The sequence below is a fragment of the Pantoea eucrina genome (assembly GCF_002095385.1).
GTDB lineage: Bacteria > Pseudomonadota > Gammaproteobacteria > Enterobacterales > Enterobacteriaceae > Pantoea > Pantoea eucrina.
In genome coordinates this window covers 1-57,671 of record NZ_MIPP01000009.1, presented here as the reverse complement: position 1 = coordinate 57,671, position 57,671 = coordinate 1, and the positions used below count along the sequence as shown (strand labels likewise).

The 57,671-nt window shown below is 54.1% G+C and carries 44 protein-coding genes and 11 pseudogenes (1 of these 55 running past the window's edge); 28 read left to right on the top strand and 27 right to left on the bottom strand.

Annotated features, from left to right (window positions below; genetic code table 11):
• A protein-coding gene (locus HA43_RS06350) for a heavy metal translocating P-type ATPase (RefSeq protein WP_370512314.1) crosses the window boundary here: on the bottom strand, positions 1–854 show its 5' end (the start). 1,564 nt of this gene lie to the left of the window's left edge; only the first 854 of its 2,418 coding nucleotides appear in the window; it begins with the start codon at positions 852–854; its stop codon lies off the left edge, out of view.
• A 319-nt stretch (positions 855–1,173) separates the two neighbouring features.
• On the opposite strand from HA43_RS06350, the gene cadR reads away from it, so the two are divergent.
• From cadR to arsC, 4 genes are all read left to right on the top strand, one after another.
• Positions 1,174–1,632, top strand: a complete 459-nt coding sequence (gene cadR / locus HA43_RS06345; RefSeq protein WP_065647961.1) for a Cd(II)/Pb(II)-responsive transcriptional regulator — start codon at positions 1,174–1,176, stop codon at positions 1,630–1,632.
• 261 nt (positions 1,633–1,893) lie between these two features.
• Positions 1,894–2,247 (top strand): metalloregulator ArsR/SmtB family transcription factor, encoded by a 354-nt coding sequence (locus HA43_RS06340; protein ID WP_006785991.1) that lies wholly within the window; start codon positions 1,894–1,896, stop codon positions 2,245–2,247.
• A 96-nt stretch (positions 2,248–2,343) separates the two neighbouring features.
• Positions 2,344–3,627: an arsenic transporter gene (locus tag HA43_RS06335; protein WP_065647960.1), complete on the top strand. Its 1,284-nt coding sequence runs from the start codon at positions 2,344–2,346 to the stop codon at positions 3,625–3,627.
• Positions 3,628–3,676: 49 nt separating this feature from the next.
• A complete protein-coding gene (arsC, locus tag HA43_RS06330; RefSeq protein ID WP_065647959.1) occupies positions 3,677–4,105 on the top strand; it encodes a glutaredoxin-dependent arsenate reductase in 429 nt (142 codons plus the stop codon).
• 57 nt (positions 4,106–4,162) lie between these two features.
• Here arsC and arsH read toward each other — a convergent pair whose 3' ends face one another.
• The gene (gene arsH, locus HA43_RS06325) at positions 4,163–4,855 is read right to left on the bottom strand and encodes an arsenical resistance protein ArsH (RefSeq protein WP_162287177.1); all 693 of its coding nucleotides are present in this window, start codon (positions 4,853–4,855) and stop codon (positions 4,163–4,165) included.
• A gap of 26 nt (positions 4,856–4,881) precedes the next feature.
• Positions 4,882–5,217 carry an ArsR/SmtB family transcription factor gene (locus tag HA43_RS06320; protein WP_075050709.1) on the bottom strand — a complete coding sequence of 112 codons (336 nt, stop codon included), beginning with the start codon at positions 5,215–5,217 and terminating at the stop codon, positions 4,882–4,884.
• A gap of 348 nt (positions 5,218–5,565) precedes the next feature.
• Here HA43_RS06320 and umuD point away from each other — a divergent pair, with 348 nt between their 5' ends.
• From umuD to HA43_RS06300, 4 genes and pseudogenes are all read left to right on the top strand, one after another.
• A complete protein-coding gene (gene umuD / locus HA43_RS06315; protein ID WP_075050708.1) occupies positions 5,566–6,015 on the top strand; it encodes a translesion error-prone DNA polymerase V autoproteolytic subunit in 450 nt (149 codons plus the stop codon).
• A gap of 8 nt (positions 6,016–6,023) precedes the next feature.
• Positions 6,024–6,251, top strand: a pseudogene (locus HA43_RS06310) (Y-family DNA polymerase); the annotation flags it as partial.
• Positions 6,252–6,324: 73 nt separating this feature from the next.
• Positions 6,325–7,308, top strand: a complete 984-nt coding sequence (locus HA43_RS06305; RefSeq protein WP_094111232.1) for a tyrosine-type recombinase/integrase — start codon at positions 6,325–6,327, stop codon at positions 7,306–7,308.
• A 1-nt stretch (position 7,309) separates the two neighbouring features.
• Positions 7,310–9,433 carry a tyrosine-type recombinase/integrase gene (locus tag HA43_RS06300; RefSeq protein WP_094111231.1) on the top strand — a complete coding sequence of 708 codons (2,124 nt, stop codon included), beginning with the start codon at positions 7,310–7,312 and terminating at the stop codon, positions 9,431–9,433.
• A 300-nt stretch (positions 9,434–9,733) separates the two neighbouring features.
• Here the strand turns inward: HA43_RS06300 and HA43_RS06295 are convergent, their stop codons facing one another.
• On the bottom strand, positions 9,734–10,531 hold the full coding sequence (locus HA43_RS06295; RefSeq protein ID WP_094111230.1) for an MBL fold metallo-hydrolase: 798 nt from the start codon (positions 10,529–10,531) through the stop codon (positions 9,734–9,736).
• Positions 10,532–10,614: 83 nt separating this feature from the next.
• Between HA43_RS06295 and hpxZ the strand changes: the two genes are divergently transcribed.
• Positions 10,615–10,995 carry an oxalurate catabolism protein HpxZ gene (gene hpxZ, locus HA43_RS06290; RefSeq protein WP_094111229.1) on the top strand — a complete coding sequence of 127 codons (381 nt, stop codon included), beginning with the start codon at positions 10,615–10,617 and terminating at the stop codon, positions 10,993–10,995.
• A gap of 388 nt (positions 10,996–11,383) precedes the next feature.
• On the opposite strand, the gene HA43_RS06285 is transcribed toward hpxZ, so the two are convergent.
• Positions 11,384–11,815, bottom strand: a complete 432-nt coding sequence (locus HA43_RS06285) for a YgiW/YdeI family stress tolerance OB fold protein (RefSeq protein WP_094111228.1) — start codon at positions 11,813–11,815, stop codon at positions 11,384–11,386.
• Between the two features lie 321 nt (positions 11,816–12,136).
• Entirely contained in the window at positions 12,137–12,652 is a 516-nt protein-coding gene (locus tag HA43_RS06280) for a MarR family winged helix-turn-helix transcriptional regulator (RefSeq protein WP_094111227.1), read from the bottom strand.
• A gap of 187 nt (positions 12,653–12,839) precedes the next feature.
• Here HA43_RS06280 and HA43_RS06275 point away from each other — a divergent pair, with 187 nt between their 5' ends.
• A complete protein-coding gene (locus HA43_RS06275; RefSeq protein ID WP_094111226.1) occupies positions 12,840–13,430 on the top strand; it encodes an NADPH-dependent FMN reductase in 591 nt (196 codons plus the stop codon).
• On the opposite strand, the gene HA43_RS06270 is transcribed toward HA43_RS06275, so the two are convergent.
• The 3 genes from HA43_RS06270 to HA43_RS06260 form a co-directional block, all read right to left on the bottom strand.
• Positions 13,424–14,317, bottom strand: a complete 894-nt coding sequence (locus HA43_RS06270; RefSeq protein WP_094111225.1) for a glutathione S-transferase C-terminal domain-containing protein — start codon at positions 14,315–14,317, stop codon at positions 13,424–13,426. The two genes, HA43_RS06275 and HA43_RS06270, sit on opposite strands and share 7 nt — an antisense overlap.
• Positions 14,318–14,671: 354 nt before the next feature.
• Positions 14,672–15,388 (bottom strand): hypothetical protein, encoded by a 717-nt coding sequence (locus HA43_RS06265; RefSeq protein WP_094111224.1) that lies wholly within the window; start codon positions 15,386–15,388, stop codon positions 14,672–14,674.
• A 72-nt stretch (positions 15,389–15,460) separates the two neighbouring features.
• Complete coding sequence (locus HA43_RS06260) at positions 15,461–15,979, bottom strand: DMT family transporter (protein WP_094111223.1); 519 nt, start codon at positions 15,977–15,979, stop codon at positions 15,461–15,463.
• Positions 15,980–16,011: 32 nt separating this feature from the next.
• Here HA43_RS06260 and HA43_RS06255 point away from each other — a divergent pair, with 32 nt between their 5' ends.
• From HA43_RS06255 to umuC (HA43_RS06245), 3 genes and pseudogenes are all read left to right on the top strand, one after another.
• The gene (locus HA43_RS06255; protein WP_244555211.1) at positions 16,012–16,998 is read left to right on the top strand and encodes a LysR family transcriptional regulator; all 987 of its coding nucleotides are present in this window, start codon (positions 16,012–16,014) and stop codon (positions 16,996–16,998) included.
• Between the two features lie 114 nt (positions 16,999–17,112).
• Positions 17,113–18,156: pseudogene (gene umuC, locus HA43_RS06250) on the top strand (translesion error-prone DNA polymerase V subunit UmuC); the annotation flags it as partial.
• Between the two features lie 31 nt (positions 18,157–18,187).
• A pseudogene (umuC, locus tag HA43_RS06245) lies at positions 18,188–19,243 on the top strand (translesion error-prone DNA polymerase V subunit UmuC); the annotation flags it as partial.
• A 139-nt stretch (positions 19,244–19,382) separates the two neighbouring features.
• Here the strand turns inward: umuC (HA43_RS06245) and cobA are convergent.
• The 8 genes and pseudogenes from cobA to HA43_RS19170 all read right to left on the bottom strand — a co-directional run.
• A complete protein-coding gene (gene cobA, locus HA43_RS06240; RefSeq protein ID WP_065647956.1) occupies positions 19,383–20,213 on the bottom strand; it encodes a uroporphyrinogen-III C-methyltransferase in 831 nt (276 codons plus the stop codon).
• Positions 20,210–22,830: pseudogene (locus HA43_RS06235) on the bottom strand (nitrate reductase). The gene cobA and the pseudogene HA43_RS06235 overlap by 4 nt, the downstream one beginning before the upstream one ends.
• Positions 22,827–26,900: a nitrite reductase large subunit NirB gene (nirB, locus tag HA43_RS06230; protein ID WP_094111219.1), complete on the bottom strand. Its 4,074-nt coding sequence runs from the start codon at positions 26,898–26,900 to the stop codon at positions 22,827–22,829. Before nirB ends, HA43_RS06235 begins: the two are co-directional and overlap by 4 nt.
• Before the next feature lie 10 nt (positions 26,901–26,910).
• The gene (locus tag HA43_RS06225; RefSeq protein ID WP_065647954.1) at positions 26,911–27,699 is read right to left on the bottom strand and encodes an ABC transporter ATP-binding protein; all 789 of its coding nucleotides are present in this window, start codon (positions 27,697–27,699) and stop codon (positions 26,911–26,913) included.
• A 10-nt stretch (positions 27,700–27,709) separates the two neighbouring features.
• Positions 27,710–28,582, bottom strand: a complete 873-nt coding sequence (gene ntrB, locus HA43_RS06220) for a nitrate ABC transporter permease (protein ID WP_065647953.1) — start codon at positions 28,580–28,582, stop codon at positions 27,710–27,712.
• Positions 28,582–29,844 (bottom strand): CmpA/NrtA family ABC transporter substrate-binding protein, encoded by a 1,263-nt coding sequence (locus HA43_RS06215; RefSeq protein ID WP_065647952.1) that lies wholly within the window; start codon positions 29,842–29,844, stop codon positions 28,582–28,584. The genes ntrB and HA43_RS06215 overlap by 1 nt, the downstream gene beginning before the upstream one ends.
• Before the next feature lie 262 nt (positions 29,845–30,106).
• Positions 30,107–31,330, bottom strand: a complete 1,224-nt coding sequence (locus HA43_RS06210) for a nitrate regulatory protein (protein WP_065647951.1) — start codon at positions 31,328–31,330, stop codon at positions 30,107–30,109.
• Between the two features lie 567 nt (positions 31,331–31,897).
• A pseudogene (locus HA43_RS19170) lies at positions 31,898–32,157 on the bottom strand (ABC transporter permease subunit); the annotation flags it as partial.
• A 572-nt stretch (positions 32,158–32,729) separates the two neighbouring features.
• Between HA43_RS19170 and HA43_RS18650 the strand changes: the two are divergent.
• Together HA43_RS18650 and HA43_RS06190 are read left to right on the top strand one after the other, a co-directional pair.
• Positions 32,730–33,059 (top strand): annotated as a pseudogene (locus tag HA43_RS18650) (hypothetical protein); the annotation flags it as partial.
• Between the two features lie 712 nt (positions 33,060–33,771).
• A pseudogene (locus tag HA43_RS06190) lies at positions 33,772–34,320 on the top strand (DUF4113 domain-containing protein); the annotation flags it as partial.
• A gap of 190 nt (positions 34,321–34,510) precedes the next feature.
• Here HA43_RS06190 and HA43_RS06185 read toward each other — a convergent pair.
• The 3 genes from HA43_RS06185 to HA43_RS06175 form a co-directional block, all read right to left on the bottom strand.
• On the bottom strand, positions 34,511–34,810 hold the full coding sequence (locus tag HA43_RS06185; RefSeq protein WP_065647948.1) for an XRE family transcriptional regulator: 300 nt from the start codon (positions 34,808–34,810) through the stop codon (positions 34,511–34,513).
• Positions 34,807–35,166 carry a type II toxin-antitoxin system RelE/ParE family toxin gene (locus HA43_RS06180; RefSeq protein WP_065647947.1) on the bottom strand — a complete coding sequence of 120 codons (360 nt, stop codon included), beginning with the start codon at positions 35,164–35,166 and terminating at the stop codon, positions 34,807–34,809. Before HA43_RS06180 ends, HA43_RS06185 begins: the two co-directional genes overlap by 4 nt.
• A gap of 229 nt (positions 35,167–35,395) precedes the next feature.
• Positions 35,396–35,668 (bottom strand): AbrB/MazE/SpoVT family DNA-binding domain-containing protein, encoded by a 273-nt coding sequence (locus tag HA43_RS06175; RefSeq protein WP_094111218.1) that lies wholly within the window; start codon positions 35,666–35,668, stop codon positions 35,396–35,398.
• Between the two features lie 190 nt (positions 35,669–35,858).
• On the opposite strand from HA43_RS06175, the gene HA43_RS06170 reads away from it, so the two are divergent.
• The gene (locus HA43_RS06170; RefSeq protein ID WP_244555210.1) at positions 35,859–37,196 is read left to right on the top strand and encodes a hypothetical protein; all 1,338 of its coding nucleotides are present in this window, start codon (positions 35,859–35,861) and stop codon (positions 37,194–37,196) included.
• Positions 37,193–37,831: a LysE family translocator gene (locus tag HA43_RS06165; RefSeq protein WP_065647944.1), complete on the top strand. Its 639-nt coding sequence runs from the start codon at positions 37,193–37,195 to the stop codon at positions 37,829–37,831. Before HA43_RS06170 ends, HA43_RS06165 begins: the two co-directional genes overlap by 4 nt.
• Here the strand turns inward: HA43_RS06165 and HA43_RS06160 are convergent.
• Positions 37,802–38,620 carry a helix-turn-helix transcriptional regulator gene (locus HA43_RS06160; RefSeq protein WP_065647943.1) on the bottom strand — a complete coding sequence of 273 codons (819 nt, stop codon included), beginning with the start codon at positions 38,618–38,620 and terminating at the stop codon, positions 37,802–37,804. The two genes, HA43_RS06165 and HA43_RS06160, sit on opposite strands and share 30 nt — an antisense overlap.
• 988 nt (positions 38,621–39,608) lie before the next feature.
• On the opposite strand from HA43_RS06160, the gene HA43_RS06155 reads away from it, so the two are divergent.
• From HA43_RS06155 to HA43_RS06140, 4 genes and pseudogenes are all read left to right on the top strand, one after another.
• The gene (locus HA43_RS06155) at positions 39,609–40,817 is read left to right on the top strand and encodes an AAA family ATPase (RefSeq protein ID WP_065647942.1); all 1,209 of its coding nucleotides are present in this window, start codon (positions 39,609–39,611) and stop codon (positions 40,815–40,817) included.
• Positions 40,814–41,788 (top strand): ParB/RepB/Spo0J family partition protein, encoded by a 975-nt coding sequence (locus tag HA43_RS06150; protein ID WP_065647941.1) that lies wholly within the window; start codon positions 40,814–40,816, stop codon positions 41,786–41,788. Before HA43_RS06155 ends, HA43_RS06150 begins: the two co-directional genes overlap by 4 nt.
• 1,282 nt (positions 41,789–43,070) lie before the next feature.
• On the top strand, positions 43,071–44,069 hold the full coding sequence (locus HA43_RS06145) for a RepB family plasmid replication initiator protein (RefSeq protein WP_094111253.1): 999 nt from the start codon (positions 43,071–43,073) through the stop codon (positions 44,067–44,069).
• 765 nt (positions 44,070–44,834) lie between these two features.
• Positions 44,835–45,470, top strand: a pseudogene (locus HA43_RS06140) (IS3 family transposase); the annotation flags it as partial.
• 52 nt (positions 45,471–45,522) lie between these two features.
• On the opposite strand, the pseudogene HA43_RS06135 reads toward HA43_RS06140, so the two are convergent.
• A pseudogene (locus tag HA43_RS06135) lies at positions 45,523–46,217 on the bottom strand (IS1 family transposase).
• A gap of 318 nt (positions 46,218–46,535) precedes the next feature.
• On the opposite strand from HA43_RS06135, the gene tcuC reads away from it, so the two are divergent.
• Positions 46,536–47,831 carry an MFS transporter gene (gene tcuC / locus HA43_RS06130; protein WP_065648041.1) on the top strand — a complete coding sequence of 432 codons (1,296 nt, stop codon included), beginning with the start codon at positions 46,536–46,538 and terminating at the stop codon, positions 47,829–47,831.
• A gap of 47 nt (positions 47,832–47,878) precedes the next feature.
• Positions 47,879–48,643, top strand: coding sequence for a substrate-binding domain-containing protein (locus HA43_RS06125; RefSeq protein ID WP_370512315.1), 765 nt, complete (start codon positions 47,879–47,881; stop codon positions 48,641–48,643).
• Here the strand turns inward: HA43_RS06125 and psrA are convergent.
• Positions 48,618–49,517, bottom strand: coding sequence for an L-proline-binding transcription factor PsrA (psrA, locus tag HA43_RS06120; protein WP_094111216.1), 900 nt, complete (start codon positions 49,515–49,517; stop codon positions 48,618–48,620). The genes HA43_RS06125 and psrA overlap by 26 nt on opposite strands.
• Before the next feature lie 248 nt (positions 49,518–49,765).
• Between psrA and HA43_RS06115 the strand changes: the two genes are divergently transcribed.
• Positions 49,766–51,217 carry a sugar porter family MFS transporter gene (locus HA43_RS06115; protein ID WP_065647936.1) on the top strand — a complete coding sequence of 484 codons (1,452 nt, stop codon included), beginning with the start codon at positions 49,766–49,768 and terminating at the stop codon, positions 51,215–51,217.
• A 4-nt stretch (positions 51,218–51,221) separates the two neighbouring features.
• Here HA43_RS06115 and HA43_RS19305 read toward each other — a convergent pair whose 3' ends face one another.
• The gene (locus HA43_RS19305; RefSeq protein ID WP_071882943.1) at positions 51,222–51,392 is read right to left on the bottom strand and encodes a DUF2256 domain-containing protein; all 171 of its coding nucleotides are present in this window, start codon (positions 51,390–51,392) and stop codon (positions 51,222–51,224) included.
• A 263-nt stretch (positions 51,393–51,655) separates the two neighbouring features.
• Here HA43_RS19305 and HA43_RS19425 point away from each other — a divergent pair.
• Both HA43_RS19425 and HA43_RS19420 read left to right on the top strand, forming a co-directional pair.
• Positions 51,656–51,808, top strand: a pseudogene (locus HA43_RS19425) (Rpn family recombination-promoting nuclease/putative transposase); the annotation flags it as partial.
• 107 nt (positions 51,809–51,915) lie between these two features.
• A complete protein-coding gene (locus tag HA43_RS19420; RefSeq protein WP_065647935.1) occupies positions 51,916–52,101 on the top strand; it encodes a hypothetical protein in 186 nt (61 codons plus the stop codon).
• A 765-nt stretch (positions 52,102–52,866) separates the two neighbouring features.
• Here HA43_RS19420 and HA43_RS06100 read toward each other — a convergent pair.
• Both HA43_RS06100 and HA43_RS06095 read right to left on the bottom strand, forming a co-directional pair.
• Positions 52,867–54,204 (bottom strand): cytochrome c, encoded by a 1,338-nt coding sequence (locus HA43_RS06100; protein ID WP_094111215.1) that lies wholly within the window; start codon positions 54,202–54,204, stop codon positions 52,867–52,869.
• Positions 54,197–54,841, bottom strand: a pseudogene (locus HA43_RS06095) (GMC oxidoreductase); the annotation flags it as partial. The pseudogene HA43_RS06095 and the gene HA43_RS06100, both read right to left, overlap by 8 nt.
• Here HA43_RS06095 and HA43_RS06090 point away from each other — a divergent pair.
• Both HA43_RS06090 and HA43_RS19005 read left to right on the top strand, forming a co-directional pair.
• Positions 54,833–55,342 (top strand): DNA-binding protein, encoded by a 510-nt coding sequence (locus tag HA43_RS06090; protein ID WP_065647933.1) that lies wholly within the window; start codon positions 54,833–54,835, stop codon positions 55,340–55,342. The pseudogene HA43_RS06095 and the gene HA43_RS06090 sit on opposite strands and share 9 nt — an antisense overlap.
• A gap of 32 nt (positions 55,343–55,374) precedes the next feature.
• Positions 55,375–55,515 (top strand): hypothetical protein, encoded by a 141-nt coding sequence (locus tag HA43_RS19005; protein ID WP_167350660.1) that lies wholly within the window; start codon positions 55,375–55,377, stop codon positions 55,513–55,515.
• A gap of 510 nt (positions 55,516–56,025) precedes the next feature.
• Here the strand turns inward: HA43_RS19005 and HA43_RS06080 are convergent.
• Entirely contained in the window at positions 56,026–56,529 is a 504-nt protein-coding gene (locus HA43_RS06080; protein ID WP_065647931.1) for a cytochrome b, read from the bottom strand.
• Positions 56,530–57,671 lie beyond the last annotated feature (1,142 nt).

The following is a 57,671-nucleotide window of genomic DNA, read 5'->3' as shown; positions in this document are numbered from 1 at the left end:
TTGCGGGCGCGATCAAGAGACTTTGCTTCAATCAGTTCCGCAATCGTGAACAGGACCATTACCATGGCGGCTTCAGGCCACTGTCCGAGCGCCAGCGCCCCGGTGACGGCAATACTCATCAGGGCGTTGATGTTCAGGTTGCCGTTGCGAAGAGCAATCCAGCCTTTTTTGTACGTGGACAGGCCACAGGCCGCAACGGCAGCAAGAGCAAGAGCCGCTTCCAGCCATTCCGGCATGCCCGCCCAATGCATGGCTTCGGCGGCGCTTGCCGCCACACCGGCAAGCGCGAGCGGCCACCAGGGTTTTTTCTTTTCCTCAGTGACCACGTGCCGGCCATTACTGTCAGGAAGTTCAGGTTCAAAGCCCAGCGAACGAATGGCGGCCAGAACTGGCTCCAGCGCATCCGGTGCGTGAACCACCGTCAGTACGCGCTGCATAAGATTGAAATCCAGTTCCTTGACGGCTGACATGCCATCCAGCTTTTTACGAATCATGCCCTCTTCAACAGGGCAGTCCATCTGCATGATCCTGATACTGGTACGCACCCCGTCAGCGGTCAACTGCTGCGTCTGCAGCTCACCGAATGTGACAGGGGCAGGTGCGCAGCAGGAACCGCCGGTACTTTCCGCCTCACGGCCTGTACAACAGTTGCCTTCAGGCTGCATTGCTTTATCAATCGGTTCCGGGTCAAAACCCAGCGAGCGCACCGCCTGCAGAACCGGTTCCAGCGCCTGCGGCGTATGGGTCACGGTAAGCACCCTCTGTATAAGATTGAATTCGAGATTGCTGACGGAAGATAATTTTGCCAGTTTTTTTCGGAGGAGCGCCTCCTCCGTCGGGCAGTCCATCTGCATGATGCGCAGACGCGTCTGAACGTCATCGTTGCGGGGATGCTCTGCAACCAGTTCGGACACCTGGCTCAGGCCGTCCGTTGAGCAGCAGCTCCCGGTGCTGCAACAAGCCGGTGTGGTCTCAGTCGTTTTTGGTGGCATCTTCCCGGAAGCCTCAGTCGGGGCAGTTGCGGTATTTTTAACAGACGCCTCCTCTACGGTTGCGGCTGATCCACATTTTTTATTACTGCAGCAGTCACTCATTTTTTTATCCCGTTCATAACGTATACTGGCATTAAAGACCCTGATGTAACTACAGGGTCAAGCTCAGAAGAGGTGTGATATGAAAATTGGTGAACTGGCCCGCCAGGCGGGATGTCCTGTAGAGACGGTACGTTATTATGAGCGAGAGGGGCTTTTGCAGGCCGCATTGCGGGACCAGACTAATAACTACCGCCATTACGACAGCGCACATCTCGAAAGGCTTATGTTTATCCGGCGCTGCCGGGCGCTCGATATGACCCATGAAGAAATCCGGGTGTTGCTGCAGGCGCGCAGCCAGCCTGACGCAGACTGCGGTACGGTTAATGCCCTGATAAATGAACATCTGAACCACGTTCAGGCCCGTATTCGTGAACTGAATATGCTGGAAAAACAACTTTTTGAGCTCCAAAGCCACTGCAATGCCAACCGGGCAACACGGGACTGCGGAATTCTGCGCGAACTGGAGCAGACAGAAGAGTCTGAGGATATCGTGCCGGTTATCACTGCAGGTCATCTGGCCGGAAGCCACTCTTACTGATGCTGCTTTCTGCTGTAAGTAGAACTGTTCACTAAAGAAACAGGCTTTTTTGTGATGTGACTTCGTCTTGCCCGTCTATTAAGGCAGCTGAAAGTGTGCTGCCGTTAAAATCTGTGTGACATCGTTTAACCGCTATTCCCTCATTAAGCTGTACAGAAAAGCCTGTAATCACGTCACAACATATATGAATTTATCAATACAAAATTGACCTTTCGTCTGCAGAAGACGAGACTTGTTGCTGTCCGCCACGAAGGAGAAATTATGCCGTCACTTTTGCCCCTGCAACTTTTTAAGAATCTTTCTGACGAAACCCGGCTCAGCCTGGTGCTGTTGTTGCGCGAAAAAGGGGAGCTCTGCGTCTGCGAGCTTGTATCTATCCTGAAAGAAACACAGCCAAAAATATCGCGGCACCTGGCCCTGCTCAGAGAGAGTGGACTGCTTATCGACAGGCGCGACGGCAAGTGGATCCATTACCGGTTATCGCCACACATGCCTGCGTGGGCAGCAGCGGTCATTGAGCAGGCATATCTGTGTCAGCGGGATGAAATTCTTCATCTCAGTCAGCAGGCTGAGCGTGATAACGCAACCACCAACGGCAAAGCTGTCTGCATGTAAAAATTTTATCTAAACACATTCGATTAAACGAATATATTTACAGGGTACACTTAGCAGCCCGCTTTAACGGGCAGGTATAATTAAGAAGGAGAGAGTATGTTTCTGGCGGGTGCGATTTTTATCCTGACCCTGATACTGGTGATCTGGCAGCCGAAAGGGCTCAGCATTGGCTGGAGTGCCGTTATCGGCGCCGCACTGGCGCTGCTGACCGGCGTGGTAAACATCGGGGACATTCCTGTGGTCTGGCAGATTGTCTGGAACGCCACGGCCACGTTTATTGCGGTCATCATTATCAGCCTGCTGCTTGATGAGTCCGGCTTTTTTGAGTGGGCCGCGCTGCACGTTTCACGCTGGGGCGGCGGCAGGGGCCGGTTGCTGTTCACGTATATCGTTCTGCTGGGTGCGGCGGTAGCCGCCCTGTTCGCCAATGACGGGGCAGCGCTTATTCTGACGCCGATCGTTATCGCCATGCTGCTGGCGCTGGGCTTCAGCCCGGGCGCCACGCTGGCGTTTGTGATGGCGGCAGGCTTCATCGCTGATACCTCCAGCCTGCCGCTCATCGTGTCGAACCTGGTGAACATTGTCACGGCAGACTTCTTTAAACTGGGTTTCAGCGAGTATGCCTCGGTGATGGTGCCGGTGAATATCGCGTCCGTGGCCGCCACGCTGGTGATGCTGCACCTGTTTTTCCGCAGGGACATCCCGGCCACTTACGACCTGGCGAAGCTGAAGGCGCCGCGTGAGGCCATTCGCGATGCGCGTACCTTTAAAACCGGCTGGATTGTTCTCATCCTGCTGCTGATCGGCTTCTTTGCCCTCGAACCACTCGGCGTGCCGGTCAGCCTTGTGGCCGCGGTGGCGGCGTTTATTCTCTGGCTGGTAGCCCGGAAAGGCAATGTGATTGATACCGGAAAGGTACTGAAAGGTGCGCCCTGGCAGATCGTTATCTTCTCGCTGGGCATGTACCTGGTGGTATACGGACTACGCAATGCCGGGCTGACTGATTACCTTTCTGCCGCCCTAAACCGGTTTGCAGAGCATGGCGTCTGGGGCGCAACGCTCGGCACCGGCTTTCTGACGGCGGCGCTTTCATCAGTCATGAACAACATGCCTACCGTGCTGGTTGGCGCGCTCTCCATTGACGGCAGCACCGCGCAGGGCGTGGTGAAGGAGGCGATGATTTACGCCAACATCATCGGCTGCGACCTCGGTCCGAAAATCACCCCCATCGGCAGCCTTGCTACCCTGCTGTGGCTGCACGTCCTGGCACAGAAAAACATTACCGTCAGCTGGGGCTACTACTTCCGTGTGGGCATCGTGATGACCCTGCCGGTGCTGTTTGTGACGCTGGCCGCACTGGCCCTGCGCCTGTCTGTTTAACCTAAACCCCGGCGCTGCGCCTGTGCAGCGCCTTTACGGAGTACCGCTTATGACTGACATTACCATTTACCACAATCCGGCCTGCGGGACGTCCCGCAATACCCTGGCACTTATCCGCAACAGCGGCACCGAGCCCACGGTGATTCTGTATCTGGAAACTCCGCCGGCGCGTGATGAGCTGAAAAAGCTTATTGCGGATATGGAGATCAGCGTGCGCGCCCTGCTGCGTAAAAATACCGAACCTTACGAGCAGCTCGGCCTGGCAGAGGACCGGTTCAGCGATAACGAACTGCTCGATGCCATGCTGGCTCATCCGATCCTCATTAATCGACCGGTTGTGGTTACGCCGCTCGGAACGAAGCTGTGTCGCCCCTCAGAAATGGTTCTGGACATACTGCCGGACCCGCAGAAGGGAGCGTTTACCAAAGAGGACGGCGAAGCCGTCATTGATGAGCACGGAAACCGCGTCAGCCACTGATGTTTCACCAGGCTGCGGGCATAGCAAATGTGAAAAAGCCGGCAGATGCCGGCTTTTTTATATGCTGCGCTGGTTTACACGCTCAGAGAGCTGCGCGGCACTCTCTTTCCTTTCGCTGTAGCGGTCGGTGAGATAACCACTGCGACCGCGCGTCAGCAGAGTGAACTTCATCAGTTCCTCCATGACGTCCACTATGCGGTCATAATACGGAGAAGGCTTCATGCGGCCGGCCTCATCAAACTCGGCCCAAGCTTTTGCCACGGATGACTGGTTCGGGATAGTGATCATCCGCATCCAGCGCCCGAGAATACGCATCTGATTTACGGCGTTGAACGACTGTGAGCCGCCGCTGACCTGCATTACCGCAAGGGTTTTCCCCTGCGAGGGCCGGACCGCCCCGGACGTCAGCGGAATCCAGTCAATCTGCGTCTTCATGATGCCGGTCATGGCACCGTGACGCTCAGGGGAGCACCAGACCATCCCTTCTGACCAGAGTACCAGCTCGCGCAGCTCTGCGACCTTCGGATGCGTCTCAGGTGCATCATCCGGCAGCGGCAGGCCAGACGGATTGAATATCTTCACCTCCGCGCCCATGGCCGTCAGCAGCCGGGCGGCCTCTTCCGTGGTGAGTCGGCTGTAAGAGCGCTCCCGCAGCGAGCCGTAGAGCATCAGTATGCGGGGCGGATGCGCCACCTCTTCGACTTTTAATTTTTCTTCCGTCAGCGGTGCATCCAGGTGCGTCGGATCGATATTGTTCAGGGCATCATTGAAGTTATTCACAATAGAGTCTCTTTATGAGTAATCGTAGCCGACAGGCTGCAGCAGCAGCCAGCGGCGCAGCACTCTTCCGTCAGAAAGGCCATCAGCTGCTCAAGCTGCGCATAGCAGGGCCTGCAGAACAGGGTACGGCTCTGCCGTTCCTGGCTTATGAGGCCAGCTGACATCAGCGCAGAAAGGTGATGACTTAGCGTGGAGGCCGGAATAGCCAGTCTTTTCTGGATGTCACCCACAGGCAGTCCTTCAGGCCCGACTTTCACCAGTTCACGGTAAATTCCCAGTCGCGTCACGTGTCCCAGTTCCCTGAGAGCAGCCGCAGCATTTTGTATGTCCACATCATCACCAAATCTACATTTCCAGAATAATGGAAATATAATTTAAAGCGGACGGAATGGTCAAGCCTCTTCCCGCCATAAAAGTGCTGCGCTCAAAAAGAAAGCCTTTTATACCCTGTTGATCCGGCTGCAGTGGCAGAGCATATAAAAAGGCCATGGCTCAGCATTTCGGTAAAATTCCAGCACTCTGACAACAGCTTTAGCCATAACCGTTTCGCTTCCTCTTGCCAGAAATTCCAGGCTCAATAATACTGTTCATATAACCAGTATAATTTAAAGGAGGATTTTTATGCGCTTTACATTTTTTTCCCTAATCCGTACACAGCAGCACGTCCGGGACGCCGCGTTATGAAAGCGGTCAGTTACGCTCAGGGCCTGACGCTGTTATGGCCGCCGATTTTTACCCCAACGGTAAAGGTGCCGCTGTACGCAGATCCCTGCTCAGCTGGCTTTCCCTCCCCTGCTCAGGATTATGTAGAGAAAGAGCTGGACCTGAATGAGCTTTGTATTCGCAGACGGGCGTCCACATTCTTCGTACGGGCCAGTGGCAACAGCATGCAGGAGCTGGGGCTTTATGACGGTGATGTTATGGTGGTCGATCGCGCGGAGCCACCCACGCACGGCGACATCGTCATTGCCGAGGTTGGCGGTGAGTTCACAGTTAAGCGCCTGCAGCTGCTCCCGAGGGTGGCACTGCTGCCCATGAACCCTGCTTACGCCGCCATCTATCCGGAAGAGCTGCAGCTGCTCGGCGTTGTCACCTGGTTCTTTAACAGTACCCGGGCCCGTCGGAGATAATTATGCCCATGTTCGGACTGGCTGACGTCAACTCTTTCTATGCCAGCTGTGAGACGCTTTTCCGCCCGGACCTGCGTGGCAGGCCGGTAGTCGTGCTCAGTAACAACGATGGCTGCGTTATTGCGCGCTCTGCTGGCGCAAAAGCTCTGGGTATAAAAATGGGTGCACCGTGGTTCCAGATAAAAACGCAGGACTATCCGGAAAAGATACACGTGTTCAGCTCAAACTATGCGCTGTAGTAAGTTAAGTGGAATGCAACATTAGCTAAGTAAACTTTGAGCAGCAAAACTGTCGTCAGAGGTAAACGCGATGCTGATCCCACCAGATGAACACGTCCTGTTACTGGCAGAGCGCTGGCTGAAACTGTTATCCGATCTGGGTCGGACGCAGGCCACTCTCGCCGCCTACCGCGGTGCCCTACGCCACTATTTTGCTTTCTGCCGCCAGAACCAGATTGAACCTGAAAAGGCCCGATTCGAAGACCTGGCTGCTTACATCAGTCCTCAGTTACCCGGTATGCCTACTCCCGCGGCCAGCGCCACGCTCCAGCTGCGCCTGTCAGCAATCCGTCTCTGGTATGACTTTCTCATGTATCTGGACCTCTGCACGGTCAATCCGTTACCCCGATCCGGCACGCCTGGCATGCTCAGTTCAGGCCGGGGACTGGTTCCTCGTGTCGTACAGCTGCCGAGTATTCCTGCCGATGCGCAATGGCAGTCTTTTCTCATTCATGCCGCCGCCTCCCCGCTCCGTGACCGCCTGATGCTGGCACTAACCTACTACGGCGCGCTGCGGCGGTCTGAAGTCACCTCGCTGAGTATTGAAGACTTCGATTTTGCGCACCGTCTTATCCGCATCCGGGCAGAAACCACAAAGAGCCGGCGTGAACGAATAGTCTGCTACAGTCCGGCAGTTGCACCCGTGCTGGCGGCTCATCTTGTGCAGATGAAGCGAACCGGAATCTGCCGGGGTGCCCTGTTTCGTTCCGCGTCCGACCGGAATCCGGGCGTGCCGCTTTCATTCTGGACCTGGAGCAAAACGGTCCGGAAATGGGCGCTTGAGTCCGGTATGCCGGACATCTCAACCCATACTTTCCGGCACCTGCGACTCACACACCTTGCCCGCGCGGGCTGGAAACTGCACGAACTTGCCACCTATGCAGGACACCGCGACCTGACCACAACACAGATTTACATTCATCTTTCTGGCAGGGACCTGGCTGCCCGGATGGCTGGCGCGATTGAAACGGCAGATATAAGGATGGCAAACCTCATTTTCAGCCCGGAGAATTGATATGAGCCCAGTCACACCGTCCGGAATCAACTGGCACCCTTTCAACATAACTGAATACCGGCTTAAAACCTCGCTGACATCCGCCGAGCAGGCAGCCCTAGCCAGCTCCCACAGCCGGTCCGGTATGTTAAGGATGAAACCTGCGCCTGACCTTATCAGGCCACTGATAGATATTGCCAGCGGAAGTGGCTGCAGCAGCAAAATCACCGGGCTTGTAATATCCAGGTTGCTGCGCGAAATGCATGAAGCCGGCATGCCCTGCTGGTGCTGGCCGCGGGAACGCTGGCAGACGCTGTGCCGGGAAGTCAGGGAGGGCCGTCCGTTAATGGCCGCGTTTGCCTGGCATCTGGCGGATTTGCATGATCCACTTAGCCTGCCTGATATCCGCAAACCCGCGCTTTATGCCTCAGCTATTTTTGGCCAGACTTTTTATTACCAGGAACTGCAACGGCTGACCAATACGCTGACGTCGCTGGGTTATGCCCCGGCCAGCCAGAAAAATCACATCTCAGGCATACTGGCCACGCTGATGATTGTAAACAGGGATCCGCGGCTTGAGGCATTTACGCCCGATCTGTTGTGGCAGGTCCAGTCCGGCATGGACGCAGGCACCTCCCGATATGTCGGGCGGGTTTCACACGGACTCGCTGCGCTGGGCATCATCAGCGCCCCGATGAGGATGCGAAACTACACCAAGTGGTACGAAAAACCGGTGCAGGGAATCGACCCGGCCTGGGTGCACTGGTGCCGGCGATGGCGGGAAACGTCGGTGCTCAGGCCCCGCTCCCGCGAAAGCCTGTACAGTTTTGTTCTGCGATGCGGCCTCTGGCTGGCAGGGGCGCATCCGGAGGTACGGGAGCCCGCAGACTGGAGCATTGAAATTTGCGCCAGTTTCATCGCGGCAGTAGGCCGGATGAATGTGGATGACCTTCAGCTGGGCACAGAAAGGGGCACCCGCAAATCGGTGCGCTCCGGCGAGCCCATGATGCCGCATTCCAGGGCGAATTTTATCTATTCACTGCGCCGTTTTATGATCGATTACGAAAACTGGGGCTGGGGACGTCTGCGTTTCAGCCCTGCCCGTCATCTTTCAACACCCGACACCCCCCTTTTCCGCCGTGGAGTCAATCCCCGGGTTATCGATGACCCCGTCTGGCTGAAACTGATATGGGCCAGTCTGAATCTGCGTCAGGGAGACCTGCTCACTGAAATACACTATCCGCTTGCCATGCTGCAGGCGATGGCCGTTATCTGGACCCATGCCGGGCTGAGAAAGAGCGAGCTCCTCCGGCTGACCACCGGGTGCATCGCGGCACAGGCGGACGATATTGTAAAAGAGGATGGCAGTATCATCCCTGCTGGCACCTTGTGCTGGCTGAATATCCCGGCAGGTAAAACCTCTAAAGCCTTTGTGAAACCGGTAGCGGCCGTGGTGAAAAAGTATGTCGACATCTGGCTGGATGAACGTCCTTCTGAACAGGCTATGCTTACCGACGAGCGAACCGGTGAGAAAGTACGTCTTCTGTTTCAGTACCGCGGTAAGCCTGCCGGCAGCGCTATCCTTAACCGCACGGTGATACCGATGCTCTGTGCGAAGGCGGGCGTGCCTTTAGAAGACAGCGGCGGAATGATAACCAGCCACCGGGGACGGGCTTCAGCGGTGACCGCACTGGCCAGCGTACCTCAAGGCATGTCTCTGTATGAACTGATGCAGTGGACGGGACATGCAACGCCTCAGTCTACCATGCATTATCTGCGTATCCGTCCGACCCAGCTGGCCGCCTCGTTCGTCAGGGCAGACAGGGTCGCTCACATGATAAGCGTACTGATTGACCACGATCCGGAAGCAGCCAGCCTGAGCGGACCCGCGACGTATTATGATTTAGGCGATTCGTATTGTACGAATCCCTTCTGGAGTAGTTGTCAGCACCGGATGGCCTGCATCGGCTGTGATTTTAACCTGCTCAAACAGAGTGCGCGCGGACTGGTGCTGGAAAGCAAAGCTTCTGTCAGACGTTACCTTGAAGAAGTTCCGCTCACACCCGATGAGAGGGCCATCGTTGAACAGGACGCAGAGAAAATTGAGCAGGCTCTTCAAAAATTGCCACTTAAACCTGAAGGATAAAACGGTCCGCTCTGTGCCAGAAGCGGACCTTTTAGCTTGCAATTTGGAACGCCATCGGGAGCAGGTCAGCCCTGTTCTTTCCCAGGTAATCAAATGTACACATCACAGTGAGGAAGAAAGGCCTTTAGCTTTATGTGAAGCTAATTTAATGCTAACCTGATTTTGCTTTATATAAAGGTAACTTGCTTAGAGAACCTGCATCAACACGTTACGGGAAAACAGCGCTTGTAAACACGTCGCGTGTCAGCAGGTTTATCGCGCTGCCGGGCCGTGCAAGCCTGATACACGCGGCACTCAAATTCAGGCCCGCTTCAGACAGGATATGTACTTTTCGCTGCAGTACTGCACGATAGTATCAGCATCCACCTGGATGTTCTGGCCCTCAAACGCGCCAAAGAGCCGGGAGAATTTGACTTTACTCAGGCGGCAGGCTATTTCGCCCACAGTATGAGCAGAAAGTGGAAGCATGTTTGGATAGCTCCACATGAACGAGACGGCATCCGCGCCCGGCGTGACCTGAACGATATCGCCGGCGAGCAGCGTGCCCTCTCCCTGTGCCCAGTGCAGCACGCTACCGCCTGCAAAGTGGCCTCCCAGACGCATCAGGGTAACGTCAGAGAACAGGCGAAGTGAATCGCCCTTCCACAGTTTGATGTGCGGACTTTCACGCATAATCCATTCGCTGTCGCTGGCGTGCAGGTACAGCGGCGCGTTAAAGGCCTCCGCCCAGTCCTGCATGGTTGTGTAGTAATGAGGGTGAGAAATGGCGATAGCTTTGATACCGCCGAGCGCGTCAACCAGCGCACGAGTGGCATCATCCAGGTTAGCAATGCAGTCCCACAGAATGTTGCCCTCGTCGGTTCTCAGCAGGAAAGCGCGCTGATTAATGGCAAAGGCAGGAACGGTTTTGATGCTGAATAATCCGGCGTCATGCTGCTGCCACTTGTTGGCATGCGTGGCCATTAAGGTATAAAAGTCCGTCCACTTCTGGCCGACCAGCGGTACGTACTGGCGTTCGTCATCACAGATATTACATTGCTCCGGGCTGTGTCCTGCTGTTTCATAGGACGTTCCACAGGCGCTGCATAGCTTAATCATGTTGTTCTCTCTTAACTGAACGGGTTATTTACTGTCTGGCAAAGCGAATTACCTGTGCCATCAATGCTCCCGAAGGAGGAGTCATGAAAATCAACAAACCATCCATCGTGGAAGAAATCAGGGCTGTGGTAGATATTTATAACGCTGCACTGGTTCAGAACGATCTGGAAACCGTCAATGCCCTGTTTATGCACTCGACTGACGTCATCCGTTACGGTCAGACCGAGAATCTTTATGGCTACGATCAAATAGCCGATTTCCGTGCCGCACGGCCCCCTGGACCCAAACCACGTCACGTGACGGCCGTCCATATCATTTCGGCCGGCGATGATTTTGGCGTAGCAAACGTTGAGTTTACTTCTCCCGGCAGGCCGGAAGCGGGCAGGCAAACCCAGACCTGGGCAAGGCTGCCGGAAGGCTGGCGCATCATCGGTGCACACGTTTCCTGGCTCAGTGAAAACTGAAAGCTCTGCAGAAGCCACATTATTTACAGCGACACACGCTAACTCTGTTTCGCTGTAATATATTCAGCTGCAAACTCCTGCCGGAGTTTGCTGACAGATAAATCTGCAGGGTATAAACAGAGGAGGTTTCAGTTTAAAAAATAAGGCAGTATTATCTTGCAAATAAAAAACACATATTCACCATGCTTATTCATGTACACACAAGTGAAAGTCATTCTTTCTGAATATTAACTCCGGATTTATCTGGAGGCATGACTTCAGGCATAAACTTAAATTATTATAACCGGGAAGAGCTAAAGCACATTGCAAGGACAGTTAAGACATTCAGCGTCAAGAAAAATCATACGTAAACCGTCCCAACTTTGCGCTTTTCCTTTTTCAAAAAGGCTCAGGGAAGCTCAATATGGCGGATGGCAAGTGACGACAGGCCGCCGCTGTGCTTTACATAACCACTGACTCTGACCAGCGAAAGTGCATCCACCTCCAGCCCGCGCCATGCCTCATCGCTGATTTCCAGAGGGATTTTCCCCGTGTTATCACGGAAGGTAAAATGGTGTTCATCCTGCTGGCTGATGATGCTGCCTTCAAGCGTAATCCAGGCGTTATCTCTAAACGAGGCAACTTCTGAAACCCTGCTTTGCATGTTTCCTTTCGGCATCATGTGCCCGGCATAAACGTCGCCCTTTTGTGGTTCTGCTTTATGATTCTGATAGCCACCGGCAGCAAAAGACAGAGATGGCATGGCAGAAATTATAAGCACAGAACATGTCAGAACAGCTGCCCGGCGGGCTCTGCTTTTAAATATTGTTTTACTCATCATTACGCACCTGTATATTAAACTCAGTCTGTAAACAGCCGAAAATATTAATTCAAGCGAAAAAATATCTCGCCAGAAAAAACGATAACTCAATTCATTAAGTGCTTTTTAAGCAGCGAATAAGATACTAAAACACACTTACCTTTACGTCAAGGTAAGTTGATTTTGTAAAGCACATATAATTAACTGACAGCATGCCTGGCGAGAATGAAGAGATTATTCTGAAAGAATTATCCCTGCGAAACCATATAAGAGAACCGGTCGATGGCAGACTGGCGACGGGGAAGGCAGCTGCCGGCATGCAGCTGCGATTGCAGTAGGTATTCAGCCTTCGCTTCGCGCTTCCAGGCTCCGCATAAACGCTGATAATACGTCATTCATCAGCTCAAGCTGCTCCGGAGATAATCCCGCGAGTATTTTCTTTTCATTTTCCACATGTGATTCAACGGCTTCGTCTATCAGCTTTTTCCCGGGGGCGGTCAGGCAGACAAACTTACTTCTGGCATCATCAGGATTCGCCTTCCGCGAGATCAGCCCTCTTTTTTCCAGCAGTTTCAGCCGGTGCGTCACCGTACCCGACGTGATCATGAGCGCCGGCAATAGTTGAGTTGGCGTGAGAATGAAAGGCTTGCCCGCGCGACGCAGCGCAGACAGCACATCAAATTCCCACACCTCCAGATTGTGCTGCCGGTATCCGGCCCTCAGCAGGGGCTCAGCCAGCGCTGTGCAGCGCACCAGTCGTCCCAGCGGACCCATTGGCGTTGAGTCTATGTCGGGGCGCTCGCGCTGCCACTGTTCCAGAATATTGTCCACGGGATCTTTTTGTCGCTGTGTGCTCATAAGGCGCTGCTACCTTGCTCTTGCTTAAGTTCAGAGGAATAATAAACCATTACCTTTATATAAAGGTAATTACACTTGCACTGTCAGCGATGATAACACCTGCTGCCCACCTGTCGCTGTTTTCCGCCGTCATGATCCTGACAAACGCGGCTAAACAAAGTTTTTATATAAAGAGAACCACACCGTAATGGACATCCCCCACGTTATTGCCCTTCCCGGCAGCATTCGCCAGAACTCATACAGTCTTGCAATATTGTCTGCGCTCAAGGCACACATGGAGCCTGCGGTTTCAATTGAAATCAGCTCTGTCGCAAATATTCCGCTGTATAACGCCGATATGGACGACGCATGGGGGCCTCCGGGGGTTCTTGAGCTGCGAGAGAACATCAGCCAGTGCGACGCCGTGGTCATTGCGTCTCCGGAGTTTAACCACGGCATGCCCGGCCTGCTGAAAAACGCGCTCGACTGGCTATCCAGCCCCTACGGCAGCTCCGTGCTCAGGGCGAAGCCGGTACTGGTAATGACCTGCTCGCCGGCTTTTACCGGCGGCGTGCGAGCCTTTCAGCAGCTGAACGAAACGCTGCTTTCCATTGGCGCGTTTATCCCGCCGGGACCGCAAATCGTGGTGCCGCTGGTTGATCGTAAGATAACTGACAACGTCTTCAGCGATAAAAAAACCATGGACTTCATGACTGGCGCGATGAACCGCATGCTCGCCGCAGTCAGCGTCGGTAAGCCCCTCCCCGCCGACATACGGGAAAGGGTCGCAGATTACTGAGGGGTCAGCCAGGATAGACAGGGTCCTGCCGGTACGATACCGGTGGGATTAATATGGCGGTGTGAGAAATAGTAATGCAGCTTGATATGCTCCATATCGATAGTGTCACGAACGCCGGGAACGTCCAGCATCCTCAGCATATAATCGTACAGGTGCGGCATCTGCGTCAGTGAACGGGTATTGGCCTTGAAATGCAGCGCGTAAACGGCCTCAAACCTTACCAGGGTTGGCAGCAGAAACAGATCCGGCAGCGTCAGCGTGTCACCCATCAGATAAAGACCTGTGCGCATCCGGTTTTCCAGCTCATCGAACGCACTGAATAACGCTTCACAGGCGCTGTCGTACTCGCTCTGCTGCTTTGCAAATCCCACCTGATAAACTCTGCGGTTCACATTCACGTGCAGCCACTCATTCAGCGACTCTGCTTCCTGACGCAGTTCCGCCGGAACCAGCGTCAGCGGCCGCTGACCAAGCGACTTCCATTCCGTAGCCAGTGTTAACGCCAGCGAGGCGGAATCGGTGCTGGCAACGTGCCCGCTCTGACGATCAAACATGACAGGAACGGTAACGCTGCCAGAGTAGTCGGGTTTGCTCTGAACATAAATGTCAGCAAGCGTCGCGCTGCCGTTAATGCTGTCCTGGTTTACGACGTCAAATTCCCATCCTTTATCGTATCGCCTTGCGGCAACTGATGATACGCCGATGGCGTGGTCAAGCCCCAGCACGGCGATCACAAGCCACGGCCGGTGGGCGAAGGGACATGCCCGCGATACGTAAAGGTGGTATCTGCCAGCCTCAGGAAGAATGTCTTCACTTAAAATATCAGTGTGCGTCAGTTCTGATACATCTTTTTGGGGATTCCAGACCCCGTTCTCGAGTACGGCCATAATTTTCTCCGGCATGAATTCAGAAAATGGCTCCGCTGTACTGTTCAGCCACCGGCCAGTAACGTATACGTTCGCCCGGCAACGCTCAGTATGTGAGGAGACGGCGACTGCAAAGCAGAGTCATGTCTTCATAATAGTTTTATATCAAGGTAAATACTTTCGCCGATATCAAAAATTTTCGGGTGGGCAGTCAGTCAGGAGGCATTGCGGATAAAAAAATGCCGATCGCATTCGCGACCGGCAAATCAATTGCACAGGAGATACCGGACCGCGGATCACCGTTATCCCTTCTGAATCTGCGTTCAGTCTATTCACGGCACATTAATGTGCCACTCCATCTTTTCCTGAACTGTCTTAGGCCAGTTTGCTGTAAAGCTTCGGCATATCACCGGTAAAATCAACCCACGGGTTGTCGCCCAGCAGCTCAGCATGTTCGATATCGGCTTCGTAGCGGATCTCAAAGTTGTCAGGACCGTGCGCGAAGGCCACGACCAGACCTTCCTTCGCGTCCATATAACCTGCGTGCATACGGATACCCGGATAGCTCAGGCGCAGTGCCTTGTCATTTTCACCCACGAAGCCCACAGTCAGACGCGCCAGCACGCCGTCCGGCAGCAGGTACATCCAGGTGAACGGGCCGCCGGCAATAACGGTCATGACTTCATCAATGCCCTGGCCTTTGTCAGAGGTGTTAACGTGAAGGCGACCATACTTGTTCAGCACAAATTTCTGTACGTCCTCTGACATGGCTTTCATGTCGTAGACCTTCGGATAAGACGACTGGCCGCCTTCGGTGGTGAACTCACCGCCATTCTCAATGACCGGCGTACGACCTGCCAGGCGGATTTGCTCCATCAGCTCGGGACGAGTCAGGTTGAACATGGAAATCAGCTGATGCTCTTCGCCTTCTGTAATAGCGCGGTTCTGATAGGCTTTCAGCAGCGGGCGCGCTTCCGCTGGAATATCGATGGTGCTGGCACGTACGCCTACGGTGTTCAGTACCTGGTTTACGTCTTCCAGGCCTGCTACGTCAGGACGGCCATCACTGAACTGAAGTTTAACGATGCTCATACAGATACTCCTCACTTACGTTGTGTTGTTAATTTTTGCAGCCTGGCTGCATTACTGCTTACTCCGGTACGGTCAGGACTTTGTCTGCTCACCGGCAGCTGTTGCTGCGCTGGCAGAGCCGGTATGACCGCCGTACTGAATGAATAAGGCTCCGGCCAGGATCAGGGCCACGCCAGCTAAGCGGGCCAGATTCACGGGGCGGGGCGTCAGGCCCATCAGGCCGAAATGGTCCACCACAACGGCGGCGATCATTTGTCCGGCAACGACGAGGACGATAAATCCGCCCGCGCCAAGTTTTGGTGAAAAAGCGGCGGCACTGCCGACATAAACCGCGCCCAGCACGCCGCCAATCCACACCCACCACGGTGCCTGAAGCGCAATGCCGATCCGCGGTGCAGGAACTTTCAGGAACCAGATCAGCGGCAGTAGAACCAGCGCGCTGACGGTCAGGGATACGAGCGCTCCCCAGAGCGGATGACCGAGCGCCTTGCCGACCGCGCCGTTGCTCGTAGCCTGAAAAGGCAGCACGGCACCGGCAAGAAATGCCATCAAGACGGGAACGAATGCCAGAATCATTGCTTTGCTCAACATGTGAAACCTCTTCAGGAGCGTGATGACTTGATGTGACTATTCTTGCCTATCAGTTATATTTATTGAAATCGTTTATATGCATGCAGGATATGCACGAGATGGATGAACTGAGAAAGATTGATTTGAACCTACTGCTGACGCTTCACGCTCTGCTGACCGAAAAACACGTCACCCGGGCCGCCGTCCGGCTGTACCGGAGTCAGCCGGCCGTCAGCCATGCTCTGGCTCAGTTGCGCGCGCACTTTGACGATCCACTTTTGGTTCGCCGGGACGGGAAAATGGCGCTGACTATCCGTGCGCAGGGGCTGCTGCCGGCGCTGGATAGTGCGCTTACTGAACTTAATACTCTGATAGGTGCGCCGGAGTTTGATCCGTCAACTGCCCGCCGCGCGTTCCGAATCGCAATGTCAGATTATGCGGCGCGTATAGTGCTGCCTTTGCTGGTCAGCCATACGCGTAAGGCGGCACCGGGCTTTGACCTGGCAATCAGCCAGGGAAGTCGTGAAATGATGCTGGCGCAGCTTGAGGACGGCGAACTCGATCTGGCTCTCGGGATTTTCCCTGACGCCCGGGGTGACATCCAGAAAGAGGATTTATTTCCCGAGCAGTTTATCTGCCTCGCCGATCGGGAGTACCTTCCTGCAGGCCGGAACCTGACGCTGGAAGAGTGGCTTGATAAACCGCACGTGATGCTGGGGCTGAAGCCCGATTCGGTGGATGAGATAGAGAAAGCGCTGGCTGCGAAAGGGCTAAAAAGGCACATCTGCGTAGCGCTGCCGCACTGGAGCGCCGCCGTCCGCCTGCTTCCCGGCACCGACCTTGTGCTGACGGTTGCCAGCCGTTCAGTGACCCCGGAACGCTATCACGAATCCCTGCGCCGCTTCGCGCCGCCAATCAAACTGCCGGGTTTTTCTTATGTACAGGCATGGCACGCGAGGAAAGACCGTGATCCTGCTCATCAGTGGCTGCGGAGCGTAATTCGTAAAAGTACAGAATCTTTCACAAACTTAGATGAGTAAGTCATCAGCTTTATTTGCCGTGCAGACCTGCCGTAGTGTTGCAACTTCCGCTTCTCGCTCGTAGCGGACATTCCAATCCAAACTAATCCTGTAGATTTTCCATTCCACATAAATCACAGCCTGAGCCAGAGAGTAATGACCGCGCTTGAGGAGATAACGCCACGCGTCGAGCAGTACAGCATTGATGAAATGTTCCTGGATATTACCGGTATTAACGGCTGTGAGGACTTCGAAGCTTTTGGTCGTCGCCTGCGCGCGCATGTATTTACCACAACGGGTCTTACCGTCGGTGTCGGCATGGGGCCCACTAAAACGCTGGCAAAATCGGCCCAGTGGGCGAGTAAGGAGTGGAAGCAGTTTCGCGGCGTGCTGGCGCTGACGCCGGGTAATCTGAAACGTACCGAAACTCTGCTAGCTAACCAGCCCGTTGAGGAAATATGGGGTGTGGGACGGCGTATCGGTAAGCGACTCAGCCTGATGGGCATCGAAACCGCCCTGCAGCTGTCACGCGCGCGTCCAAAGTTCATTCGCGATAACTTTTCCGTGGTACTGGAACGCACCGTACGCGAGCTGAACGGTGAGTCATGTATTCCGCTGGAAGAACTGCCGCCGGCAAAACAGCAGATAGTCTGCAGTCGCAGCTTCGGGGAGCGCATTACAACAAAAACAGCCATGCAGCAGGCGCTGTGTCAGTACGCTGCACGCGCAGCGGAAAAGCTGCGAGGGGAACGTCAGTACTGCCGCAACATCGGCGTGTTTATCCGGACGTCGCCACACGCCAGCGGTGAGGTGTTTTACGGAAACAGCGCCGGAGAGAAGCTGACACTACCAACACAGGATACGCGGGACATCATTGAGTCTGCGATGCGGTCGCTCGATTGTATCTGGCTTGAGGGTCGCAGATACATGAAAGCAGGCATCATGCTTGATAACTTTACGCCGAACGGCGTAAGCCAGCTAAATCTGTTTGACGATAATCGGCCACGGGCTAAAAGCGCACAGCTGATGAAAGTACTGGACGGCATTAATCAGTCAGGACTGGGAAATGTGTGGTTTGCCGGACAGGGAATTAACACTGAGTGGAAAATGAAGCGTGAAATGCTTAGCCCTGCCTGGACCACGCGCTGGTCAGACATTCCTAAAGCACGTGTGCTCTGAGACGATTATTAATTAAGCAGTTGAAACTGTATTCCACATAAACCATAGTCTCAGCCAGCGTGTGATGACTGCTCTGGAAGAGCTGACGCCTCGTGTCGAGCAGTACAGTATTGATGAAATGTTTCTCGTTCTGACGGGAATAAACGGATGCGAAGACTTTGAGCACTTCGGCCGGCGCCTGCTCGCGCATGTGCTGGCCACAACCGGACTGACCGTCGGCGTGGGCATGGGGCCGACAAAAACCCTGGCGAAATCAGCGCAGTGGGCCAGTAAAGAGTGGAAGCAGTTCCGCGCCGTGCTCGCACTTACGCCGGGCAATCCGAAACGCACCGAAACACTGCTGGCCAATCAGCCCGTGGAGGAAGTCTGGGGCGTTGGCCAGCGCATCGGTAAAAGACTGAACGTCATGGGCATCAGCAGTGCCCTGCAGCTGGCGCGTGCGCACCCTGCCCTCATTCGCAAAGCCTTCAACGTGGTGCTGGAGAGAGCCGTACGCGAACTGAACGGCGAGTCATGCATTCCGATCGAGGAGCTACCGCCAGCCAAGCAGCAGATTTGCTGTTCAAGATCCTTTGGCGAACGCATCACCTCAAAAGTGGCCATGCAGCAGGAGCTGTGTCAGTACGCCACGCGTGCGGCTGAGAAGCTCCTATGCGAACGACAGTTTTGCAGGCGCATCAGTGTCTTTATCAGAACCTCGCCACATGCTGTTAACGAGGTGTTTTACGGCAACACGGCCGGTGAAAAGCTGACGCTGCCCACGCAGGATACGCGCGACATCATTGAAGTGGCCATGCGCAGTTTGGACCGCATCTGGCTGGAAGGCCGCCGGTACATGAAAGCCGGTATTATGCTTGATGACTTCACGCTAGACGGCGTGAGTCAGCTTAACCTCTTTGACGACGTACAGCCGCGGGCTAACAGCGCACAGCTGATGAAGGTACTCGACGGCATCAACCAGTCCGGGCTGGGTCACGTGTGGTTTGCAGGACAGGGAACTAATACTGAATGGAGAATGAAGCGGGAAATGCTCAGCCCTTCCTGGACTACACGCTGGTCAGATATTCCTGTTGCACGTATATTGTAACCCGACCTGATAAGCTAAATGGCTATTTCTAGGGTTGAATGTGTATTCCACATAATAAGCGCTGGGTGTAATATTGGTTTTGACCGTCTCATCCCCTACCCGAAAAAATCGTGTCCTCCTTCCTTCGGTACGATAAGCATCAGTGCGCTGCAATATCACTTAACGCCAACTCCCCCTCATGAGCTGCGATTAGATCGGTACGGTAATAGCGCACCACGTCGCCCACAATCAGTAACGACGGCGACACCGGTTTTTGCTGATCAACAGTTTCGGGCAACCCGGCCAGCGTGGTGATCAGCACCCGCTGGTTCTGACGCGTACCGTTCTCAATAATCGCCACCGGCGTTGCCTCTCTGCGGCCATATTCCTGCAACCGGGCGCTAATCACGCTGCTCCAGCTCAACCCCATGTAAAAAACCAGCGTCTGATTGGTCGCGGTCAGCGCCGCCGCATCCAGCTGTGGTTCGCCGCTGCGCCCGTGTCCAGTGATAAAGCGCAATGACTGGGCACAGTCACGGTGCGTCAGCGGAATGCCGCTGGCAGCCGCACAGCCCACTGCGGCGGTAATACCGGGCACCACTTCGCAGACAATATTCGCCTGCTGCAGGCTGACCATCTCTTCACCGCCACGGCCAAAGATAAAGGGATCGCCGCCTTTTAAACGCACGACATTGCGCCCGCTGGCAGCCAGGTCCACCAGCAGTTGATTAATCTGAGCCTGCTTCAGGCCGTGATGACCCGGCTGTTTACCCACGTCGATACAGAGTGCACTGCTGGCGACTTCCGCCATCACCGCTTCGCTGACCAGGCGATCATAGACCACGACATCCGCACGTTGCAGCAGGCGCAGCGCCTTGACTGTCAGTAGATCCACATCCCCCGGTCCGGCCCCTACCAGCCAGACTTTGCCAGGGCTGGACGCGTTGTCCGGCGCCAGCAGTTTATCTAAGGGGTTGATCGCGTCCATCATTCTTCCTCCGGTACAGCAACAGAAAGCAAAAGGTGTTTTAGCTCCGGCAGGCATGAGCCGCAGTTGGTACCACAGCTGAGTGCGTTACCCAGTGCCTGGGTGCTGTGACAGCCCTGTTTAATCGCCTGTAAGATGGTGTTTTCCCCGACGCCAAAGCAGCTACAGATCGTCCGGCCAGCCACGGCACGTTGTGCCGATTGTCCCGCCAGCAGAGCATGCCGGTCCGCCGCATTCACAGGTGCCAGGCGAAAAGCCTGCGCAACCCAGTCATGATTGATCTCGGGTAAAGACGCGCCTGCATAAAAGACCAGGTGCAGCTCACCGTTACGCCAGGCCAGCAGGCGGTAAAGCGGTTCCGCCGCATGAGCGGTTTGCAGTTGCAGCCCGGCCAGCGGGATCGTTGCCATGAGCCACTGTTCTGGCGAACCGTCTCCAGCCACGCTAAAGCGTTGCACGCCCTCATAGGGTGTTCGCGCCCAGTAGCGCAGCGCATCAGGCGGGCTTGCGTCGCGCTGCCAGAGCCAGCCCTGCCAGCTGGCGTTGAGCGGGTGGATACGCACAGCGGTTTGTTTAAATGCAGGCTGTGCCGAGACTGGACAGCGGGTTGAAGCCACCAGTCCGCCAACCGTGCCCTGCAGGCTGAACTGTCGGTTCCAGTGCATAGGGACAAAGATCTCACCGCGCCGCAGACCGCTGTCCAGCGTCACACGCACCGTCATCCAGCCCGCATCGGACTGCACCCGTGCCAGTGCGCCCGCGCATAGGCCATAGCGTTGTGCGTCCTGCGGATGCAGGGCTGCAAATGGCTCATCACAGTGCTGCATGAGCCGGGGAACCAGGCCGGTACGCGTCATGGTGTGCCACTGATCGCGGATCCGTCCGCTGTTCATTAATAACGGGTAAGCCGTTTCGCACACCACTGGCTGCGGCGTGGCCGGTGGCAACAGGTGGGCTTTACCATCAGGATGGTAAAAGTGCCGGTCGCTAAACAGCCGGGCGCAGCCCTCGGGATAACGAGCGTTGATTGGCCACTGTACCGGCTTCATCGCATCCCACTGTGCGTCGCTCATACCGGCCAGACCGCTGATATCAAAGGCGCGCTGGCCGTTATTCTCAAACCCCGACAACGCCGCATGTTCGCGGAAGATGGCTGCCGGATGCGGCCAGGTAAAGCCTTCATGAAAGCCCAGACGCTGGGCGACCTGCGCGAGTAACCACCAGTCCGGTTTAGCTTCTCCGGCCGGAGGCATAAACGCGCGCTGACGGGAAATCCGGCGTTCAGAATTGGTCACGGTGCCGTTCTTTTCCCCCCAGCCTGCGCGGGTAGCAAAATATGCGCAAAGGCGGTGGTATCCGTTTGCGCCAGCACGTCTGACACAATTACCAGCGGACAGGCAGCCAGCGCCCGGGCAATGCGATTGCCTTCTGGCATCGAAACCGCCGGATTGGTGCCCATAATCCACACAGCTTTGATTGCTCCACGGTCAATGGCGTCAAACAGATCAACCGCCGTCAGGCCGGGCTCACGCGCCATACGCGGACTGCGCCAGAAACGCTGTAAACGGTCGCAATCTTCTGCGGTGAAACTCATATGCGCCGCCAGTTGGTTGGCCAGCCCCCCTACTTCCCGCCCGCCCATCGCATTCGGCTGTCCGGTCAGCGAAAACGGGCCGCAGCCGGGTCGGCCAATCTTGCCGCTCAGCAGGTGCGCATTGAGAATAGCATTGTTGTTGTCACTGCCGCTTTGTGACTGGTTAATGCCCATGCACCATAAGGTCAGTACGCGCTCATGCCGGGCGAACAACTGGTAGAACGCAGCGATCACCTCCTGGCTGATATCACAATGGGCTGCCACCGCCGCACCATCCCACTGCCACGCGGCCCGTAAGGTTGTGTCTACACCGTCCAGATGCGGCAGCATCGTGGCGTCAATGCCGTCATGCTGTTCCAGCCAGTGCAGCAGGCCCGAGAACAGGGCCGGATCGCTGCCCGGCCGGAGCGGTAAATGCAGATCGGCGAATTCACAACTGGCCGTGCGGCGCGGATCGATAACCACAACCTGCATCTCAGGGCGCTGCGCTTTTGCCTGTTTCAGGCGCTGAAACAGCACCGGATGGGCCCAGGCGGCGTTCGAGCCGACAAGAATGACTACCTCGGCCTCATCCAGATCCTCGTAACAGCACGGTACGGCATCCGCCCCAAATGCCCGTTTATAGCCTGTCACCGCGGAGGCCATACACAGGCGTGAATTGGTATCGATGTTGGCGACGCCGAGAAAGCCTTTCATCAGCTTGTTAGCCACATAGTAATCTTCCGTGAGCAACTGGCCGGAACCGTAGAAAGCCACTGCCTCCGGGCCATGCGCATCGATAATCCTGCGCAAACCATCAGCCGCGGCATCCAGTGCCGTCTCCATGCTGACCCGCTGGTGATGAAGCTGAGGATGCAGCAACCGTCCGGCCTGTGTCAGGGTTTCGCCCAGTGCCGCGCCCTTTACGCATAGCCGCCCGGCATTCGCCGGATGACGGGTATCGCCACTGACCTGAGGCGACGCGCTCTGCGGCTGCGTGACCTCGACGCCGCAGCCCACCCCGCAATAAGCGCAGGTAGTTTTCATGATGCCTGCGCCATCAGGTTAAGCGGACGGTTTGCGACCCAGACCTGGCCGTCCTCCAGTTTAACCGGCCAGCAACGCAGCTGATGCTGGGGATTATCAAGGCTCTGTCCGTCACGCAGGCGTACACGCTGTTTGTAAAGCGGCGAGATCACCACCGGCTCCCCCGCAACATCACCAAGGATACCGCGTGACAGTACGCTGGCTTCGCTGCCCGGCTCACGATCCTCCAGCGCATAACAGTCATCACCCATGCGGAATAAGGCAATACGGACGCTGCCAAGACGGGCTCCGATGCCGGCCTCTGGCGGAATGGCCTCCAGTGGGCAGATTTCGCTCCAGGGTTCGGCGGGCAGATGCATCAGGGGAATACCACTGGCCTTGTGTGGCTGGCGCTGTCCGCGCACGCGTGCATAGTGCAGCGTTTCATCCGGCTGGTCGCTGTTCACTGTGGCGGTAAACAGCGCACGTCGCGAGGGATCGGCCAGCGTGGTCTGCCATTCGCATTGCCAGGTGTCCACCACCTGTTGCATTTCCTGTTCCAGCGTGGCGGCGATCCCCAGGCTGTCATGAATCACCACCTCACGCAGGTAGTCCAGCCCGCCCTCCATGTTATCCATCCAGACGCTGGTACGCTGCAGGCGATCCGCCGTGCGCACGTAGAACATCAGAAGCCGGTCGACGTACTGGATTAGCGTGTCATCGTCCAGATCGCTGGCAAACAGTTCCGCATGGCGCGGCTTCATGCCGCCATTGCCGCAGACGTACAGGTTCCAGCCGTTTTCCGTGGCGATGACCCCGATATCTTTACTTTGTGCTTCCGCACATTCGCGGGTGCAGCCGGACACCGCCATCTTGATCTTATGCGGTGCGCGCAGGCCCTTATACCGGTTCTCCAGCGCGATGGCGAAGGCGGTAGAATCCTGCACGCCATAACGGCACCAGGTCGAGCCGACGCAGGATTTCACCGTACGCAGAGATTTTCCGTAGGCATGACCGGTTTCAAAACCGGCTTCCAGCAGGGTTTCCCAGATAGCAGGCAGCTGGTCCAGCCGCGCACCAAACAGATCGATACGCTGGCCGCCGGTAATTTTGGTATAGAGATCGTAACGCACGGCCACTTCGCCGATAGCAATCAGGCCCTGTGGCGTGATCTCGCCCCCCGGCACGCGCGGTACGACCGAATAGGTGCCATCTTTCTGGATATTGGCAAAGTAACGGTCATTCGTGTCCTGTAACGGTAAATGTGCCGGTTTCAGCAGGTAATCGTTCCAGCACGAGGCCAGTAGCGACCCCACCAGCGGTTTGCATACCTCGCAACCACAACCCCGTCCGTGGCTGGCCAGCAGATCGTCAAAGGTTTTGATGCCATTAATACGGATCAGGTGATACAGCTCCTGACGAGAATAGGCGAAGTGCTCACAGATGTCTTTTTTAACAGCGACGCCCAGGTTTTCCAGCTGAAGCTCCATCACCTGTTTTACCAGCGCGGCGCAGCCGCCACAGCCTGTTGCGGCTTTGGTGCAGCTTTTTATACTGGCCATATCGCCACAGCCACTCTGCACTGCATGGCAGATATCGCCTTTACTGACGTTATGGCAGGAACACACCTGGGCACTGTCCGGCAGCGCAGCGACGCCCAACCCTTTGGCCGGCGCGCCATTCAACGCAGGCAAAATCAGCGCTTCCGCTGCCGTCGGCAGCGGCATGGCGTTTAACATCATTTGCAGGAGCGTGGCATAGTCGCTGCTGTCTCCCACCAGCACGCCGCCCAGCAGTCGTGCATTGTCGGCGCTAACCACGATCTTCTTGTAAATGCCTTTTGGCCCGTTGGCCCAGTGGTAGCTCAGGCTGCCCGGCGTTTTGCCGTGCGCATCGCCAAAGGAGGCGACTTCTACGCCCAGCAGCTTCAGTTTAGTGCTCATGTCGGCACCGGTGAACTGCGCCGGTTCGGCCGCCAGATGCCCGGCCAGCACACGCGCCATCTGGTAGCCAGGCGCTACCAGGCCAAAAATCTGCCCGTTCCACAACGCGCATTCGCCGATAGCATAAATGTCGCTGTCACTCGTCTGGCATTGATCATTGATGGTAATGCCGCCGCGCGGCCCCACGCTGATGTCGACGCTCCGGGCCAGCTCATCACGCGGGCGGATACCGGCAGAGAACAGCACCAGATCTGTGGCCAGCTCGCCGCCATCGGCAAAGTGCAGCACCAGACTGCCGTCAGGCTGGGTGGCAATCTGTTCGGTCTGCTTCGAGGTATGCACCGTCACGCCCAGCGAGTCGATCTTTTGCCGCAGCATCAGCGCCCCGCCGTCATCCAGTTGCACGGCCATCAGGCGCGGCGCAAACTCAACCACGTGCGTCTCCAGCCCCAGCTGCTTCAGCGCATTGGCGGCTTCCAGCCCCAGCAGCCCGCCGCCGATCACCACGCCGCGCTGACTCTGGCGGGCACAAGCTGCGATGGCATCCAGATCGTCCAGCGTGCGGTAGACAAAGCAGCGCCCGGCGTCATGGCCGGGTACCGGTGGTACAAAGGCGCGGGAGCCGGTGGCCAACACCAGCTTATCCCAGGCCAGCTCACGTCCCGCGCTGTCACGCAGGCTGCGCTGCTGGCGATCGATCGCCTCTACCCGGCAACCGCTGCGCAGTTCAATTGCGTTCCGGGTAAAAAAATCCTCGCTCACCAGCGACAACTCTGTTGCCGTTTTACCGGTGAAATACTCAGAAAGGTGAACCCGATCGTAAGCCTGATAGCGCTCTTCGCCGTAGACCACAATGTGATAATGCTGATGCAGGTTACGGGCGACCAGCTGCTCCAGAAAATGGTGGCTGACCATGCCGTGACCCACCACGGCTAATACAGGTTTCGTTTGGCTCATCACAGGGTTTCCTGCAGCCAGCGGCTGCGTTTCAGGTTCATCAAGGCCGAACAGCGTATTCACAGAAACCGGTCCGGCATTATGGAGTTGGTTCAGCAGCGCGCCACTTTGCTGGCAGTCGCCATACAGCAGCACGCCGTTCAGTCGGCCGTCTTTGAGGAACAGGCGGCGATAGTGCCCGGCGATCGGGTCAAAACTGGTGACAGACGGGGCTTCGCGAACGTCACCAGCGCTAAACAGGGAAATGCCGCTGACTTTGAGACGGGTGCCCGTGGCCGCACTGTAGAAATCTCCCTGAGGCCGATCGGCCAGTTGCGCCGCCAGAATCTTTGCCTGGGCCAGACAGGGCGCGACCAGACCGAAGGTCTCGCCGCTGATTTCACAACATTCGCCTACGGCATAAATTCCGGCGTGCGCAGTGCGCAACTGGCGATCCACCAGAATGCCGCGCTGACAGGGAATACCGGCGGCCTGCGCCAGGGCGATCGCCGGCTGGACACCAATGGCCATCACCACCTGCTGCGCAGCCAGCGCACGGCCATCATGGAGGATCACGCTATCCGTCCGGACCGCCGCAAGGCTGGCATTCAGTTCACAGCGAATGTCGCGCGCCCGGAGCTGAGCCAGCAGTAATTCCCCTGCCCTGATATCCAGCTGTCTGTCCAGCAAACGTGACTGACGATGAATCAGCGTGACCTGACGTCCCTGCGCCTGAAGTCCGGCGGCGGCTTCAATACCCAGATAGCCCCCACCGACCACCACTACCGGACCGTGCCCGGCCAGCAAAGTGTTCACATCCTGCAGCGTGCGAAACGTGCTGACATGCGGCAGGTGGCTGCCTGGAACAGACGGCCTGCAGGGCTGCGATCCGGTCGCCAGTACCAGGCGGTCCCAGTGCAGCAGGCGCTGGTCGGTGCGTAAGGTCCGCTCAGCAATATTCACCTGTTCCACCGTCTCTCCCACCCGCAATGTTATGCCGTGACGGTGATACCAGTCAGGGTCGTGGATCAGCGTTTGCTCAACGGTGGTTTCTCCGGCCAGCAGCGGCGACAACAGCACACGGTTATAGTTGCCGTGCGGCTCACGGCCAATCACAGTGATGTCGTAACGCATCGGCGCCAGCTGCAACAGAGTTTCTACCATGTGCATGCCCGCCATCCCGTTACCCGCAACCAGCAGCCGTTGTCTCATGGTGTCGTCCTTATGCCGCCGAAGTCTGTTTTTCGTAGAGAAAATGCAGCACTTTCTGGCGCAGCTGGTGATAACGCACGTCATCCGCCAGCGCCACGCGTGAACGCGGCCGGACCAGGTCGATCGTCAGGATATCGCCCACCTGCGCCGCCGGACCGTTGGTCATCATCAGCACCCGATCGGACAGCAACACGGCTTCATCCACATCATGGGTAATCAGGACGATGGTGGTGTTCAGCGCCTGCTGGATGCGCATGACGCTGTCCTGCAGATGCGCGCGCGTTAAGGCATCCAGCGCACCGAAGGGTTCGTCGAGCAGCAGCACGCGAGGTTTCATTGCCAGCGCGCGGGCGATACCGACACGCTGCTTCATGCCGCCGGAGATCTCGCTGGGGCGTTTATGCATGGCATGACTCATTTGCACTTGGTTCAGGTTGTGCTCGATCCAGTCACGCATTTCCGCCTTGTTCATCTTGCCTTTAAACACCTGCTCCACCGCCAGCTCAACGTTCTGATACGCCGTCAGCCAGGGCAACAGCGAGTGGTTTTGAAACACAACGGCGCGCTCAGGGCCGGGGCCGGTGACTTCGCGGTTATCGCATAACAGGACGCCGCTGGTAGGTCGGGTTAAACCGGCTATCAGGTTGAGCAGCGTGGATTTACCACAGCCGGAGTGGCCGATCAGGCTCAGGGTTTCCCCCTGATGAATATCAAAGCTGACATTATCGAGCGCCAGAAAATCGCCGCCGGAAGTGGTAAAACGCTGGCTGACCTGCTGTACACGAATGATAGGTTGCATAGTGTTCCCCTTATTTATCCCAGCTAAAGCGACGCGCCAGCAGCATCAGTCCCTGCTCCAGTAGCAGGCCGACGACGCCAATCAGCAAAATGGCAATCAGGATGTTTTCAACATTGAGGTTGTTCCATTCGTTCCAGATCCAGAAGCCGATCCCCAGGCCTCCCGTCAGCATTTCGGCAGCCACGATCACCAGCCAGGCGATACCAATCGACAGGCGGACCCCGGTCAGCACCGCAGGCAGAACGGCGGGAAACAGGATGCGGCGCAGGATGGTCCATTCCGACAGTTGCAGCACGCGCGCCACATTGAGGTAATCCTGTGGAATGCGCTGTACACCTTCTGCGGTATTAATAATCATCGGCCAGATAGAACAGATAAAAATGGTCCAGCTGGAGGCCGGTTCGGCGCGCTGGAACAGCAGCAGGCCGATAGGCAGCCAGGCTAGCGGGCTGACCGGACGCAGTAGCGCGATAACCGGATTGAACATGCGTGCCACAAAGGCAAAACGCCCCAGCAGAAAGCCTGCGGGAATCCCTACCAGCGCGGCCAGACCAAAGCCGATAGCGACGCGCTGCAGCGAGGCCAGCACATTCCAGCCGATGCCCTGATCGTTGGGGCCGTTGTTATATAACGGATCGGCGAACAGGATTTTCGCCGCTTCCCAGGTGGCGTACGGGCCGGGAAAGCCTTTGCTGGAAAGGGCCGCGATCTGCCAGATCAGAAGCAGAAGCATCACACCGCACAGCGCGGGAATGGCACGCTGCAAAATCGGACGCAGGCGCGCAGGCGAGCGCATCTTTTTTGGCGTGACCTGAAGGGGCACCACCGTGGCCCGGGTGGGCAGCGTCTCAGGCTGCGTCAGGGAGCGAGTCTGGCTTTTCATCACGACCTCTCTTTGTGGTTAATGGCAAAGCTGGCGGCGTAAACGGCAGGATTCGTGCCATCCCACACCTTGCCGTCGATCAGGGTGCTGCTGCGCATCTCACTGCCGGGCAACGTGATGTTGCCGACGGCGCTCGCTGCCTGTTTGTAGATATCAATTCGGTTGATCTGCTTTGCGACGCCCAGATAGTCCGGATCCTCGGTCAGCATTCCCCAGCGCTTCAGCTGGGTGAGGAACCACATGCCATCGGACAGATACGGGAAACTGACGCTGCCGTCATGGAAGAAGCGCATCGCATGCGGGTCCTGCCATTTCTGTCCCAGCCCGTTTTCGTACTGGCCGAGCATGCGACCCTGCAGAATCTCAGGTTTGGTGTTGATCCAGGCGCGTCCGGCCAGCACCTGCGCCGTTTCGCGGCGGTTATCATCGGAGGCATCGATCCAGCGTGCCGCCTCCAGGACAGCCGCCGTCAGCGCGCGCGCCGTATTGGGATTCTCTTTCACCCACGCGGCGCGGGTGCCAAGAATTTTTTCGGGGTGATCGGGCCAAATCTGCTGACTGGTAGCGACGGTAAAACCAATATCATCACTGATGGCGCGCTGATTCCACGGCTCGCCCACGCAGAAGCCGCTCATATTGCCAATCTTCATATTCATCACCATCTGCGGCGGCGGTACGACGACAGTGCGCACGTCATCAAATGGATTGATGCCGGCATTCGCCAGCCAGTAGTAGAGCCACATCGCGTGGGTACTGGTCGGAAAGGTATGCGCAAAGGTGAGACTGCCTTTGGCCTTGCTGTCGATGGTCTTTTTCAGGCTGGCGGCATCGGTGACCTTTTGCGCTTTAAGCTGGCTCGACAGGGAGATTGCCTGGCCATTGTTATTGAGCGTCATCAGGTTCGCCATCGCATGCTGAGGGCCGGCAACGCCCAGTTGCAGGCCATAGATCATGCTGTACAGGACGTGTGCCGCATCGAGCTCACCGGAGATCAGTTTGTCGCGGACGGCTGCCCAACTGGCTTCTTTACTGGGCTGTAGCATCAGACCATATTTTTTGTCGAAGCCTTTCACCGAGGCCATGACGACCGGCGCACAGTCGGTCAGTGGAATAAATCCCACCCGCACGGTGGCTTTTTCTGGCGCATCGGAACCCGCCGCCCATACGGCGTTGCGCAATCCCGGCAACAGCCACAGCCCGCCAGCGGCGGCGCTGGATAACAGCAGTTGACGTCGAGACAGTGAAACTGGCGATTTGCTCATTTTTTGCCACCCTCAGGAAATAAAAAAAGGCGTCCTCTCCACTGCTTTCACAGGGAGATGGACGCCTTTATCCAAAAGCACTCGCTTTACCGCCGTTGGCAAAGCAAATGCATACACTTAATAGGGTAAAGCAAACTGCATGCCAGCTTTGAAACGGCCCTGCGCGTGGCGATCAGGGCTTTCGCCGGGCTGCTTTCTTAACCGATTTTGCACGTTTGTGACGCAGACCACGCACAAGCATTGTGCAGCTAACGCTTTAGAGTTATCTCTTCATTGTGGCTGCCACTGTGACGATCGCCTGGGCGATTTCCGGTAGCCGTTTATTCTGATCCATCGCGCTTTTACGCAGCCGTTGCCAAGCGTGCTCTTCACTCAGCCCATGCTGCTGCATCAGCCAGGTTTTGGCCTGGTCGAGCAGTTTCCGCTCTTCCAGCGTGGCGCGCAGGGTGGCCAGCTCATTGGCCTGATGCTGTAAACGCTGAGACTGCTCCGTGATCAACGACAGCAGTGAACGACCTAGCTGGGGTGCCAGCCCGTCGCTGTTCAGCGCACCGGACTCGGTGGGCAGCCAGTCCACACCGGAGACATATAAAGTAAAATCGCAGCCTGACTGCGCCACATGCAGAGGTTCAGCTGCCTGATGCTGTGCCAGTGCGATCGCCTCACGGCAGCGCAACATCAGCGTGGCTGACAGCCGATCCTCCAGCAATTTCATTTGGTCGATGCGCTGTGACAGCAGCGAAAACCAGTGCAGCGCGCCACTGTCGTCCCGCCGACCGTCGGTACAGGCAATGCGTCGCAGTCGTTCAATTTCACGACTGGCCTGCGCCAGCGGCTGCCAGTGGTGTAAAACCGCCTCATCGGCAAACTGCTGGAAGGTCGAAAAGCTTTGTTCCTCTGCTTCAATTAAGGCCACCATGGCGCTGCGCTGCTCCGCGCTGAATTGTCCGGCAGCAAAGCCGGCCGCTCCCAGGGCGCGTTCCTGTCCCGTCAGCTCTTTGCCCTGCATAAAGCTGAACAGCGCAATGAGCGCGCGGGTAATGTCAGGATGGCTGGCGGTGTCGGCGGCCTCAAAGACCAGGTTCAGTAAGCTACGGATAATGGTACTGAACGCCGCAACGGCCTGCGCGTGCGCGATCTGCTGTTGCGTAATCTGCTGGCGCAACGCCGGTAATCCGGCCAGGGCCTGCAGCGCGGCGGCGATCAGGTTGCAGAAGCGGCTGTATCCCGGCTGGGCTTCAACCCTGGGTAAGGCCTGGCAAAAATCCCGTTGGCAGCGCGTCACATCCTGCTCACTGGCGAGCCGCTGCTCGCCGTAAAACCTGCCTTCTGAACATATCCACAGATTGCTCGCCCCCCGCTCGCGCTGAAGCTGATGCACCAGCTCGCTGACGGTGGTAATGAGTTTGCCGGTCTGGCGTAGGCGTTGCAGGCTGGCAATATCGCTTTGCCTTGAGGCCTGTAACCAACTCAGTGCGTCATCCATTGCTCCCTCACCCTTTGATGCGAAAAAGTGAGTCAAGCAAAAGCCATGCCGTTTTCTCATCACCTCTTTTCTCTCCGAGACTATTTGTTATCAACCCATCTGTCTTTGCTGTCACCAACGATGCAAAAGTGAGCTACCCCAGCGGTTGGAAATTAATACAGGGGGTTAACATGCTCTCCGGAAAGAGAGTAAATCACCTTTGAGAGTCGTATGTAATTATGTTCTGCACAAGCGGCGGAATGACAACCAGCAGCCGGGGGCGTGCCTCAGCAGTGACCGCGCTGACCAGCGTACCGCATGGCATGCCGCTGTACGAACTGATGCAGTGAACGGGACACTCAACGCCTTAGTCCACCATGAATACTCTGCGCATCCGCCCTACTCAACTGGCCGACTCGTTCGTCAGAGCAGACAGGGGCGCTCACATAATAAACATGCTGATTGATCACGTTCACGAAGCCGCCAGCCTGACCGGGCCCGCGACGTATTATGATATGGATGCTTCGTACTGCACTAACCCATTTTGGAGCAGCTATTAGCACCGGATGGCCTATATCGGCTGCAATTTCAACCTGTCTGAGGACAGCCCGCGCGGACTGATACAGGAAAGCATAAGCTAAAAATTAGCGCACTGATCGGCGCGAACACTACCCACCAAGCGCGTTCAGTATAGGGTAACCCCTCCGCCAGCAAACGGCCTCATTCCGGTGACGGCGGTGCTGCGCCAGGCCCAAAAATCCCAACGCTGATAAAGACAACGCAATACCCGGCACGCGCAGCATTGCATGCTTAACTAGTGGACGAGCCAATGCGGGTAGTGACGTGAACCGCACCATCAATACGGGTTTGGGCCGGTAACGTACCGGTGATGGCGCGCACGGTTAAGGATTTACAGCAGCCAGATGCGCCCAATAAGCAAACGCGCTCGCCACGTAGCAACGAAAAAGAGAGAGCGTGGACAATCGTTTTGCCATTCAAGGTAAGTGTCAGGTGCTCGGCTTCGAGAACCAGCACTGTTGTCAACATATAAGTATTCGACAATGACAGGTAAACTGGTATGTAATAACATATTAATATGATGCAGCTCACTGCAAAATATTTCTGCGCAACCCCCTCGCACGATGGCACGATGAATAGATGGACCTCTGGAAGAAACGCATGCACTACGGCGAGACGGGCACCAGCTTATTGCATTAAAAAGCGACGGATACACATCAATAGGCTCCTGTTAACACACGGAACTCCATTTTCTGAGAATGCACGCTGGGTTAAATAAGGAACCGTGATTACTTCTATAAAAGAATCGGTTGCACTGTTGATGCAGGAGTTACGCCAATGGAGGCATATGGAACCGAAAAACACTGCAGCAGAACCACTGGAATGACGGGGCTTAAGGCGACGCGCTGCACGCCGCTGGCTGACAGTGATGGATCAGATTACGGAAGATGCCAAATGCGAGGCCATTGCCCACCGCAGAGAGCGAAGTCTGGGTATGGCGGTCAATATCACGCCTAATGGTCGCAGAAGAGAAACACGGCTTCTGTATAAAATTCAGAGCCGTTTCAGTGATGTGTATAGATGCAGGGTAAATGGAGCTACCGTAAAAATAACAAAAGCCTTATCCGTACGGATAAGGCTTTTGTCCCGGCGTGAGAGGAATGATTGGACGGGTATACAGATCACACCAGGCAACTATTTAAATACAAAAACACGTTTGTGTTGTCAATAAAATAGCCTTGAAAAGGCTCAGCTCGAATGAGTCAAAATAATCGCCGGCTCTATGCCGCCCGCACCTGTAGCCTGCCTGTTTGTCAGGCAGCGGCTTAAGGCTGTCTAACAAACAGGCAGGGCCGTGTTAACTGAAAACCTCACCGTCTGTAACCCTGTCGATCTCCTTCAGCACCCAATACCTGTGGCATCCGGCACGCAGATGTTCCAGCAAAGACTGCCTTAGAACTCATCTTCACCAGGCCACAGCGTATTACCGCTCCGCAGCATTTGCAGAACGCTTTTGACGGTTTCCGGAGACTGAGTACCGAAGAAATTTAGGCAGAACATAAACATATAGAATTGTCTGTTGGGAGGGAGCTGAACAGACCCGCCAGAAAGAGGACAAATTCACTACTGGTTTCGGAGGCGGCAAAGCCTGCTGACTGAGAGTGTTTATCTTTCCGCACGTTGTCCGCACAGCCCATCGCCTCAGCGACCTCGAAGACAAGCCGGTGGGCCATATCCTGCAGATGCTTGATATCATCTTGGAGTGCCGGGATGTACCAGATGTCTCTGACGGGCTCAAGGCCGGTTGCAGCGGAGGAGACTGAGCTGACTGACGCCGCCAGAGGCGGCATTTTCCTCACCAAATGCTGATAACAGTGTACGCTAACTGAAATCAGGAAGATAAATGCTGTCCGTGTCAGCCGTTTCACCGGTAATGACCGGCCGGCCGGCGCACCGGCAAGAGGCTCAACCTGATGGGCATTTAAAACGCCCTACTGCTGGCGCGCGCACCCTGCCCTCATCCGAAAAAACCTCAGCGTAGTGATCGAACGCACCGTTCGCGAGCTCAACGGTGAATCGTGCATTCACCTCGAGGAGTTTTCGCCGGCGAAATAGCAGATCGTCTGCGGCCGGTCATTTGAGGAGCGCATCACGACAAAGGTGGTCACACAGGATACGCGGGACTTGATCGGGGGACGATATGATCGCTCGACCGAATCTGGCCTGACGGGCTATGCTTTATGAAGGCTGGCATTATACTCGATGACGTCACACCGAACGGCGTCAGTCAGCTGAACCTGTTTGATGAGGATAAGCCACGGGCAAACAGCGCGCAGCTGATGAAGGTGCTGGACGGCATTAATCAGTCCGGGCTGGGAAACGTGTGGTTTGCAGAACAGGGAGTGAATACCGAATGGAACATGAAGCGGGAGATGCTCAGCCCAGCCTGGACCACACGCTGGTCTGACATTCCTGTTGCACGCGTATTATAGCCGGGTAGGCAAACGGGAGTTCGCCTGTTTTCTTCTCAGGGAACCTGTTTCGGAAACGCTTTCTCAAACTGGCCCTGAAGCCAGCCATAACGTCCCTGTTTTGCGTGACTCACAGGAGCATCGCTCGCCGTTACTCGCTGAAAAATGCGTCAGGCGCAATTCCGCTGACGCACCGGGATATCAGCATCACTCAGAGGGTAAAATCGACGTGCTCACCGCCCGGCATATTGACGCCAATTGTCAGCTGACCGCCAAGCGCCTCAACATAACGTTTGAGCGTGGCAATTTTCAGATCTTCACCGCGCCCTTCAATAGCCGCAACAGAAGGCTGTGCAATACCCATGGCTTCAGCCTGCTGCTTTTGGGTTTTCGACAGCGCCTCACGCAGTTTATACAGCTGAGAATCAAGTCGCATTGCCGCGACTTTTTCATGAACCTGCGTGAGTTCATCAGGTGTCAGATCAGCCATCAGGTCATCAAGCGTTTTCATTTCCCGCTCCGTTTCAGTTGGTCCAGATGTCGGTGGTACTCATTTTCCGCTGTTTTGATCATGGTCTTGTAGAAGCGCTTTTCATCTGCGCCTTCTTTATTACCCGCACACAGGACAATCGCTTTACGCATGGGGTCAAACACAAAGAACCCTCTTACGGGCCGCCCGTTGCTCTGCACCCTCAGTTCTTTCATGTTCGGGATTTTTGAGCCGTAAAGCGTATCCACATGCGGCCGGCCAAGATGCGGGCCTTCCTGCTTCAGGAGGTTCAGTGCGGCAAGCACATCCAGCTGCATCGCCCTGTCCTGCTCTCTGAGCCATTCCGCGAATAAATCCGTGGTTTCAACGATCCACACACGCCCACCTTTATATATTACAGTCTATACAGCATATATATCACAGTCTATTTTTTCAATACTGCGCTCTGTCTGCTATACCAACATCCTTTATCGCCAGGTTTTCATATCTGCGCAGGTGGCAGGCTGTATAAATGCAATATGCCCGACATCAGCCAGACTGAATACGCTCAGGGTAAGCGGCAGGCCCCGGCCTGCTAAACAGCGGGTCTGTCATGAACGCAGACCCTCAGATTAATTCTTTACCCTGCGGCGCGTCATTAAGTCCGTCGTGACTTTCTTCGTTGAGGTAGCTGATCTCATTCAGATCGATAACGGACAGCAGATGCGCCTGCGTTTTACGGCCGTGGGGCAGGCGTGAAGCCGGTGTCAGTGACACTGTCTCACCCTCAACGGTGACGTTAAGCCGGATGCCAGGCATCCAGCCGGCCCGGACAGCCACATCATCCGGAACCGTGATGACTAAAATACCGTTCTGCTGAAGTAATGCCAGGTCTGCCATATTTCTCCCCTTCTCCTCTCTGACAATGCGCACGGCGCCAGACAAACGATATCTGACTTTACTGTGAGGTTTGCTAAAGCCGGTTTTAGACAGTAACAAGACGCTGTCAGTAGCTGTATGCCTGCCCGTTAACGTGAACTGAGGCTACAGCGCAATTCTTTCCAATACCGAAAACATGCGGACTGGTTAAGTGAGTATCTCGTTAATCATTATGGAAGGGAATTTCATGTTTACGACACCATTCTGGCCTGCAGCTGATTCATATCACATCCATATGATGGATATTCCGCTGCCAGACTCACTTTCTCCGGCTGTGCTGGACCTTATTCATCAGGCTACCCGGCTTGCCAATGCAGCAAATCATATTCATCCGGTTGCCACGCGAACCGGTACCACTTTACTTCAGTCCGTCGAAGAAAAGCTCAGCATTATCTGTTTTAAGCTCGCCCGGGAATTTGCCGACCCGGACACCCGAAAAGCATTGCAACTGCGCGCTGATGTGCTTTCAGATCCCCGTACCGCAGGCGAACTGCTCCCGCAGATAGCCGGTCTTGATGAACAGGAACTGGTGCAGGGTATTGGCTATATGTCGACATGGGTGGGTAAATCCAGAGCACAGCATTACTCCGCATGGTTTGGATTACCTAATCGCGCCCTGCAGGAAGTTTCTGATGTGGTGGATGACCTTTTTTCAGATAACCTGACCTGGCTGCAGCGCCATATTGATGCACGGCTGATTGCCCTGCCCGGCTGCCGTTACAAAATCGTTGATCTGTTTGCGATTGCCGGCGAAGCCAACAGCTATCCCAAACACTTTGCTTATTTCTTCCCTGAAGACGAAGGCGTCAAGTACGCGCCTCAAAAATGCACCATCGTGTTTGCAAATACGTATCTTAACCTGTTCGAACGCTTCGCCCGAACCCAGGCCTCTCTGCTAGGCTGGCAACAAAACGTTATTCCGGAAAGCAGCATCTGTGCCCGTCACCTGATTGCGTGGTTCAGAGGTCACGATTTGGGCCATTCCATTGTCATTGAAAAAATGAGGTTCGGCAGCCTGAGCAAGCTGGACCGATGGGGATCCATGGTCATCCAGGAGGCGCTGGCTGACGTGTTTGGTCTGCTGATGTGCCTCACAGAGGATACCCGTCAGGCACTGCAGCTGGATGAAACGCATCAGCTGAGGGTGTTTCTTCTAGAGATGCTTCGGTATCTGCGTCGTGGTCCTTGCGACTATCCCGATGCCGGGGCGGCGTATATTCAGCTTAAATGGCTGACGGAACATCAGTGCCTGTACTGGAATGGAACCCACTATGAAGTGGATCTCGCCGCGGTTAAACCGGCTTTAACCGCGCTGGCCAGTGCAATGACATTCTCCGTTCTTCAAGGTGATACCGGAAAAGCCGGGGAGTTCCTGCAACGTTATTCACCGCATCATCAGCGTGAAGAAGCTGCAATGCTGCTCAACCGGCTTGGCAAAACGGTCGACATGATTGAATACGACCAGAAGATAAAAGGTTTTCTATTATGATCGAATTCTCAAACGGCTTTTTACTGAGTTTATCGCTGTGTCTCGATATCGGCATTGCCAATATCGCCATGATCACCCTTGCCATGCAGCGCGGGTATTTCCATGGGTTCTGGCTGGGTATGGGCACCTGCGTCGGTGACCTGGCCTATGCATTACTGGCGCTGGCAGGCATGGCAGTGCTGCTTCAGTATGAAGTGGTCCGCTGGGTGCTGTGGATAGGCGGTGGAGCCCTGCTGTTATGGTTTGCCGGTAAAATGCTGGTGGCCGCATACCGAAAAGCAGCAGAACTTAATGTCAGCGAATCTCATCAGGCTCGCCCACTCCTGCGGGAGTTCGGACGGGGTGTTGTACTAGCCATGTCCTCGCCCACAGCCATCTTGTGGTTTGCCACCGTGGGCGGTGCGCTGATTTCGCGGATGGGTCATCATAGCCTGACTGGTACATCGTGGTTTCTGAGCGGGTTCTTTATAGCGGGTATGTTCTGGACATGCGTGCTTTGCCTTGTCGGGAGCTTCGGCGGCAGGATGCTGGGTCAGCGGCTGCTTAAATATTCCTACATCGCCTCGGCCCTTATCTTCAGCTATTTTGCGCTCTATGTCATTGTATCAGGATACCGGGAATTTATGGTGGCCTGAGCAGACCTGCGAAGCATAATGATGGGGCGTCGTCCCCATCACTTTTCGAAAGGCATTAATGAAATGACTCTGATCGTAAAAACCCAGCATTATTGCCGCATCAAGCGGATAAACGTTTCTGCGAAGTAAGTCTCGAGCGTGATGCAGGCGAAGCTGCATATGGTACTGCAGGGGCGGCATACCCGTATGCCGGGTAAAGAAGCGCACAAGATGATATTTACTCAGCCCCGCCATCTGCGCAAGCCTATCCAGCTGGGGTTTAACGCTGAGATTTTCTCTCAGGTATTCAATCACAATGTTGAGCCTCTGTTCGTCATTGCCCTGCAGAAATGCCGGGGTCTCCAGCAGTTCGCCGCACAGCAACATCAGCTCCTGCTCTTCATTTGCCCCTTCACCTTCGCGCGCGGAAGCCGCAAACCGGTACAGCGCATTAAACAGTCGTCTGTTTTCAATAATGCCTTCGCGCAGAACGGGCGCATGGCTGTCGCTGCGTATACTGTCCTCATCAGCCAGCAGTTTCATGACGCTCTGGGGCATGTGCACGCTGATAAAATCAACGGACTGACTGTCAAAACGCGACGCCTGAATGGTCCCCGGATTATATAAAGTCACCTGCCCACTCTTAACGTACGTGGTTTTACCTGCCAGCCAGATTTCCTCCACACCTGTTAGGTTGGCGCTAATGACGTACTCATCATGAAGATGTTTTGGAAAGCCAGCATTACAGGCACTGACGCGGGAGCATTCCACGCCATTGCGGCTAAACCACTCTGCAGACTGTAGCGACAAAATAATGGGCCTTATGCAGTAATAGTGAATGATTATTAACGTTTACTAAACCATTCCCCGCTACTTTTTTCAACTCTCCGCGGCAAAGCTTTCACGGTGCCTGAACGTCCAGGACACTGACCAGCATCCTTGCGGGGAATGCTGAGTCGGTATTTTACGTTCGGAATTTCTTCCCTTTAGTCTGTATAAAAGAGGGCAGGGCAATGCCCAGCTTTCAGCGATGAATTTGGCAAGCGAACAGGTGAATTCAAAAGGTGGTGTGCCCATACGTTCATCTGCAGCCTGACAGCAGGCATTCTCTCCCTGACTGCGTGAAGAGCTGACAGTCAATCCGATTACATGTGTTGCAATACAGTCAGCGGCCATAATGCCGGGGCGGTCGCCTTTGCGAAACTTCGTGTCTGGTCAGTATCCGTTGCTATGTTCATGAGTAGGACACACCTGCACGTTATCGTCGCAGCGGTTAAACAGGCCAGCGTGCTGAGCCATGACCTGATCAGCTTTCCACTTCTTCTATGGATTCAACAAGTCTGGGGCTGAATGCAGTATCTGTTGGCAGTGAATCAGCGCCCGGCTACTTTTCACTGCCCGTAATGCTTACTCATCGTGGCCTTATAACTGCGTGTGTCCATCCACCTGACAATCAGGTTAAAATTCTGTTCAAACCGTGAGTGAGCAGTAAACCACATGGGAATTTCACATTGAAATAAATCCATAAAAATATTTTAAATCAATTAGTTAAAATTGAAATTCGCATGGGAATTTCATTCTGCTTTCAGACCCAGATATGTGAGATGCAAAACAGGGAAAGGGCAGGGGCTTGCGGCATTTCACCCGCTGCCTTTTAGCTGATCCCCCGTAAAAGCAGAACAAGAGGCGACAAGTTCATACCACCTGCTCTGTACAACTTTTTATTGAATACAGAAAAATGTTGCACAAAGCATTCATAAATGTACACTGGCGAAATTAATTGTCAGTGGAGCGGATGATGAAAAGTAACTACGGTGGAGTGGATGAAACTGCGCGCAGAGCGAATGCTATGTTGCGCAGTATGAGTGATGACATTATCGATAAGCGCCAGGAATTCGGTCTCGATCAGTTCTATCAGACGTTCACACGTAATGCCGTGGCCAACCTGCCTAAGCTCAGCCGCCGTGCTGTTGAGCAGGCCATTGAAGAAATGGAATCCAAAGGGCATGTATTTGGCAAAAAGGATGCCGGTAATGCGAAACATTACGCGCTGACTGTTCAGGACGTTGTAGATATCTACGCTCACCGGAAGGTGCCAAAATACCGCGACATCCATAAGGGCGAAGGCCCGTTTGTGATCTTCGTCGTCAATCTCAAGGGTGGGGTGTCCAAAACGGTCAGTACCGTGACGCTTGCTCATGGATTACGCGTTCACCCTGACTTACTGCAGTATGATTTGCGCAATCTGGTTATCGACCTAGATCCGCAGGCATCCAGCACCATGTTCCTGAATCAGGCAAACAGCATCGGGTCGATTGTCGAAACCGCCGCTCAGGCCATGCTGAATGATCTTGATGCGCAACAGCTCAGAGAACAAATCATCAAGCCAACCATCATTCCGGGTGTGGATATTATTCCGGCTTCCATTGATGATGGGTTTGTGGCCAGCCAGTGGGATCGCCTGGTTCAGGAACACCTGCCCGGCGTACTGCCTTCTGAAGTTCTGCGCCGAAACATTATCGACAGGGTGGGAAGCGACTATGATTTCATCTTTGTCGACACCGGGCCTCATCTTGACGCATTCATGCTTAATGCCATTGCGGCAAGCGATCTGCTTCTCACGCCAACACCGCCCGCGCAGGTGGACTTCCACTCAACCCTGAAATATCTCACCCGCTTACCCGATATGCTGGAGCAACTGGAAGAGGAGGGGATTACACCGCGTATAAAAGGAAATATCGGCTTCATGTCCAAGATGACGTCCAAACGTGATCATGAGATGACTCACGGGCTGGCCCGGGACGTGTTTACGTCTTACATCCTGGACGCCACGCTGCCCCGACTGGATGGGTTTGAGCGCTGCGGGGAAACGTTCGACACCATCGTCAGTGCCGATCCACAGTCATATCCGGGCAGTTCAGAAGCGCTTAAAAATGCCAAACGTGAAGCCGAACGCTTTACACAGGCCGTGTTTAAACGGATTGAGTTCGTCAGAGGGATGCAATAATGAAAGAACTGAAGAAAATGGGACGCACCCTGGGTAACTCCAGCTTCAGCAAAATGCTGAGCGAAACGGAAAGTGCCCGTACTTTTACCCTTAAATCCGGTGCCACCGCACGGTTTACGCTTAGCAAGATTCTGCATGATGACATCGAAACGCAGACTTACGTGGATGCCACGATTAACGGCCGCGATCAGGCCTTTTTAACTGAAGAATCCGTCAGCGATATTTCACGCACCATTAAACTGCAGCAGTTCTTTCCGGCTATTGGCCGTGAGGTAGACGGGCATATTGAAGTCCTGGACGGTTCACGCCGCAGGGCCGCGTGCCTTTACAGCGGTATGCCATTTGAAGTGTTAGTGACGAAAGATGAGCTGTCGCTTTCAGACGCCCGGCAGCTGGCCATCGACATTCAGACGGCAAAAGAGCACACACTGCGTGAACTGGGTAATCGCCTTAAGCTGATGTACCCGGAGCATATGAATCAGTCTGACATTGCTGCTGCGGAAGGGCTGTCGCCGGCAAAAGTCACGCGTGCTTTTCAGGCGGCGTCGGTACCCGATGAAATGATTGCGGTCTTTCCCTCCGCCGGCGAGCTCTCTATTAACGACTATAAGACCTTACTGGATATTGCAGAAAAAGCGGCGAGCAGGCAAATCAGTGTCCAAGAACTGGCAGAGGGCGTGCGCGAACGTATTGCGCATGATGCGCTCACTGAGCTCGATGATCCGGCTGTTAAGGCAAAGATTATTGGTTACTTTCGTGCAGCCAGTGCTGAACCTAAGTCAGCGCGTGATGCGAAAAAAGTCGTGACCGAAAAAATAGCGGAATTCAGCGATAAAAAGCAGTTTGCGCGGAAAAAAACGGACGCCGAAAAGCGTCTTGTGACGTATGAGTTTTCGCGTCTTCCTGCGGCCTGGCAGGCAGAGCTGGATGATGCGGTGAAAGCCGTAATTGAAAAGATGCTCACAAAATAATTTTCAATCCAGTGTGCAAAAGAAGGGGAGTTACTCCAGTGAGTATCTCCCCTTTTTATTGGATACCCACCAAAAAACCGCTCTAACTTACTGTTATATCTCGCCAATATGGGAAAATTTCAACCTGAAATTCCCATCATTGAATATCCTGATTCTGCACGGCTTAGTCTTCACAGTTGACTCAACTGCCCAATCTGCCTGGCCCTGAATCCCTAACGTTCAGCTTATAAGAATTATCGATCAAACATGCAGAAGTGATAGGGAAACTCATAATGACTACTTTCCACTTAAGACGCCACATGGTCTGTTAACTGGAACCGCTGTTCGTTGCCCACGTCTTGAATCATAGGAGGAGGTATATCTGTAGCGTCTCAACGTACAAATTGATGCGAAGAACTTGTCCGATAGTTGTGGTGGCTGTGCTGATAACGTTGCTTTCAATATCTTATAGTTCTGTGCAAAAAACACACAATCAAGCCTGATAAAATAAAAATATTATTTAATAACAGTTTCTTAAAAAATAAGTGGGAGCATTTTTAGCATACCTTTTAGCAGTCCTATACGACCAGGGTTTTTATATGCGAGCATAATGTTGGCTCCTCATCCTGTGACATTATTGCTGAGTAATCGCTTAAAAGGGAATGTATGACGAACTGGTAGTGAGCACAAAACACCTCAGACAATTTAAGAGAGGTCTCTCATCACATTTCTTTCATAGAGTGAGGGTGAGACCCCATAGCACCTCAAGGCTTTCACCAGCACATAAATGCAGGCTGGCTAAGAGTGGCTACAGCGACGGTTTATCTGCAGCAGAGATCGGCTGTAAATGACCCGTTGATGATGGCGCGAGTATGCCTGTTAAGCAGAAAGCCCTTAGAGTTATCCACTTATCCACGCGATAGATCCCAATAAATTGATCCTAATGAGATCCTTTATAGATCCCAAAGAGATCCCCGATCGCCGCAGGCCGCACCAGCTCTGGCCTGAAGAGGGGTCCGCATAAGCTATAACAAGTAAAATATAGCTATGCAGAGATCACAATAAGCTATAGAAAGTAAAATATAAGCTGTAATAAGGAAAAGACATAAGCTATAGTGAGTTTATCGCTCATTTCCCGTTTTGATTGTGGATAACTAATCTGATTGCTTGTCAGAGGGTTACTTCGATCATTGGCGAGTTGTTATCTAACAATTCACAATCCGGATCGGTTGATCATGCTCAACGATCCTCTGAAACGTGTGCAGGAACGCTTGTGGCCAGCGACAATCTTGACTTAACAAAGATTTTTGAAGAAAAAGACACAAAATCCGGGGAAATCGTAACCCTGACGCCGAATGCCAATAATACCGTGCAGCCGGTGGCACTGATGCGCCTGGGCGTATTTGTCCCTACGCTTAAGTCGTTAAAAAACAGCAAGAAAAACACCTCTTCAACAACCGATGCCACCGAGGAGTTGACGCGCCTGTCTCTTGCGAAAGCAGAAGGTTATGAAAAGGTTGAGATAGTCGGCCCGCGCCTGGATATGGATAACGATTTCAAGACCTGGGTCGGGATCATCCATTCCTTTGCAAAGCACAAAGACAAGGTCATTGGCGACAAGGTACAGCTCTCATTTGTAGAGTTTGCCAAGCTCTGCGGCATTCCCTCAAGTCGCTCCTCAAAGCAGCTCAGAGAGCGTATCAGCCCGTCTTTGAAGCGTATTGCCAGCACTACCATCTCTTTCTCTTCAAAAAGCGGCGACGATGCAAAAGAATACATCACGCATCTGGTCCAGTCTGCTTTTTACGATACCAAAAAGGACATTGTTATCCTGCAGGCTGACCCGAAGCTTTTCGAGCTCTACGAGTTTGATCACAAGGTGTTACTGCAGCTCAAGGCGATCAACGCGCTTAAACGCCGTGAGTCCGCTCAGGCGCTCTATACCTACATTGAAAGCCTTCCCAAGAACCCGGCCCCTATCTCACTGGCGCGCCTTCGCGAAAGGCTGAATCTGCGCTCTCCTGTGTTTTCGCAGAACCAGACAGTGCGCCGTGCGATGGAGCAGCTCAAAGAGATTGGTTATCTGGACTATAGCGAAGTTCAGAAGGGACGCAGCGTCTACTTCCAGGTCCATAATCGCTATCCAAAGCTCAGAGCGCCCAAGACGGAGCAGCTGGAAGTACCGAAGGCAACAACGAAAACAAAAGAGCCACTCGATCCGCAACTGCAGGAAAAGATTGAACTTCTGGATAAGCTCGGTATTTCACTTCAGGATCTGGAAAAGATTTTTAAGTCTCAGTAACAGATAAGCTGTGATGAGTGGTTCTCTTATCAGGAGAGCAAAGAATTAATGAGGCTGTAAGTACAGTCTTATAGTAACTCTCTGAATTTTATTAATTTTAGAAAAACTACTCACTACAGCTTAGCTCTGTGGTACAAAGGGCGCGTTTTACTCCTTATAGCTTATATCTATGTGCTGAGGAGTCGAGGTCACTCACTATAGTTTATATAACCTCTCCCCCTGAAGACTCTTACTCACTACAGTTTATAAAGAACGCAAATTGCCGCTTATTCCACTCACTATAGCTTATGCAGTGATGGCGAGTAGCTGATTACTCACTACAGCTTATGATTAACAAGTCAGAGTCTTTCTTACTTGAGATTATCCTGCTGATTTTTAATGGTTTATATGCATTTCCGGCTTCTCAGCTATAAAATAGCAGAACTCACATTACTTCCTATAGCTTATGTTTACTCACTACAGCTTATGATCAAGCCATAACATCCACTCCTTATAGCTTATATAAGCTGTAAGGAGTGATAGTTCTCACATATAACCACTCATGACAGGCGATGAACGTCATGGCAGACAATTACCTTGAATCTGCAAAGCCAGGAAATCGCAGAAACTGAGCTCGTGAGGAAATCAGTGTGCTGGCAGGTTTCTCTTTCAGGATACGCACGTGTCCGTGCCAGCCCGGCATGGCCTTAGTGCAGGCGTCTCGTTGAGAACAGAGTTTATTTATAGACAGGCAACAATCTTGCTTTCCGTCTGCCCCGTGACACTGGCAGACTCATGAAAGAGCTGGGGCTGGTCAGTTGTCAGCAGCCGACTCACCGGTATAAGCGTGGGGGGCATGAGCACGTTGCTATCCCGAATCATCTTGAGCGACAGTTCGCCGTAACAGAGCCAAACCAGGTGTGGTGCGGTGATGTGACCAATATCTGGACAGGTAAATGCTGGGCGTACCTCGCCGTTGTCCTCGACCTATTCGCAAGAAAACCAGTGGGCTGGGCAATGTCGTTCTCGCCGGACAGCAGGCTCACCATGAAAGCGCTGGAAATGGCATGGGAAACTCGCGGTAAGCCCATGGGGTTAATGTTCCACAGCGATCAGGGCAGTCATTATACGAGCAGGCAGTTCCGGCAGTTACTGTGGCGATACCGAATCAAGCAGAGTATGAGCCGGCGCGGAAACTGCTGGGATAATAGCCCAATGGAGCGCTTCTTCAGGAGCCTGAAGAACGAATGGGTGCCGATGACGGGCTACGTAAGCTTCAGCGAAGCAGCTCACGCTATAACGGACTATATCGTTGGGTATTACAGCGCGCTCAGGCCGCATGAATATAACTGTGGGTTACCACCAAACGAATCGGAAAACCGATACTGGAAAAACTCTAACGCGGTGGCCAGTTTTAGTTGACCACTTCAGTATACAGTTATCAATGCCATAACTTACGGGTAATGACTCCAACTTACTGATAATGTTTTATGTTCAGATAATGCCCGATAACTTTGTCATGCAACTCCTCCGATTTTGAGAATGACAGTGACTTCCTGCTCAGCCTTGCCAGATGCTGCCTCAGATTCAGGTTATGCTGCTCAATTCGCTGCGTATATTGCTTGCTTATAACGTGCAGCTTTCCCTTAAGGCGTGATTCATACAGCGGCTAGCCGTCCGTCATCCATATCACCACGTCAAAGGCCGACGGTAGGTTCATAAGACGTTCCAGCATGGCCATAGTGCGTTCTCCGAATACACGGGCCACAACTGTCCTGCGTATACTGTCATACGTGTAAAACAGCCAGCGCTGGCGTGATTTCGCACTGACCTAGCCCCACTGTTCATCCATTTCAGCGCAGACAATGACGTCACCCCCGGTTGTATACCCGAGGTTACTGACTGTGGCCCGAGTTTTTCAAATGGCGGAAAATGGTGTTGAGGCCCACGTCCATAATGCGCTGAGGGCCGGCATCCGACGCCATTCATGACCATATCAATAATCTTCTGGTGTGTACCGAGCTGAGAAGCGGTGTAACTAAACTGCAGTTACCATGTTTTACAGCAGTGAGAGCAGAGATAGCGCTGATGTCCGGCAGTGCTTATACCGTTACGCACCACACCTTCAGTAGCTGAACGGGAGGGACAACTGATGGCAAGAGAAGCCACTGGAGCAATTCAAAAAACACCATCGTGCACTAAATCAGTAAGTTGGTAGCATTACCAGCTTTTGAGTGTAAAAGTTTGGACTTTAGGCTTGAAGCTGGTCACAAAGCTGATGTATCTCCTTTCAGCCTGAATATTCCTGACATGATGCTTACAAATATTTAACAACCTAATATATAAAATGATTTTCAGCTTCGGGTCTGTATTAATGCATGTAACGCATCAGTGCATGAGTTTATTGCGCTTATTAACTCTATTTTTCTGATCCAGTCTTTCGTGACAGGCGCAACGATAAAGCGCCCATGACAATTGGAGATTCTGATGCATTCCTTTACCTCACCCATGACCACCCGTTCGCGTATCAGTGCCATACTGCGCGTGACATCCGGTAACTTTCTGGAGCAGTTCGATTTTTTTCTCTTTGGCTTCTACGCCACCTATATCGCCCATACCTTTTTTCCGGCCAGCAGTGAGTTTGCCTCACTGATGATGACCTTTGCCGTCTTTGGCGCCGGTTTTCTGATGCGTCCTATCGGCGCCATTGTACTTGGCGCGTACATCGACAAAGTGGGCCGTCGTAAAGGGCTTATCGTCACGCTCTCTATCATGGCGGCGGGCACATTCCTGATTGTACTGATCCCCTCTTATCAGAGTATCGGCCTCTGGGCACCCCTGCTGGTGCTGACCGGCCGTCTGCTGCAGGGTTTTTCAGCAGGCGCTGAGCTGGGCGGTGTTTCGGTCTATCTTGCTGAAATTGCCACGCCGGGACGAAAAGGGTTTTACACCAGCTGGCAGTCTGGCAGTCAGCAGGTTGCCATTATGGTTGCAGCCGCAATGGGCTTTGCCCTGAACGCTGCGCTGGAGCCGGGTGAAATCAGCAGCTGGGGCTGGCGTATCCCGTTCCTGTTTGGCTGCCTGATCGTGCCGTTTATCTTTATTCTGCGTCGCAAGCTGGAAGAGACGCAGGAGTTTACCGCGCGCCGTAAACATCTGGCGATGGGTGAGGTATTTAAAACGCTGCTGAGCAACTGGCCGGTTGTGATTGCGGGCATGCTGATGGTGGCGATGACCACTACCGCGTTCTATCTGATCACGGTTTACGCGCCCACCTTCGGCAAAAAAGTATTGATGCTCAGCGCATCAGATAGTCTGCTGGTCACGCTGCTGGTGGCCATTTCTAACTTTCTCTGGCTGCCGGTGGGCGGTGCCCTGTCTGACCGCTTTGGCCGTAAGCCAGTGCTGGTCGCGATGACGCTGCTGGCGCTGGCAACCGCTTACCCGGCGCTGACCATGCTGGCGGCGGTACCAAGCTTCTCTATGATGCTGACGGTACTGCTGTGGCTTTCCTTCATTTACGGCCTCTATAACGGCGCTATGATCCCTGCTCTGACCGAGATCATGCCAGCTGAAGTGCGCGTGGCGGGCTTTTCACTGGCTTATAGCCTGGCGACCGCGGTCTTTGGCGGCTTTACGCCGGTTATCTCCACTGCGCTGATTGAGTATACCGGTGATAAAGCGTCGCCAGGCTACTGGATGAGCTTTGCCGCAATTTGCGCGCTGCTCGCCACGCTCTATCTCTATCGTCGTCGCGCACTGACGCTGCAAACCGCACGCTAACAGGGAATGAAATAATGTATAAACCGATTCTGAGCCTTACTGCAATCATGCTCGCTTCGTTCAGCACCAACGTGCTGGCGCAGGATGTCAGCGTGATGATCTCCGGCGGCTTTAAAGCTGCACTGGAAAAACTGGCACCCGTCTATGAAAAACAGAGCGGTAACCATCTGGTAGTTATCCCCGGCCCCTCTATGGGGAAGACGCCGCAGGCTATCCCTAACCGCCTGGCACGCGGTGAACAGGCTGATGTAGTAATTATGGTCGGTGATGCGCTGACGCATCTGCAGCAGGATAAGCGCATTGCCGCCGGCACCCGCCAGGAGCTGGCAGACTCGCCGATTGGTATCGTGGTAAAGCAGGGCGATCCGCTGCCGGCGATTAAAACCGATGCTGAGCTGCGTACGACACTGCTTAGCGCAAAGTCTGTCGCCTATTCAGACAGCGCCAGCGGCCGCTATGTCAGTAATGAGCTGTTTAAAAAGCTGGGGATCGATCGGGAGATGCAGACAAAAGCGCAGATGGTGGAGCGCATTCCGGTCGCCTCGCAGGTGGCGCAGGGACGTTACGCCATTGGCTTCCAGCAGGTCAGCGAGCTGCTGCCGGTGCCGGGTGTCAGTTTTGCCGGTGAGCTGCCGGCAAATGTGCAGTACATTACCCGCTTCGCCGGCGCGGTAACGGTAAACGCGCAGCATCCCGATGAAGGTAAAGCGCTTCTGAGTTTCCTGGCCTCTCCGCAGGCGCAGAAAATTGTGACCGCAACCGGTATGCACAGCGTAACCGCGACCGCTAAGCAGGGTGATACTGTTCAGTAATGAGCTTCTCCAGCTCGGCGGCAACGTATGACTGAATACGGCCACGACGGCGAATCAGACCCACGGATCGGGTCACCACCGGATGCGTCAGCGGTATCTGCGCCAGTAAGGAGTGTCCTGAGGAGGGCATCGACATCGCCGGCACTGCCGCAATACCAATGCCCGCCTCGACCATGCCTAACAGGGTAGTGACGTGGCGCGTTTCACAGATGCTGGGCCGGGCCGGAATGATATGCGCCAGCGCTTGGTCGAGCAGGGAGCGGTTACCTGATACCTTATCCAGCCCGATATACTCCTGCTGAAAATACTCCTCCCAGCTCAGTGATGATCGGCGCGTCAGCGGGTGTTCGTGCCGGCAGGCCGCAACATACACATCCTCTTCCAGCGGTAAAAATTCAATGGCTGGCGGCAGGCTTTTCGCAAAGCAAATCCCGAAATCCGCCTGGCCGCTGCTGACCGCCTCAATAACATTGCCCACGCTACTGTCGATAATTTTGACCCGCACCCGCGGATAGCGTGCGCGAAAGCGCCGGATCACTTCAGGCATAAAGTAGTACGCAGCCGAAGGCACTGTCGCGACCGTCACCAGACCGGTGCGCTCCTGGCTTACCTGATTGATGTCAGCCAGTACCGCTTCCACGTTTGCCAGCAGCTGTTCAGATCGCTCAGCAAAGCTCTGGCCATAGAGCGTCAGCATAACGCGACGCGTTGTGCGGTCAAAAAGCCGCGTGCCGAGCGCCGCTTCCAGTTTTTCAATCCGGCGGCTCAGCGCAGATTGCGACAGGCAGATCGACTCTGCTGCCAGGCGAAAGTTGCCATATTCCACCAGCGCGCGGAACGCATAGAGGTCATTAAGATCAAAATTCACGGGCATCAGGCAGCATCCTTTCAGGCAGTGCAGGGTAAGGTATCGGCCGGCACGGGCGTACCGGAAACGGATACAGCAATATGATTGCGCCCGGCTTACAGAGGCAGACGGCATACCTTACTGGTTTAGTACCGGGGACCCGCTGCTTTTAACGAATTATGTGATTCAGATCCCATTCCGAAAATCGCTCCTATACTCATACCTTTCTTTACACAGCAACGTGCTGTGTGTGCCATTTAAACAGGGATGCAGCTATGCAAAACTCTTCTCAAGACTCGCCGGACGACGGCGGCGCGCTTAATTTCACCGTTCAGCAACGACTGTTTTTTGTGGTGCTGGTGGCCACAATGGGAGCCCTCGCATACGGCTATGACACCGGAATTATTTCCGGCGCACTGCCCTATATGACACTACCTGCCGCACAGGGCGGGCTTAACCTTACGCCTTTTACCGAAGGGCTGGTGACATCCTCCCTGACGTTTGGCTCCGCGGTAGGTGCGTTTCTCAGCGGTTACGTTTCCGATCGCTTTGGCCGCCGTATTACGCTGCGCAGTCTGGCGCTGCTGTTTGTCGCCGGCGCCTTTGGTACCACGGTAGCCCCCGATATTGAAATCATGGTGGTAATGCGGTTTATACTCGGCATTGCCGTGGGCGGCGGTTCATCGACTGTGCCGGTGTTTATCGCTGAGATCGCAGGACCCAAGCGTCGTGCGCCGCTGGTAAGCCGCAATGAGCTGATGATTGTTTCAGGCCAGCTGCTGGCTTATATCGTCAGCGCGGCGATGAGTCTGCTGCTGCACGATCCGAAAATGTGGCGCTATATGCTGGCGCTGGCAATGGTACCGGGCGTACTGCTGTTTATCGGCACTTTCTTTGTCCCGGCGTCGCCGCACTGGATGGTCGCGGAGGGCCGCCTCAGTGAAGCGATGCGCATCATGCGTAAGCTGCGCGAAAACCCGCGCGAAATTAAAGCTGAAATGAAAGAGATGCGCGAAAACGCCCGTATGGCACGACAGGGGCCCGCGGCGCGTGAACTGCTGAAAGAGAAGTGGATTGTCCGTCTGCTGCTGATGGGCTGCGGCATGGGCATTGTGCTGCAGTTTACCGGCGTCAACGCCTTTATGTACTACACGCCGATTATCCTGAAGAGTACCGGCATGGGAACCAGCGCCTCGATTGCTGCGACCATCGGCAATGGTGTAGTTTCCGTACTGGCAACGTTTGCCGGTATCAAGGCAATCAGTCACTTTGGCCGACGCAAAATGCTGATGACCGGGTTATGTATTGTGATTGCAATGCAGCTGGCGCTGGGCGCGGTGCTGGTATTTATGCCGAACAGCATGACGCAGAGCCTGCTGGCGCTCGCCTGTATTCTGGTATTTCTGTTCTTTATGCAGATGTGCATTTCACCGGTATACTGGCTGCTGATGTCAGAACTCTTTCCAATGCAGGTACGCGGCGTACTGACCGGCTCGGCGGTGGCTTTTCAGTGGATCTGTAATGCGGCAGTGGCCTTTGCCTTTCCGCCTCTGCTGTCGCTAGTGGGTAACAACGCCTTCTTTATTTTTGCCGCTATCAATGTCGGATCGCTGATTTTTGTCGCGCTGGTGCTGCCGGAAACGCGTGGCAAGTCACTGGAGCAGATTGAAGCGCACATGCGGGAACGGTTTGGTGACAAGCGCCAAGAAACGGCGCCTGCAAACTAACCCCTTATGACTCTGCTGCTGTCCGTGCCGCTTTCGCGGCGCGGCGGCAGCGTTCAGAGCAGTACTGTACCTCGTCCCAGTTTTTCTCCCACTTTTTGCGCCACGTCATGGGTTTGTGACACTGTTTACAGTAGCGCACAGGCAGAGCCTGTTTGTTACCTTTAAAATCTTTCACGCGTGATCTCCCTGTAGTTACCCTTTACTGCGCTGGCGGATAGTAATCCGGTATTGATGCGTAGTTATTATTGATAGTATTTATAAATAACGCTTTGATACTCTTTTATATTTGGTTGGGGCAGTCACTAAAGAATGGCTAAAAAATATTTGTCTGACAGAGTGCGCCGTCAATTTGAGAAATATATCAGGCTTCAGGAAGTCTGCTTTGATTCAAGCCTCGTTAATATCATAGAAGCTCAGGGAAAATGCTCAGGTGACGCAATGAAGAACAACAACACGCCTGCGCCGCATAATGCGGTCTTCAAAACATTTCTCTCTCACCAGCAGACTGCGCGGGACTTTATGAAGCTACATCTGCCGCCTGCGCTGTTCGCGATTTACGACCCCTCGACGCTCAGGCTGGAGTCCGGCAGTGATGCACGCACTGGTAATATATATGCTCCAGGCGGGTGCCCCCCCCCGATGCAGGCGGCTTTATCCGCTAACTGGCGCAGCGGGTACCACAACATGCAGATGAACTGATGACGATTGCACAGCAGCTTGAGCAGAGAGGCCGTCAGGAAGGTCGTCTGGAGGAACGAGAAGAAGGTTTACGGGAGGGCGTGCAGGAAGACAGCCTCGAGATCGCCCACAATCTGTTAAAGAATGGTATGAATATTCAGTCTGTTATGAGTGCAACTGGTCTGACTGATGAGATGAAGAGCTGAAGCAGTCTTGTCACTAAATAGCTGGAAATGGTCAAAATTAGCCAAAGTGATTTAATATAAAAAACACCACCCAGTTCGTATAATGCTATTTATGTTAAATTATGGGGTTCATCCCTAACGTTGCAATGTCTTCAAACGTACTGCTGGCCCATCAGGCTCAACCTGCCAGTTGCTCACTGTCCTGCTTGTCGTTGATGCCTGTTTGTTAATTTCGATAGCTTCTTGTGGTTAGCTGCTTTTGGCCAGTAAAAATCATTACACACTCTCATTGATAACTTCACTGTGTAGGTATGCACCCAATAAAATGCTTTGAAGCGCCTAGTCAGGGCTGCATCGTTATGTATGAGTATTTCATTTCTGTGTCTCAGATATCCACTATAGGCAGCAAAATCCGTTTTAACGATAAGCTGAAAACAGCCTTTGCTGCGCTGTTATTCACTAACACAATGTTTTATATATTTTTTATCAGTGTACTCATAAGATCTACAAGGCTTACTAACGGCGGTCTTCCCTCCATAGTGGTTACCTGTCACCTACAGTGGTTAAAGCGGGTTTTCAGTGTAGTGACCGTCAGCTGCGGCCTGTCCGAAAGTCTGTTGCGTAATTGTGAAAGCAGTAACTCCGCAACAGTGTAAGGCATACTTGAAGCAGATTTGTACCTTGCAATGTCATATTTACACCTTCATGTCTCGGTCTGTACAGAAAGCTTCCACCTGAAAATGTATAAAAAACCTCCGCTTCAGCGATGAAGCAGAGGCCCAGGATTTAGCGTTTAGCGGCGCGCTTTTTTCTGAGCCAGAACAGGCCCAGAATCAGTACCCCACCTGCCGCCGCCATGCCGACACGGGCAATCACCATCAGCGGCGACGTGTCTCCGCCCTTGCGCAGCGCCTGAACGCGCGCCGCGCTGATCGTTACCTGGCTGTGCCCGATATCCTGCATCACATAATTGGTGACCGCGGCCACCTGCCCGTCGCTTAACGAATCGACGAACCCTATCATTCCCTGCCCGTTTTCCGGCCAGACGCCCTGCAATACCGCCATTGCCACGTTATCAGCGGTGGGCTTATCCAGAACAGGATGGTGCTGCAGCGCCGGCAGGCCATTTAACCCCTGACCTGAGAGGTTATGGCATGACGCACAGTTGTCCCGATAAACCTGCTCACCCTCACTGAGACCTGCCAGAGACTGCGGCATATCATCGCCCTGCACCGGTGTCAGCGTTTTTGCAGTTGCCGGCTCGCTCACTGCCTGGGTGGCGGGAAGCAGATAGGTTGCAATCGCGTTACGATCGTCTGGTGTCATGCGTGAAAAGCTCTTATCGATTGCTTCCAGCATTGGCCCGCCAGCCGTGGCGCCGTTCGCAGCATGACCAGTCGCCAGATAATCTGCCAGCATCTTACGCGTCCAGTGGGCTTTGCCCTGCAGTGTTGCCGGGGTAATATCCGGCGCGTACCAGGTGCCAAGTGACGCACCCTGCAGATTCTTGTCCTGCTGTTCCGCCATCAGAAAGTTTCGTGGCGTATGGCAGGTACTGCAGTGGGTTAACCCCTGCACCAAGTAAGCGCCACGATTCCACGCTTGCGAATGGGTTGCATCGGGCTGGTAGACCATGTTGTCCGCAAACAACCAGTTCCAGGCAGCCATGCTGAAGCGCAGGTTAAACGGAAACGGCAGCGCGGTAGCCTCCGGGCGGATATCGACGGGCTGTACGCCATGCATGAAGTAAGCATACAGCGCTGCAACATCTTCGTCGGTCAGACGGGCATAAGCGGTATAGGGCATCGCCGGATAAAGCTGGCTGCCATCTCCACGGATGCCCTTACGCAGCGCGGCCGCAAACTGCGCTTCACTGTAATCGCCAATACCGGCGGTTTTAGACGGTGTGATATTGGTGCTGAAGATGATGCCAAGCGGACTCGCAATGGCATGACCACCGCTGAACGGCGCTTTACCCTCTTCGGTGTGACAGGCACCGCAGTCGCCTGCTATCGCCAGATATTCCCCACGCTTGATTAACGTACTCTCATCCGCCGCATACAATTGTGTGCATACTGCCAGCAGCACACCCGCCGCCAGTCGCGTTCTCCAGGACTTACCCATGTTGCGTCTCCTGCAGGATTTTATCCGCGGTACGCAGCGCCAGCGCCATCGCGGTAAGCGTAACATTACAGGTTCCCACCGTTGGCATCACGCCGGTGCCGACCATAAACAGGTTTTCATGATCATGGGCGCGTCCCCACGCATCGGTCACGCTGGTCGCGGGATCGAGTCCCATAGAGAGCGTGCCGGTAATGTGCTGGCGATTGGAGAATTTGCCGCTTTTGCTGTGTTTTATACGGGTGGCGCCGAGACGGGCCGCAATGGCGTCATAGCACTCACGCGTTTTCTCTGTGCCTTTTATCACGTAGTCGTCGACATCCCAGTAGAGAGAAGGTGTAGGCAGTCCAAGCGCATCTTTGTTGGCGCTCAGCATGACGCGGTTGTTGGGATCGGGCAGCTGTTCCAGCGCATTTTTGATGCTGAGACGGCGTGCCGCACGAAAGCGGATCTCCTCCTGCAGCTTTTTGCCGAAATACCCTTCCGCCAGCACTTCTTTGGTGACAGAAGCCACCTGCGAGGCGTTGGAAATATCAATGCGGAACGGCGCATGTTCACGGCGAAAATCGCCGTCGCGGAACTGGCCGATTGAACAGGGGCTCACCGGTCCGCGTCCTGGCCAGATCTCCTCATCCACGTCAGTCTTGAGGATGCGCTTTTTACGAACGGCTGCAGCGATGCGATTATCTGTGCCTATGGCAAATCGGTTTATCTGGAGTTTGACCGCGAGGCTGAATCACTGGACATCGCCATCGCGTCTGCCGTAGATCACATTGAATCAGCCCGGATCGGCGCTATAGTCAGTTCTGTTGATTCCGCTCTTGTCGGACTCAGTGACATAGCTGCCAGTACTGAAATGTCCCGCCAGGCAATCAGCCTTTTTAAAGACGGCGCGCGTGGTAAGGGCGGCTTTCCTTCTCCGGTACAGCGCATCAAAAATCAGTTGCCGCTGTGGGACTGGGCTGATGTGGCTGAATGGCTGGCGGATAACGGACGGATTAAGGCCGGAAGTGAGTTGGCTGTTAATGCCCGTATACTCAGCAAATGGAATCTGGCGCTAAGAGCCAGCGCCTCGAAAGACTTTGCGGATATCGTTTCTCTCTCGGTCGCGCTGATAGAACGTCGTCGCAGCGCCTCATAATCGGAAAGAAATAACATGAGGAAGAAAAGGTTATGCAATCAAAACAAGATACTTCTATTAAGAAAATGACCGTCGCTGAGCGTAAAGCGGAAGCCATGCGTCAGCTTAAAGAGTCTTTTGACCTTGCAGAGCGCACAGGCACTTTACGTTACCGCGAAGCAAAAGCTGGTTAATCGTTGGCCTCCTCCAAAACCCGCTAAGGCGGGTTTTTTGTCCCTGTAATTTAGTCCTATAGCCGCCCGGTCAGTAGTAATTGCCTGGCCTCACTTATAGTGTCCTCGGCCCAGTCCCGGCTAAACCCCGGCATCGCATCAAACGCGCTGGCTATATCCGCTGGTATCGCGTCGATATATTCCAGCCCTGCCCGTGATACCTCCACCAGCTCTGAGGCGGCATGACGCAGTGCCAGTAGCTCAGCGGCCATCTTCTGCGTCATGGCGTGATTAGGTAATGCTCCCAACTTACTGAAGTTGGGAGCATTACCACGTTTTGCTTCTTATTAATCTTTCAGGCGTTAATGACAGACACCGAGCCCGGCCACCCTCGGGCTGGATGTCTGAAAAACGTCTGCAGTGGTCAGCCAGAGAGTAAATGTTTAAATCTCATGCCAGACCTGACAGTTTCTTAAACATTGCCACTGCCTGCACCTGACCGAAAAGGTCTAAACAATAAGGCATTCTGCTTCAGGGGCACATATTGCGTAATATATGTTTTCCGTTAAGTTGATGCTTTAAAACAGCCAGAATATGTCCGGCGATTAGCAGTGCAAGCGTCATGCACGCGAGAACGTGTACTTGATTAAAAAACGTAATGGCACTCACGCTATGCAGGGGTTGCGGCACGTGAAACATATGGAAGACATCGATAGCATGATTCATCATCAGCACGCCCGTTATCAGCACTACACTAATATTTGCATACAAAGCCAGATGCCCCAGATGCGCAATACGCTGTTCTCCCGGCGTTAACAGACTTTCTGCCGGACTGCCATGTCTGAAGAGATACCACACTCGTAATATAAAAAACGGGATAAACAGGGTTGTCAGGGAAACGTTAAAAAAACCTATCCACTCTTTAACAGGCTGATCGGGATGACAAAACGCCACATAAAATCCGCTCAGGGTTGCCCAGATTATAATAATGGCTGAAAGCCAGTGTAAAATAATTTGCTGTGTACTGTATTTCATTTTAAAAATCCGTTCTGAATTTCAGGCTCACAAACCTCTACAGGTGCGCACGCGCCCCGGCGAAGCTTACGAGAAATAGTCGTAAAGAAATATACAATTAAAGATATGCTTTAAGCATGAACATCAGGGATAAATGGTTCCGCTTAGCGTCGGAAATCATATCCAGACACTTTTTAAATAACAGTAAGGAAATTCCTGATTATCAGCGCTTATCTGGAAACTCGCCCAAGGGCTTATTTTTCATGGCATAAATAATCAGCATTTATTTAAATGTTGAATGCAAAATATTCAGCCGCTTCGGTAATGGGTGGCCTGCTCTTTTGTTGGGATCTCGACTGTTTCACGTCCTGTCATATCTTACATCATGCCCTGAGGCGTTATGTTAAACGCACAGCGCTCGTCAATGTCCGCCCAGTGGGGGCCACTTGAAATTGAGTGCTGATTAATGAGCTTGATAAAAGCGCTCGGGCGGAGTGCGCAATACTTTCAGATAAAGCTGACCTCTGCCGTCATCACAGTTTTGATGCGCTGAAGCGATCGATCAGAGCATGACTGAGATCGGGTCCGTTGACCTGGTAATCATGCCAAGCCAACAGATTTCTCCGTGTTATACCTGAACATCTTAAGATGGAGTCAGGCATCCTGTCGTACAGAACTTATACGGTGCAGCGAACAGCTTAACCTGTGTTAACCCGCGTTTGCGGGTTTTCAGGCTGAATGAAGGATAACTGAACAGGAAGTGGCTGTAACAAACCTGGCTGACAGGAAAACACCTGAATAACGTTTCAGAACCTGCTAACCCGCGCGATTACGCATCAGTCGCTTCTCGCGCCTGTAGCCTGGCATCGAATATTCCACTTTCCGTGCCATCTATAATCACCCTTCCGCATGTCAGGCAGTGACTTCCTCTTACGGCGGGTACCACCTTTTCAGGATCGTTTATATCCATGCACACATCACGTGTACCGTATAAAAACGACTCTTTCTGACAGCCTGGACATCGCATAACTCTCTCCCTAAGTAATGTCTGTATGACAAGAATAGCTAAGGGCGTTATGAGTGTGTAACAGATTTCTCTTTTTTGCATGCGGAAACGGGTAATGCTCCCAACTTACTGATTTAGTGTATGATGGTGATTTTGA

Bases quoted from the DNA above. Each gene is read 5' to 3' on its own strand.
- HA43_RS06125 (WP_370512315.1), top strand. From the start codon at position 47,879: ATGCTCGCTTCGTTCAGCACCAACGTGCTGGCGCAGGATGTCAGCGTG.
- HA43_RS06335 (WP_065647960.1), top strand. From the start codon at position 2,344: ATGTTTCTGGCGGGTGCGATTTTTATCCTGACCCTGATACTGGTGATC.
- HA43_RS06285 (WP_094111228.1), bottom strand. From the start codon at position 11,815: ATGATGAGTAAAACAATATTTAAAAGCAGAGCCCGCCGGGCAGCTGTT.
- ntrB (WP_065647953.1), bottom strand. From the start codon at position 28,582: ATGAAAAGCCAGACTCGCTCCCTGACGCAGCCTGAGACGCTGCCCACC.
- HA43_RS19005 (WP_167350660.1), top strand. From the start codon at position 55,375: ATGCAATCAAAACAAGATACTTCTATTAAGAAAATGACCGTCGCTGAG.
- tcuC (WP_065648041.1), top strand. From the start codon at position 46,536: ATGCATTCCTTTACCTCACCCATGACCACCCGTTCGCGTATCAGTGCC.
- nirB (WP_094111219.1), bottom strand. From the start codon at position 26,900: ATGAGACAACGGCTGCTGGTTGCGGGTAACGGGATGGCGGGCATGCAC.
- HA43_RS06270 (WP_094111225.1), bottom strand. From the start codon at position 14,317: ATGGCCGTACTCGAGAACGGGGTCTGGAATCCCCAAAAAGATGTATCA.
- HA43_RS06165 (WP_065647944.1), top strand. From the start codon at position 37,193: ATGATCGAATTCTCAAACGGCTTTTTACTGAGTTTATCGCTGTGTCTC.
- psrA (WP_094111216.1), bottom strand. From the start codon at position 49,517: ATGCCCGTGAATTTTGATCTTAATGACCTCTATGCGTTCCGCGCGCTG.
- HA43_RS06185 (WP_065647948.1), bottom strand. From the start codon at position 34,810: ATGAAAACGCTTGATGACCTGATGGCTGATCTGACACCTGATGAACTC.
- umuD (WP_075050708.1), top strand. From the start codon at position 5,566: ATGAAAGCGGTCAGTTACGCTCAGGGCCTGACGCTGTTATGGCCGCCG.
- HA43_RS06100 (WP_094111215.1), bottom strand. From the start codon at position 54,204: ATGGGTAAGTCCTGGAGAACGCGACTGGCGGCGGGTGTGCTGCTGGCA.
- HA43_RS06265 (WP_094111224.1), bottom strand. From the start codon at position 15,388: ATGAGCATCGTTAAACTTCAGTTCAGTGATGGCCGTCCTGACGTAGCA.
- HA43_RS06280 (WP_094111227.1), bottom strand. From the start codon at position 12,652: ATGAGCACACAGCGACAAAAAGATCCCGTGGACAATATTCTGGAACAG.
- HA43_RS06080 (WP_065647931.1), bottom strand. From the start codon at position 56,529: ATGAAATACAGTACACAGCAAATTATTTTACACTGGCTTTCAGCCATT.
- hpxZ (WP_094111229.1), top strand. From the start codon at position 10,615: ATGAAAATCAACAAACCATCCATCGTGGAAGAAATCAGGGCTGTGGTA.
- HA43_RS06300 (WP_094111231.1), top strand. From the start codon at position 7,310: ATGAGCCCAGTCACACCGTCCGGAATCAACTGGCACCCTTTCAACATA.
- cadR (WP_065647961.1), top strand. From the start codon at position 1,174: ATGAAAATTGGTGAACTGGCCCGCCAGGCGGGATGTCCTGTAGAGACG.
- HA43_RS06175 (WP_094111218.1), bottom strand. From the start codon at position 35,668: ATGGCAGACCTGGCATTACTTCAGCAGAACGGTATTTTAGTCATCACG.
- HA43_RS06210 (WP_065647951.1), bottom strand. From the start codon at position 31,330: ATGGATGACGCACTGAGTTGGTTACAGGCCTCAAGGCAAAGCGATATT.
- HA43_RS06115 (WP_065647936.1), top strand. From the start codon at position 49,766: ATGCAAAACTCTTCTCAAGACTCGCCGGACGACGGCGGCGCGCTTAAT.
- HA43_RS06215 (WP_065647952.1), bottom strand. From the start codon at position 29,844: ATGAGCAAATCGCCAGTTTCACTGTCTCGACGTCAACTGCTGTTATCC.
- HA43_RS06295 (WP_094111230.1), bottom strand. From the start codon at position 10,531: ATGATTAAGCTATGCAGCGCCTGTGGAACGTCCTATGAAACAGCAGGA.
- arsC (WP_065647959.1), top strand. From the start codon at position 3,677: ATGACTGACATTACCATTTACCACAATCCGGCCTGCGGGACGTCCCGC.
- cobA (WP_065647956.1), bottom strand. From the start codon at position 20,213: ATGATGGACGCGATCAACCCCTTAGATAAACTGCTGGCGCCGGACAAC.
- HA43_RS06155 (WP_065647942.1), top strand. From the start codon at position 39,609: ATGAAAAGTAACTACGGTGGAGTGGATGAAACTGCGCGCAGAGCGAAT.
- HA43_RS06340 (WP_006785991.1), top strand. From the start codon at position 1,894: ATGCCGTCACTTTTGCCCCTGCAACTTTTTAAGAATCTTTCTGACGAA.
- HA43_RS06305 (WP_094111232.1), top strand. From the start codon at position 6,325: ATGCTGATCCCACCAGATGAACACGTCCTGTTACTGGCAGAGCGCTGG.
- HA43_RS19420 (WP_065647935.1), top strand. From the start codon at position 51,916: ATGACGATTGCACAGCAGCTTGAGCAGAGAGGCCGTCAGGAAGGTCGT.
- HA43_RS06260 (WP_094111223.1), bottom strand. From the start codon at position 15,979: ATGTTGAGCAAAGCAATGATTCTGGCATTCGTTCCCGTCTTGATGGCA.
- HA43_RS06225 (WP_065647954.1), bottom strand. From the start codon at position 27,699: ATGCAACCTATCATTCGTGTACAGCAGGTCAGCCAGCGTTTTACCACT.
- HA43_RS06275 (WP_094111226.1), top strand. From the start codon at position 12,840: ATGGACATCCCCCACGTTATTGCCCTTCCCGGCAGCATTCGCCAGAAC.